We start from the raw sequence: 43943 nt of genomic DNA, 5'->3' as shown, positions 1-43943 counted from the left end.
TGATAAGCAGGGCAGCCGGTGTCGCGTGAAAAGCTTGCGAAAGCTTCTTCCGGAATTTGTTCGACTAAATCATTCACAACAAAAGCCATATCATCTTTGTCTAATTTTATTTCTAAATCTAAAGGCAAAACCACTTGATTCATGTTATAATGTTTAAACATTAGGATCCTCCTTTGGGGTTATGGTGTGGTTACTTTAATTCTATCAAAGGGGATCCTTTTTGTTTATCTAAAATTAAAAAAGAGTATAAAAAAATCGTGGAGAACATCAATTTTGATGTCTTCCACGATTTTTTATTTTACTGGGTTTTGTCCCAGCCTCTTTTTGCCATGTTATAGTCTTTTTGCATTTTCATAAAAAAATATCTATACTAAAATTCAATAGATGTTTAGAAAGGATATCTCTTATGCTTCGAAAAATTGAATTAAGTGTCTTTGCGATTGCACTCTTCATCTTTATCTTACATTATACAAACGATCAATTTTATTTATCGACGACTAACCTGTTCTTAATGGTAGCTGTTGTCACAGGCATCTCGGGTATGTCTGCCTATAAAGAGAACAAGAGAGCCTTTAGTTATATTTACTTCCTTCTCTCATCGTTCTTTTTAGTATCCTTTATTGTTCAGATTCTAAATTAGACCGTCGTTCGTAGAAAGTTCTAAAAGTGTCTAAGCTTCTAGCAAATGATTGGTGTAACCTTCTATACGTATGGTCTAATTCACGTCTTGATTTCCAACGATCGCTCCTTAATTCGGCGATCCATCTCTCAGCAGATACCATATTATGGAGGGTTAGTGCCAACCATTCTTTAGTATGCTCATTATATTCTTCATGAACCAACAACTGGGTGACCTCTTCTCTTGAAGAGCTAACAAAGTTACCCATTTTATTAAGCAATTGCTCATCCATCTTCACGGGTTCAGAACTTGTTAACCAATCCATTTCAAACATCTTGTTAATCGACCGTAAACGAAACGCTGCGTTGTCATCATAAGAGGAGCTTTCAACTAGTTCTTGCAACTCCTCAAAATTTTCTTTAAAACCCGTGACTTCACCACGATCTGGAGTATAGGAATATCCCACGACACTAAAACTAGACTGTGGATATAACCAAGTCATACCTCCAACAATTACGACTATTAAACTGACCGAAATAATGACTATTTTCTTCTTAATACAAATACTCCCTTTTGATATTACTAAACACTCTTAACCTTGACGTACGTCCCTCTTAGTGATTTTTCATAAGCCTTTTGATTCATTGCTTTGACCCCATCTGAAACCTTCGAAACCCGTTTGACACTGCCGTTCACCTGAACTAAAGGATCAATTAACCGTACCTTATTTGTTCGATGTAAGTCATAATCGCTTTCGTTCTCTTCCACTTCAACATGTTTATTCAACTGACCTAAGCCCTTAAGAATGTATTCGTCTTGAGAAGCTTGCAATTGTTCAATCACTTCATGATCCTGCTTCAATAAATCATCTAAAGTTAACACTCCAACCTCCAGGGCTCTCTTAATGATTTTCGCAAATCGGTCATTACTATAAATATTTAAAGGTCCTAAGAAGAAATCAATTACTTCTTTATAATATGTTTCTACAAACCATTCTGCTGCATCAATGGAATCCAAACACATCTTGCCTTCCACGACCTTAAGAGAATCTAAAAAGCTCTTAACCTCATCGAGAGAAATCATTCCATATTGAAACATATCCCTTAGAGTATAATCGACACGATCGGCACAAAGGTCTGGAGCTGGCTGTTCTAATATCGACCACTTTGACTCATCTAACACTATGTCACGATAGTCGTAACCGAACTTATCTAAAATACTAGGTACATCAGACTTTATTAATATCTCTTCAAAAATTTCCTCGTGATAATTCTCGTGTCGATTTTCGAGTGCATAATCAATAACATGAGAAAAAGCAGTATGAGAAATATCATGTAGTAAGCCTGCGATTTGTTCTTCCACACTTCCGCCCATTTTCTTGATCAGCAGCATCACTCCTAATGAATGCTCATATCTCGTTACATTCCATTCCGGATTAACAAGGTAAATCGCACCACCTTGATGAACGCCATTTAATCTTTTAACAGGGTTAGATTGTATTAACTCTTGTAAAACGGGGGCTACCGTAAATTTTTCATATATAACATCTGAAATAAGCATAATTTTCACCCTTTAGATTGGTCATAACTGTATTCAGTCTATTAATGCCTCTTTGACATTGACCAACTGCACCACTAAACAGCCTTCCAATATGTTCTAAATCCATTATTAACTAATCGACCTCGTTTCGGAACTTGCGTCATAATCAATAATAAATTCAATAGATCCACCGAAGAAGCCAGAGCATTAATTAGCACAATAGCTTTAATAGGCGTGGTGAGTAACCCTAACCAACTAAGAACAATTGGTAAAATGATAGATATCAAGACAAATGGAGCTAATGAAACCAAAATATACCTTGATTTAGAAATCTCGTCTTCTGTCAAAACGAAACCACCCATCCAATTAATGCCCAAATAAGTCCGTTTAGACTTAAGAAAATTGGGCACAAAAACAAGATGGATGAGTTCATGTATAATCACTAAACCTACTAACCACAATATCCAGCTTCCTGAAATTATAATCGTTATAGAGCCAGACGATATCCCAAATTCCTCAAAAGATATGTTACTAAATACAATCAAAACACCTAAACAAATAAAGAAATTTATAAACATAAGTGGAATTGATAAAAGGGAGGCTGTACTTATACCTTTTGGTTCCTTAAGTGGTGTCCAGTTAGAATGGATTAATTCCTCATGAAACTTTTCATCTTCTTTAGGTAATTTAAAAATCATTTTCATCCAAATCAATCCTTTTCATTTCCTAATCATCTTACGAACAGGAATCCATTAAAGTTTCATCGAAGTAATACTAAAATAATCTAAGAAGGAGAATGATGATGAAGAATATTGATGATCAAATTCAATTCAACATTTACAAAGATATGCGTAACCCTGATCCGAACCGCCTTCCTGTGTCATATGAAGACTGGGAAAAAGAAGCACGCAAAAAACTAGAAGATGGACCATTTTATTATGTAAAAGGAGGAGCAGGCGGCGAGCGTACCATGGAGGCTAACGTCTCAAACTTCAATCGTTGGCAAATCGTCCCAAGAATGTTGAATAACGTGGACGAGCGTGATTTATCCATTAACTTATTTGATCAAACATTTCCTTCACCGATTCTACATGCTCCCATCGGAACACAGTCCGTTATTCACGACGAAGGTGAGATTGGTTCTGCGAAAGCTTGTGCCGAACTAGGTATCCCTTATATCGCAAGCTCGGCTGCAACCATACCAATGGAAAAAATCGCTGAAGCAATGGGAGATGCCCCTCGCTGGTTTCAGCTTTATTGGAGTCGTGACCCTGAAATAGCGGGGAGTTTCGTCAAACGTGCAGAAGCATCTGGCTACTCCGCTATTGTCGTAACCCTCGATACTCCAATGATGGCTTGGCGCGAAGATGATCTACGAAATGTTTATCTACCATTTTTAATTGGAGAAGGTGTTGGCAACTACTTTACAGACCCAGCCTTTCTTGCCAAACTAGACCAATCACCTCAAAAAGATCCAGAAGCAGCCATCATGCATTGGACAAAAGTGTTCGGAAACACAGGACTCACTTGGGGTGACCTTGCCTTTTTAAGAGAACACACGAATCTACCAATCCTGTTAAAAGGGATCCTTCACCCAGAAGATGCTGAGTTAGCTATCGAGTACGGTGTCGATGGGATTATTGTATCCAACCATGGCGGACGCCAAGTGGATGGAGCGATTTCAGCGATTGACGCACTACCTCAAGTATCTGAAGTCATACAAGACAGAATCCCAGTTCTAATGGATAGCGGAATCCGACGTGGCTCTGACATCATTAAAGCAATGGCATTAGGTGCTAAAGCTGTCTTGGTTGGTCGTCCAGCCATGTACGGACTAGCCGTTGCTGGTAAACGCGGAGTCAAAGAAGTTTTACAGAACCTTTCAGCTGACCTTGATATCACGTTAGGTTTAATTGGTAAGAGGTCAGTTAATCAAATTGATCGATCCGTATTAGTAGAAGCAAAAAATCCTAAACTGACAAAAATAACGCAAGATTCCTTTAAATAAAGCTTTTGGGGCTACGTAAATACTTAGCCCCTTTTTTATGACGCGTTTATTATACTAAAAATATAATTGCTTATCCTTCTCAACCTTACTTATTATGTTATGATAGATTAATAGTTAACCCCTTCGTTTTTAAGGTTAACAATAAAGTTAAACTATTCGACCAAGTTAGGTGGCGATTATGTATAGACTACGAGGACATCATCTTTTTTGTCTATTAGGATATCGAGGCATGGGCTATTCTCAAGAGTACGTAAAAAACATGACAGAATTACATCAAACCCTAAGAAGCAACCCCAGCACAAAAGTACATATCATAAAAGGACCTGACCATTTGTGTGAAAAGTACCCTAACACAGGAGAGTACCATTGCCAAGACGAAAACATTTATGAAAGAGACGCAGCTATATTAAAAAAATTAGGATTAAAAGTTGGTCAGATTATAGCTTGGGGAGAAATTGAAAAACAAATCAAACATCATGTCGTTCCTTCTGACATACAATCAGTATGTGATACGTGTTCATGGCGCACTTACGGAGTTTGTGAAGAGGGTGTACAAGAAATTTTAGATGGCCAGGGCTTAAGGGAAGTTAAATAATAATAGAGCTAGTTTACCGAAATTAATTCCGGTAAAACTAGCTCCTTGTTTATAAGAATATTAAACTATTTATGACGCCAAAAACTCCTTCAACTGGTCTCCTACTTCTTTTACATCTTCATATCCTAGTTGATATAAAGCCGTAAGTTTATCCTTGTTACGCTCGACCCGGCCGACTTTTAATTTATCAGAAGGACTGATGACAAATATATTCCCCTGTCTCTCTTGGTCAAATATGTAGTGTAACGTTTCGTTATAAACTTCATGTCGCTTTTCTAATGCATGTAACAGACCAGGATATTCTGAGTACTTTTTCTTAATATATCGTTTGAATGATTGTGGCTTCTTCACATAACCTCTATTCCGAGTTAACACCACAACATTTTTATGGTTACCATCTTTTACTGATTGTCTAATTGGAATGGGATCTGAAATTCCCCCATCCATCAAGTATCGACCGTCAAATTCGACCATTGGTGCAAACAACGGAAGCGAGCTTGAGGCACGCAGAATGGTGACCACATCTTTTGGGTATTCAGATTTTTTATAAAATAGCGGTTCACCTGTCATACAGTCTGTTACACCGACCACAAACTCTTCTTCCGCTTGATCATATGTCTCAAAATCAAAAGGTGCGAGTTTATTAGGCAACGTATCGAATATAAAATCCATCCCGAATATTTGCCGTTTTTTAATCCAATTGCGTAACGATAAATATTCAGGATGGTTTACAAAATCAATCGTCACCGTTTTGTTTCGGTCAATCTGACGAGACACATAAGAAGAACCATTACAAGCTCCTGCTGAAACCCCGATTGTATAAGGTATATAAATATCTTGCTCCATTAAATAGTGAAGGACTCCAGCGGTATACACACCTCGACTTCCTCCACCTTCTAATACTAATCCTGTTTGTTCCATATATATCCCCTCTTGGTTAATTGCCTTTAGAATCTATTTTTATTATGTAAGCCACTAGTTTTCATTTCAATTATTTTGTTTGCATTATGACTGCTTTACTACATAGGTTGCCGTGTTATATATTCATATTCTCGGCACCAAGAATAAGGGGCATCAGCATAATGATTAACCCGACTACAATCATTAAGCCTCCCCAAAAACGGTTGGAGATTTTATCAGTATACGTAACTCCGATTTTTAGAACAAAATCAAGAAACGTCGGAGCTTTTCTATTTAGGATTAAAAACCCTAAATAAATGAACAACACCCCAATTAACTCAACGACCAGTATATGAATGGGCATAGACGATTCCCCTCTGCTAATTGATAGTCATTTATACGTTTACTGTCTTAAAAAGTTTCGCCCTATACCTCCATACAAAGTACTGCTTCATTTTCCACCATTTCTCCTGTTCTAATAAAACCGACCTTTTCATATAAACTCAACGCAACATTATTGTGAGGTTCCATGGATATTCTTAGTTCCACCTTTCCATATTCACTTTTAAAATAATCAAGAAACTCTTTTAAAGCGGTTTTCCCTAATCCTTGATTTTGGTATTGGTCACCAATCATAAATCTCTCAATCCACCAAGAATCTAATTGATAGTCCTCATCGGCTGGATAAAACACATACATTATAAAACCAACCATTTGATCTCCTTTATAAATACCTAATGGGTGTCGCTCCCCTTCTTCATAGTAACTTTCTAGCAAGGAGTACCAATTTGGTGCTACAAAATTCCGTTGTTCTGATTTAACCCCTAGCTCGACGCAAGATTTATAATTACTCTGATTAATCTCTTTAAACATTATTTCCATTTATTCAACATCCTCCCACTCGACACCCTCATCTTCTAATAAGGTTTCAATTAGTTCATCAGTATCTGTGTCATCTCTAATGTCATAGGGTTTATCAGTTTGAAAGTAGTCTTTCCCTACGTTCAAAGATAAACTTTTTGTTCGGTTATAATTTTCTTTGACCTCTCTAGTATAAGTAATTTGCATACGATAGTTAGGGTCATAGTAAAACTCATCAACTTCTTTTAAATCAATCGACTTAAATTCATCTAGTATTCTTTCAATTGTTGCCTCATCTCGTATGTCAGCTCTAGCCACAGTATTGTAAGGTCTTTCTTTAGTCGAATCAAACTTCGAAAGACTTATTTGCCCAACCGTTGCATCACCAATCTCTTCATCTAATAGATCCTCAGCTGTTTTATATTTTTCCATTTGTATATAAACAATTAATGCAATAACGGCCGCAACGACTAAAACTCTGATAACTTTTTTCTTCATACAATCCCCCTATAACTCGAACTCTTTTATATCATATCAACTTTCGCGTAAGTGAATAAATGCTCCCTTTAAATTGATATCGCAATACCAATAGGTTGGCAGTTTCCTAAATTATAATTTTAACACTTTGATTTGGAATTTTCAGTCATTTAACCCAAATCATAGTCCAAAATACATCTTATGAGCCTTTTTTTCTGAGTTATGAGGCGTTTTCAATATTTTATGGGATCAATTTTTGTCAAACCGGGGTAAAAAATCGTTTTTATGGGACATTTTTTGTAATTTATGAGAACTTTTTTTCATTCCATAAACAAAAACCCGCTTCACTTAGAAACGGGTTCTCATTTTAAAATTTATCGCTTATTAAATTCGTCCGGATCTGGGCCGACACGTTCATCTTTATTCATATCGTGAATTAATTTCATTTCCTCTTCTGTTAATTCAAAATCAAATACATCTGCATTATCTTGAATACGATGTTGTTTTACTGATTTAGGAATGGTCACAACCTCTTGTTGTAGATCCCAACGTAAAATAACTTGTGCTGTTGATTTACCATGACGTTTTGCAATATCTGTTAATGTTGGATCATCTAATAGCTTCCCTTGTTTCAGCGGGGACCAAGCCTCTAGCTGGATATTATGTTGTTTACAGAACTCATGTAAACTACGTTGTTGTAAATGTGGATGATATTCTACTTGATTTACCATTGGGGCTACTTCCGCATCTTTCATCAAATCTTCTAAATGGTGCTCCTTAAAGTTACTTACACCAATCGCGCGGATTTTTCCATCATTATATAATTTCTCCATTGCCTTCCAGGATTCTTTATATTTATTTTGTTCTGGAACTGGCCAGTGAATTAAATATAAATCCAAATATTCCAATCCCAGTTTATTTAAGCTTGTTTCGAAAGCCTGAAGAGTTTCTTCGTAACCTTGATCTCCATTCCAAAGCTTAGAAGTAATAAATAATTCTTCTCGAGGAATACCAGAATCTTTGATTGCTTTCCCTACACCTTCTTCATTACCATAAATGGCTGCTGTATCAATGCTTTTATAGCCGTGTTCAAGTGCCCACTTAACAGAATTATAAACTTCTTCTCCTTCTTCTACTAAGAAAACACCTAGACCCAACCGTGGCATCTTTACACCATTATGTAGTGTAGTGGTTGATTGCAAACTATTTACCATCTCAACTTCCTCCTTTATTCATTGTCTATACTATCTTGCCACAATCTACAAAAATCGAAAAATGATGTGCTCAAGAAAAGCGGCAAACCTAGTCGGTCCTTTGTGATGTACCCATAACTTCGCCGGGAAGCCTTATTCATCCTCTATAATTGGTAAAACAATATGAGACGTGTGACCTGCTCCTTCATAAATCTTTTGATTTGCTTTAACTGTTTGGGTTGTATTTAATAATGTGTGACCAGTATTAGGGTTAGGGTCGTACATTGGGAAATTACTTGAAGTTACTTGAACTCGAATCGAATGTCCTTTTAAAAACACTTGACTCGTTGCCCAAAGGTCGATTTCATATTCATAAATGTCTCCAGGTTTCAGGAGCCCATGAATATGGTCCGCTCGAACAATTCCCTCTGTTACATTGATCGATGTTCCATCTGGCAAAACATCAGTTAACTTCACAACAAAGTCTGTGTTAATCGCATCCGTTGAGGCATACAATTTAAATTTAACAGGACCTGTTACTTCTAAATTTTCATCAAGCGGATCGGACGTATAAATTAAAACATCATCTCGTTGTTCCACCTCATTTTGAGCTAGTGGCCCCGTATTGATACCGTGAATAAATAATGAGGGGCCACCTTTTGTTGGTACTGGGTTCTCAGGATTATAGAGATATGACTGATTCGTTAACTTCTCAGGTTTGTCAAAACTCAACCTTCCACCAGATTGTAAATAAAGCGGACGATACTCCGTACGGGCTAATGGCCATTCATACTCGTCGCGCCATTCATTGGTCCCCATTACAAATAGTTTTATAGGGGCATCACCTTCAAACAAACTGCTCTTTTTACCTTTCAACCAATAATCAAACCATTTCAGATGAAGAGACGTCACATTATCTTCCCCATCGATTAAATCACCCGATCCCTTCAATCCAAAATAGCGATCACCGAAGTAAGGGTTGAAAACACCGTGCCCCCAAGGTCCAATGATTAATTTCTGGTCACCTTTCAGTTCCGTGAAATTATTAATCGTCGCGTTTAAGAAGCAATCAAACCACCCGGCCATGTGAAATCCGGGGACATTGATATCATCTAGTGATGCTCCATTACCTGCTGCCAATTCACCATTCAAGTAAGATTGATAGAGATCTCGTAACTCTGGGTGCCTCATTACAGGTGGCCATTCTTCAAAAGGAAAGTGTTGGTGCCAATCTAATATTTGGTCCAAGTCCATTAGCAACTCTCGAGAAGTGAACTCATAATTCTTTGAATCTTGCTTTCGCTTTAAATAATCTGGAGCAACTGAATCTAGAATCCACGTTTCTAACTTACCAAGTTCATAGGCTCCACCACGTTTGGATAAATCACGGCTAATATTATTGCCCGTAAACGCTGGAAAAATTGCTTTTAATGAAGGAGGCTGCCCCATCGCCGCGAAGATTTGCGTATAGCCATAGTATGACAAGCCAAACATCCCAACCTTGCCATTACTGTAAGGTAAAGAGGCCGCCCACTCAACTGAATCATAACCATCTTCAAACTCTTGTTCAAATGGAGTAAATTCCCCTTCCGAACTATAGCGCCCCCGAACATCTTGAATCACGACAACATAACCTTCTAACGCCATACGAATCGGATCGACATACCGATGTGAAAAATTCGGCAGATTTTTATTATACGGAAGGCGACTTAATAATACAGGATACCGACCTCCCTCACTTGGTCGATACACATTCGCATATAACGTCACTCCATCTCGCAATTTACATGGGACATCCCGTTCAACTATCACTTGTTCACTCATTACTTTATCCCTCCAAGTAATAAAAGGCCTGCACCATAAAAGATGCAGACCCCAATTATTGATTAGTTATTTAACATGTTATCAACCTGATCTTGGTGTTCATCAATCCACTCTTGAGCTACTTCTTCCTCGTCTTGCCCGTCTTCAATCTTCACAATCATTTCTTCTACATCTTCAAGTGGAATACTCCAATTTTGTAAAAATTCATATGCATCTGGAGCTTTATCTTTTAAACCATTATTAGCTAATACATGAACGGATGATGTTTCAAAGTAACCATAATCATCTTCTATAACCTCAATATCATACTTATTGAACATCGTATGTGGTCTCCAGCCATAGAAAATAACTGGATTATCACTGTTCATTTCCTTTTGAGCTTGTGCTAGCATACCACCTTCAGAAGAAGTGATCAGCTCAAGGTCAAGATCCGCTTCTTCGATTAAATCACGCATCATTTCAGTCGCGCTCGCACCTTCTTCAATACCGTAGATCTTATTGTTAAATTCATCTTCTCTACCTTTTAAATCACTAACTTTCTCAATTCCCTCTACATAAGTCGGAATGACAAGACCAGAATCCGCATCCTCATAGCTTGTTGCTACCATTTCAATAGAATCTTCATATTCTTCAAATTGCAATTCGTGTGCTGGCATCCATGAATCCATGAAAACGTCCAGGTCACCACGAGAAAGACCTACGAATGTTGAACTAACATCTGCCTGAGTCTCTTCAACTTCATAACCCATATCTTCTAGGATAATCTTTGCCACTTTTGTTGGAGGAACTGTGCTTGTCCAAGGTGTCACAGCAAATGATATCGTACCTTTATCTTCTCCGCCTTCCTCACTACCTTCAGCTTCATCACTAGATCCACAAGCTGCTAAAACGATTAAACTAACCATCATTAACGTTATTAAAAACTTCTTCATTCAAAATCTCCCTTTCTATCTATTATTTTTAAACTCTACCTTGACCAATACCTTGTGTAATACGGTCAAGGACAATCGCTAGAACCACAATACCTAATCCTGCTGATAAACCTAGACCAATATTAACTCTTGAAATCGCGGTCAATACAGATGCTCCTAGACCCGGCGCTCCAATCATCGATGCTATAACCGCCATCGATAGCGATAACATTATCGTTTGGTTAACTCCTGCCATGATGCTTGGAACCGCTAATGGGAGCTGGACCTTAAACAATAACTGACGCTTTGTGGAACCAAAGGCCCTTGATGCTTCCACGACTTCCTTTGATACACTACGAATCCCTAAGTTTGTCATACGCACAGCTGGTGGAGCCGCGAAAATAAATGTCGCAATAACGGCTGGCACACCACCAAGACCAAATAATAATACGGCAGGGATTAAATACACGAAACTCGGTAGTGTCTGCATGAAGTCTAAAATAGGCTTTACAATATTCAATATTCGATCATTCATGGCACTAAAAATCCCAATTGGAATACCAACGATTAGAGATACTAGAGTTGCGACTATAACGATTGACAGCGTCTGCATTGCCTCAGTCCATAGATCAACTGATCCAATAAATAGAAACCCTATGACTGTGAATATGGCTAAATTACGTCCTGATAATCTCCAAGCTATAGCGGCAATAATTAACGTAAATAACTCTGCTGGAATAAATAGTAATAGATCTGTTACTCCACCAATAAACGCATTTAAACCATTACTGACTGTATCGAAAGCATTACCGAAAGTCGGTAAAAACCATTCATCCACAAATGTATTCGTCCATCTCTCAAGTGGAAAATAGAAATAGTCCATTAATTAGCCACCTCAACTTTCTCTTTCCCAAGCACGAGACCAGATAAAATAGATACTCTTGATACAATTCCAACTAAACGACCCTCATCTACAACTGCAATCGGATATTTAGCATCCGCTGCCACACCAATTAAATCATTCAATGGAGTATCGGGGGCTGTCTGATGAACACCGGTTATCAGAACCTCTTCCATCGAAATCTTTTCCTTATAAGCACGAATTGCATCGTCAATCGTGAGTAACCCTTTAAACTGATCGTCTCGATCGACGACAAAAATACTCGAGGCTCCAACCTCTTCCATTTTTCGAACCGCCATACGTGGTCCATCTTTGTATGTAATGAGAACTTCAGGTTTTCTCATAACGGTTGCTGCATCCAACACCTTAGAACGGTCGACATCTTTAACAAAGTTACTAACATATTGGTTAGCAGGGTTCTCAAGTATATCTTCAGATGTACCGATTTGAACGATTTGTCCATCTTTCATAATGGCAATACGGTCTCCAAGCTTCAAAGCCTCATCTAAATCGTGAGTAATGAAAAGAACTGTTTTACCTAATTTTGTTTGAAGCTTCAGTAACTCATCTTGCATCTCTTTACGAATAAGTGGGTCTAATGCACTGAAAGCCTCATCCATTAATAAAATATCGGTATCGTTCGCAAGCGCTCTAGCAAGTCCAACACGCTGCTGCATACCACCACTTAACTCATGCGGATAGCTATTTTCATACCCTTTAAGACCAACGTCTTCAATCGCTTTTTGAGCACGCTTTTCACGTTCTCCTTTTTCAACACCTTGGATTTCTAAGCCGTAATAGACATTCCCCATCACCGTACGATGCGGGAATAATCCAAAGTTTTGAAAAACCATTCCAAGCTTCTGACGTCTTGTCTCGATGAGCTGGTCTTTATTCATTTTCGTTATATCTTCACCATCAATTAAAACCTCGCCAGCTGTCGGTTCAATTAAACGATTGATTAGACGAATAAGAGTCGATTTACCACTGCCAGAAAGCCCCATAATAACAAAAAACTCGCCATTTTCTACTTTAAATGAAGCTTTGTTTACTCCGACAGTGTTACCCGTCTTCTCTAAAATTTCATCCTTTGAATAATCTTCATCTAACATTTTTAAGCCTTGTTTCGGGTGAGACCCAAAGACTTTAGTTAAACCATTTACTTCTATTTTGCTCATAAACATTCTCCTTTTTTAATCAAGCAGGAGAGTTACTTCCTGCGAATACCTATAACTCTTCCTGCTTGTTTCGGTTGCTCTAAATGTTCATGCTCGTTCCAAATCCGATCAATTTTCTCTTGAATAAAGGGTAAAAATGGAGATGGCTTTCCTAGATGTTGATCCATGCCCATTAACATCTGCTCACTCGTTGCCACTAAATCACCGTTTGAATTTTTCATCTTGAAAAAGACATGTAAACGCTTGGCGTCGTGATCTAGAAGTTGCCATTCCACGGTTATTGGTTCACCTTGATGAACCTCTTGTAAATAACATAAGTGGGTTTCTAACGTAAATATGGTGTATTTCTGTTCATGAATGACATCTTCTGTAATTCCGAAATAATTCATTAAAGCATCCACAGCATGACTGAATACTTCAGCATACGCCGCATCATTCATGTGACCGTTATAATCAACCCACTGCTCTTTGACGCTATCTTTATATTGGAAGGGGGTATTCATATCTCTTCACCTCTTAAGGCCAATAGTCTTCAACTAAATCAATAAGTTTGACTAGAAATTCATTACGCTGACGCTCTAGTTCTTCAACGGATCGATCATTCGCAAAGTTCTCACAACCCGTGATAACTCGCTCTTTTAGCTCATCTGTTAATTCAGGAGCTTCTAGCTTTGTCCATGGAAGCTTTAATGCTGGACCGAACTGCTCAAGCATGTGACGCATTCCTTGATCGCCACCTGCTAAATGGAACGTCATAAAAGGCCCCATTTGCGCCCACCTTAAGCCCGCACCATACGTGATTGCCTTATCAACCTCTTCAGTCGTTGCCACGCCATCATTAACGAGATGTAAAGCTTCACGCCATAAAGCTTCCATCAAACGATCTGCAATAAAGCCTTCAATTTCTTTATCTATGACCATTGGCTTCATTTGGGCAGATTCATAAATTTTATACGCTGTGTCAATCGTGTTTTGAGTTGTTTTTTCTCCACCTACAATTTCAACGAGTGGTAAAAGATAGACTGGGTTGAAAGGGTGAGCGACCACTAACTTCTCCGGATTCTTAAGTTTCTCCTGAAGATCAGTCGGTTTAATTCCTGATGTACTTGAACCAATAATGGCATTCGACTTAGAATGCACATCGATATCATGTAAAACGGCTTGCTTTACATCAACACGTTCTGGGACGTTTTCTTGAATTAAATCTGCACCTTGAACCGCTTCTTCAAGAGTAGAAACAAACGTTAAACGTTCTTTTGAAGCACCTTCCTTTAAACCAAGTGCTTCGACTGACTCCCACGCACGGTCAATAGCTGCACTAGTTCTTTCCTCTGCACCGTCAGCTGGATCAAAGGCCACGACATCAAATCCATTGGCTAAAAAACGAATAATCCAGCCATTTCCGATGACGCCTGTCCCAATGACCGCGACCTTTTTCGATTCATTCCCCATTCGTCTTTCCTCCTATTTTCTTAAGTTGTATGCCTCTCTTGCCTCAGCAGGAGTCATGACTTCAATATTGTTACTGTTTAATTGTTTTACTGCTTGGTCAACGAGCTGTTCATTAGAAGCTAAAACACCCTTCTTTAAATAAAGGTTATCTTCTAATCCAACACGAACGTTTCCACCTAATAAGGCTGCCTGTGTCACCATTGGTAATTGCATACGTCCAATGCCGAATGCTGACCAATGTGCATTTTCAGGAATACGACTCTTCATATAAGAGAGGGTCTCAACATCCGAATCAGCCCCCCAAGGAATCCCTAAGCAAAACTGATACATCGGATCATCGTCAATTAATCCTTCTTTAACTAACTGATTAGCAAAACGAACATGCCCCGTATCGAAACATTCTAATTCAGGTTTCACGCCACTCTCCTGAATCAATTTAGCCTGTTTTCTTAACCAATCTGTTGGGCTCATGTAAATCATGTTGCCAAAGTTCGTACTACCACAATCTAACGTGCACATCTCAGGTAGTAACTCCCCAACCGGTTCATGTCGTTCGGCTGGTGTTTGAATATCTGTACCGTCTCCACCTGCAGCTGGTGTGTCAAGACTCGGGATAAAGTCTCCACCACCACCAGAAGTAATATTTATAATCACATCTGTTTCAGATTCACGAATACGATCCACAATTTCACGATAATGATCAATATGATGGCTTATACCACCTGTTTTAGGGTCACGAGCGTGAACGTGCGCAACTGTTGCTCCAGCTTTCGCAGATGCAATAGCGGATTCTGCAATTTCTTTCGGTGTTACGGGAACATTCGGGTTCTTTTGCGTTGTATCTCCAGCACCTGTAACCGCTGCTGTAAGCATCACTTTCTGACTCATGTTGAAACCTCCTATATATAATTAATTAGCGCGCTATTACTATACCGTACGGACGGTTTTTCAATCCGTTTGTTACTATACCATCTAGACGGTTTTCTATCAACCGTATTTAGAAAATAAATTTTTCAACTCGCATTTAAATACAATAAAAAACCCGCATCTATGCGGGTTTTAATTAAATGACAAAATAAAAACTGCCAAGTGTATTGGCAGTTCAGTTTTACTCTTTTTCTTTCTTTTCAGCTTCAATATATAAATCTTGAATCCATTCGTGTAACCTCTTATAGACAGCTTTTTTCTTGTCATCACCTATATTATAAAGCTCAAGCAGTTCCGCTAACCAGATTCCGTCTGTTGCTAGCCTAATAATTGTAGCGTCGATCGGGTCTAAACCGTCATCTTCTATATGAGTCTGCCACTCTTCATAGGCTTCATATAGCGGCAACATGAGCTTAGGATTAACGGCTTTCGCTGCTAGCAGCCCTGCATGCATATCTTTATTCGGATAACCTTGATTAAACGTTACATTCAAAAAAGCTCTCGTCCACTTTCCTCGATCTAATGGATCATCCTCAACATTTCTGGCAATCTTACTACGATAGTTTTGTGCTAAATGCTCAACCATCCCTTGAACTAGCGCTTCCTTTGAGGGGAAGTGATACAATAATCCACCTTTACTGATTCCAGCTTCCTTCGCAACAGCCTCCAACGTTAAATTAAAAATCCCTTTATCGCTAACAATACTCGATGCTGCTTCTAATATAGCGATTCTTCTTGATTCCTTAGCCAATGTTATCATCCCCAGCCCAAAAGATTAATTCTACTACGGATACTATACTATCCAGACGGTATATAATTCAATACGTAAATTAAAAATCTCATAAAAAATTTATACTATGTATGGGTGCTTTTAACGTATATTGTAACTTCGAAACCTACAATTATTCACTTTACTCCTATTCCAAAAATCCATTAACACAATTGTACCAAGTTTAACCTCAACTTTCCGCAATTTATGGTAAAATCAAATTAATCAGTTAATAAGGAGCCCAATCATGAGCAAAATACTCATTTTATCTATTGCTGCGTTTCTAGCACTAACCTTTAATTTCATAAAAGCCATTAGAATAAAAGAAGCGCCCAAAACCAACAAATTGATGGCTTGGACGTTTTACTTAACTGGAGTTATTGGCTTGATTGCTGTAAATATGATTTTCTACTAGGGAAGCTAACTAAACTTCCCTGGGTTTTCTACTTTTATTGACGAAACCTCTCCACATTTGCTACAAAACGTTAAGATCATAAACGAACTTCCCATAATTTTATTTAACGGTCTTAAGCTCGTAGTTCCACTCCCTAACCTACCTTTATAAAATTCATCATTTCCACAAACTTTACATGTGTCCACCGATCAATCACCTCCGTATACTCATCCTATATACTTAATTTTTCCATTAAGTACAAAAATCCTCCAATTTATAGAAATATACGGTTATGAATATTGCATGGGAAATTGATAACAACCTCTCCCGTCAAGCTATTTTCGAAATTCTACTAACTGATGATTAATCGAATGGGTATTCTCATATATGCGCTGATAAATAGAGAATAATTGTTGATACTTCTCTACATTGTCTAGTATTGGCTTAATCTCATCCTTCACTTCAATCAATTTTGAAGCGCCTTCAGTAAGATTTTCATACCAACCTAAGCCATAACCAGCTAATAAAGCAGCTCCCATTCCTGGGCCTTGCTCACTGGTTAACCTTACAATCTTCGCATTAAATATATCGGCTTGAATCTGTAGCCACTCACGATTCTTAGCCCCACCACCAATAGAAATAACGGTATCAATTGTTTTGCCACGTTCTCTGAACATCTCAATGGTTTCATTCAATGAAAATGTAATACCTTCTAATACAGATCTTGTGAAATCCTTTAATTGATGGGAGCTATCCATCCCAATGAAACTGCCTCGGATATCAGCATCCGCATGAGGAGTCCGTTCCCCCACAAGATATGGAGTAAACAACAAGCCTTGACTTCCTATAGGAACACGGTCAACCCCATCCAACAGTTCCTCAAAACTTAACTCTTTGGCAAACGTCTCTTTAAACCAATTTAGGCTATGACCTGCCGACAACGTCACACCCATGGAATAATAAGCATGTTCCTTTCCATGATTGAAAAAGTGCGCCTTCCCATCATAAGTCGTTGAGGAATCTCCCTCATACGATAAAACAACTCCAGATGTTCCGATACTACACATCGTTTTCCCTTCCTCTAAAATCCCTGATCCGATTGCTCCACAAGCATTATCTGCACCACCAGCGAAGACCTTTGTCTCAGGACTTAAACCCGTCGCATTGGCGAAATCATCATTTAAGTACCCGACAAATTCTTGCGAATGAACGAGGTTTGGACAAAGTTTACTTGAAAGATTTAAAGCCCTTAAAATCTCAGAACTCCACTGATTTTCATTTAAATCTAGGAGACCGGTTCCAGCAGCATCTGAATAGTCCATATGAATGTTACCCGTCATGCGATAACGTAGGTAATCCTTAGGCAATAAGAACGTCGTTGCCTGGTTAAAAAGCTCTGGCTCATGCGATCGGACCCATAATATTTTGGGGAGCGTAAACCCTTCTAACGCTAAGTTTTTAGTAATCCGTATGTAACGTTCTTTTCCAACCATTTCATAGATTTCTTCACATTGCTTGGTTGTTCTTGTATCGTTCCAAAGAATGGAATTTCTCAGTACTTGATCCTCATCATCAAGCAATACGAGCCCGTGCATTTGACCCGAAAAACTAATCCCTTTAATTTGTTCAACTGGTATAGTAGACTGTTGAACTAATTTGGATAAGGCATCTTTTGTTCCTTCAACCCAGTCTTCGGGTTTTTGCTCACTATAGCCAGCTTTTTCTTGTATTAAAGGATATTCACATGAAGCTTCACCGATCAATTCTCCATGTTCATTCACAAGTAATACTTTGACTGCGCTAGTTCCTAAATCAACTCCAATAACATAACTCATTGTTGTACCTCCTCAAATGATTGAAGGCTAACCCATAAAGGTTAGCCACATAGTTTATGCAAATGCTGTTAATAGATATTGATTAATTTTCGCTCGGATGAGTTCTACATGATTCGATTTATTTTCAATTTGATCATGATTTAATGCATATTCATACAACTGTTTAAAGTCTGTGTTACCTTCAACAATTTCTTTACCAATTCCATCCGAATAGCTAGAATAACGATCCTCGATAATATCTTCTAGCACTCGATCTTCTAGTAAGTTATGAGCAACTTTTAGTCCAACTGCAAAGCTATCCATTCCAGCAATATGAGCATGGAAAAGGTCCTCATCATCCATGGATCCACGTCTTAATTTAGCATCAAAGTTGAGCCCTCCTGATCCGAGGCCACCATTTTTCAAAATTTCATACATCGCTAGAGTGGTAGAATATAAATCGGTTGGGAACTCATCTGTATCCCAGCCTAATAATAAATCACCTTGGTTAGCATCCACAGACCCTAGTAATCCGTTCGCACGCGCATAATGTAATTCGTGTTCAAATGTATGACCTGCTAATGTTGCGTGGTTTGCTTCAATATTAAACTTAAAATACTCATCTAAACCGTATGTTTTTAAGAAAGCTAAGCCTGAAGCAACATCAAAGTCATACTGATGTTTTGTAGGTTCTTTCGGCTTCGGTTCTATTAAGAACTGACCATCAAATCCAATTTCTTTAGCATAATCAACCGCCATATGGAAAAAGCGTCCCAAATTATCTAATTCAAATTTCATATCCGTGTTTAGAAGGGTTTCGTAACCTTCACGTCCTCCCCAAAACACGTAGTTCTCTGCACCTAATTCCTTACCTACCTCTAATCCCTTTTTAACCTTAGCAGCAGCAAAAGCAAACACATCTGCATTATTAGAAGTAGCAGCCCCATGTGTAAAACGTGGGTGCGTGAACATATTAACCGTATTCCATAATAGCTTAGTTCGGCTATCTTTCATATAATCCTTAATCATAGCGACAATTTGATCTTGGTTATCAAACGTTTCTTTTAACGTATTTCCTTCTGGTGCCACATCCACATCATGAAAACAGAAATAAGGTACTTGCATTTTCTCAAAGAACTCAAACGCTGCTTCTACTCGAGCTTTTGCCAAATCCATACCTTTTAAGTGATCCCAAGGACGTACCATCGTGCCAGCACCAAATGGATCAACCCCATCACCAGTAAAGGTATGCCAGTAAGCGATAGAGAACCTTAACCATTCCTCCATTGTTTTTCCACCAATGTTTTCTGTTGGGTTATAATATTTAAACGCATACGGATTATTAGACTGAATCCCCTCGTACTTTACAGTTGGTATTTGATCAAAATATGCCATCTGCCATTCTTCCTTTCTCTATTAAAATTAATTTTTCACTAGTCTAAAAGTTCGATATAATAACAAGTAGATGATGACACGAACCAAAGGAGCTTCCAAACTATGAAACAATTTATGCAGTCCCTATATCTACTAACCAATTGGATTATGAATCTCGTTTACATCAACCTCTTATGGTTCGTGTTCACTCTATTAGGTGGTATCATTCTTGGAATTGTGCCAGCAACAGTTACGCTCTATACCATCATTCAAAAATGGATCCAAGGCCACCATGAGTTCAAATTACACGAAGAATTTTGGAAGCTATATAAACAAACATTCTTAGAATCTAATAAACTATACATCCTTATTGGTCCACTAATGGTCATCATAAGTATTAATCTATTATTTATCGTTAAACAAGGGACGTTTCAGATCGTTCACATCCCATTTTGGATGATCATTTTGATCTTGGGTCTAACCTTGCTTTACATCATTCCTACTTACAATTACTTTGAATTGCCTTTATTAGGCGTGATGAAAAATGCATTATTGATCATGCTAGTTAGTCCTGTGCAAAATCTATTTCTTTTATTAAGTCTTGGGTCATTACTTATCATCTATTATTTCATCCCTGGAATTGCTTTCTTCTTTAATGTAAGTGCATTTGCTTGGCTCAACACGTTCTTTGTCATGGATGCCACCAAGCAAGCTTTAGCAAAAAAACAGTAAGAATCACTCATCCAACCACAAAATACTTGTGACGCCTCTAGGGTAATATTTACTAGCCGAAATTTCACCGTTAATAATTTGGTCACTCCAGCTCCAAATGGACAACTCTGGATGAGTTAACCACTGAACATGAGCACGATCAGCAGCTTGACCTTCTTCACCCCAAGGGAAGCCTAATATTTGTCTAGCTATATATTGATTGAGATAGATTTTACTTAACCATGAATTATTACTTGTTGAAGAAATTTTCCAACCACCATCGTCAAACAGACAAACACCTTTAACTAATACTGTGTTTAAATGATGCTTTAAAGCTTTAATATAATGGCCGAATTCCCCATCTTCACTAACCGCTTCTTCATCACCAATAAAATAAGGATAAATTAACCCTTCAATCGCTGGAATAATTCTCGATTGATTGTTCTTCTCAATAACAGCAGGTATAAACCCTTCTTCATTCACATGAGATACAATCGTATCAGAACACTTCAATGCTTGTTCATGAGCAACTTTAGCCAAATGGTCTTCACCATATTGTTCATACAAGTTTTTCAACAACACATAAGCCGCCCAAGATTTACTCGCCAAATAAATATTATTGCGAGACTGACCTAATGAAATATCGAGACTATCGTATGTGGTAATCTCTGCTCCATTTTTAGTACGAGAGGAGTCCAATCCCATGACACCATTCCGCTTCGATGCATCTGGATGGTCACGATTCAATAAACTGTTTAAGCACTCTTCAAATACTGATTTTTTATCTCTAAACCACTCATCATCACTTGTTTTCATGACATAAGATGCAGCTGTTAAAACCCAATTTAATAATTGTTCATGCGTCATATGAGAAAAACAACCATCGATGTTGTATAACTCATAGGATGAATACTCCGGTCGAGAGAACGTATTGGCGACTCCCATATCGTGAGTAAAACTTCTTCCACCAGGATATTGTTCTTCTGATTCAGGAAACTTAACTTGATCGACATAACTATAACGATCTACAAATAAATCTAGGACATTTCTCATCACCCATGGATTCATCTTTAATTCATAGAATAATTGATCTACCGTTAGATCAAATGTATTCATCATTCGATATTCGCCTTCATTCACTACCCATAAAGGCTTTCCATCCTGTTCTAGCAATTGCGTATTTCCGTAATAACTACGTATCGCATGCGCCACCATAAACTTTTGATCATTATTCAAATTAGAGGACTCTATTAATTGGTTAGACTCCTTACAAAGCTCTATAAATTCATTAAAGTGTTCTAACGCATAGCTTGAAACATCCTCAATATCCTTAAATAAATTCGTATAATAATACTTTGTATCTAAACCTACTGTTGCCCATCCATCTCTAAAAAAGGAAATGCAAATTGGAAACGATCTGACTTCACCAGCTGGCACTTCGAATATAAGAGCTCCAACCGATCCAAGGCCAAACGTCCAATTATCTTCATCTTCTTCTAGTAAAATATCCTCCATACTAAAATGCATCGCCGACTTTGCCTGAGAATCATTCGTGGAAACAGCAGTTAGACGACCTTGCCCAACACCGATTAAAGAACTCGTATCATCCAAGCGTCTCATCGACGTATATGGATCACTTCCCTCATATCCGAAAAAAGCTTTACGTGTTCTTTCGCCCGATCGATTATCAATCGTTAATTCCCCAAACACAGCTGGTAATAACACCTTTTTTAACTCTTCATCTGTTGCTTTTTCAGGCTCAGGGATCGATCGAGCTTGATTATAAACTGTAAACGTTAAATCCCCAGCTTTCCAAGTATCCGTTCCTAACTGAAACTCTCGTTGAATGTTCTCCCTACTAAAAGGGATAATTACCTCAGGTTTATCCGGATTAGGGTCCGGATTTTCAATATCAAATCTCAAACTCTCATCTTCTTTACCTTCAAAAAATGGTAATGCTTCATATTTCCCGTCTTGTTCAAGTGATTCTACTCCAATAAAGACACTCTCCCTAGGCGAACGCCCTAACTCTACATCAAGACCGCCTCCAGCCCCAGGGAATCCTAGTGTAAAACTAGAATAAGATCCAATTGGTGAGTGATGCGCATTAAAAAATATATTTTTTGGCATAGACGAAACCTCCTACCCTTTTAGTGCTCCAGCAGATATACCATCAATGATTTTGTTACTAAAGAAAATAAACGCTACTAAAATTGGAATGACACTAATCATCAATGTCGCCCCAATCGCACCCCAGTCCGTCATATACTGACCGACAAAGTTATTAATCCCAACCGTCAATGTCTTATATTTATCTGAACTAATAAACGTGTTCACAAATACAAACTCATTCCAGTTAAAAATCATATTGATGATGACAGTGGTTGATATAACTGGAGTAGTAAGTGGTAAAATTACTGTAAAAAACATACGGTTAATGGAACAGCCATCCATAATAGCCGCTTCCTCAATCTCCCTTGGCAATGTGTAATAAAACCCAAGCAAAATCATGACCGTAATCGGCAAGTTATATGCCGTATAAGTGAGAACAATTGAAATCGGATTATCAACCAAACTCACTTCTAGAAACATTTTAAATAACGGAATTAAAGCTGAATGTACCGGGATCATGAGCCCGACCATGATGAGACCCAGAACAAACTTATTTAAACGCCACTTCATTCTCGTAATCGCAAACGTTGCCATACTAGCAAGTAGGATCGTTAGCGCAATTGAAGCGACCGTAATCCACACACTATTAAAGAAATATACGCCGATGTTACCGTCTGTCCAAACCTTAAGATAATTTTCCCATTTTGGACTTTCTGGCAAAGCAAATGGAGATTTACCAAAAATCTCGGTATTATCTTTAAGCGAAAACTTTAACAACCACACGAGAGGATAGATTTGAAATATAGCCACTAACGCTAAAAACAGATATAAAAGAAAATAATATAACTTTCGCATATAGATTCACCCCTAATACTGAACTTCGTCTTCTTTGGACGCAGTTAATTTTCTTATAATATAAGTGGTAATTAACGTAATAATTAGCAAGAAAAATGCCACTGCACTACCATAGCCAAAGTTATGACTACTAAAAGCCTCTTTGTACATATAGGAAGCCATGACTTCACTATGCCCATTCGGCCCTCCACCTGTCATAACATAAATCAAATCAAAGTATTTAAGTGAACCTACAATCGCAAGCACGATGGTTACCTTAATAATCCCCGAAATTAATGGGAGCTTAACTTTAAGGGCAATCTGTAACGGTGATGCGCCATCAATTCGAGCCGCTTCGATGAGTTCATTTGGAATATTTTTTAAAGCAGCATAGTAAATCAAAATATAGAACCCTGCATATTGCCATAGAATTGGTACGAATATGGCATACAACACGATTTGAGGCTCTGCTAGCCAATCTGGTGTATGGTCAACTCCAAAGAACGCTAATAAACTATTTAACATCCCATTTGTAGGGTGATAAATTTTTAACCACAATTGAGCAATTGCTACAGAAGATAGTAGCATTGGAATCAAGTAGATCTTTCTAAGCAAATCACTTCCTTTAATCTTCGAATCTAGAACGATTGAAATCAGTAAATAGATTCCTAAGCTTAGAGTCGAGAATATAGCTAATAAAATGGAATGATAAACACTGTCCCAAAACTTAAGGTCAAACAATAATTCTTTATAGTTTTCAAGTCCAATAAAATTCATTGCTCCAATACCGTTCCAATCCATCAAACCGTAATACCCAGTTAAGACTAATGGAACAAAGACAAATATTGAAACCATGATTAGAGCTGGCAAAACATATAGAGCAATCATTAATTTATTAGACATTACTTTATCCATAGAAAATCGCCCTTCTCTTTATGTATTAGTGAAAAGGAACACACCATAAGGTATGCCCCTTCTCAATCCAACAAGTTGATTATTCCATTGCTTTTTCATGTTCTTCCGCAAATTCTTCAGGTGTCACTTCAGCTCCGAATAGCCCTTGAATTAAATCTAAATGTTTTTGAGCTGCATCAGGTGACATTTGAACATCCGCAAACAATGTAATATTACTAGCATTGCTTAAATCATCTAAAACATCGATATACATTTGATGTAAGTCTACTTCGTCCGTGTCTACTTTCGTAGCAGGAATAACACCAGCTTCTTGTACTGCTTCTTCTCCCCACTGTTCAACAAAGAATTGAACAAATGCCTTCGCTTCGTCTTTCACTTCGGAATTCTCAGAGACAAATAAGCCAACTCCAGGTCCACCTACAAAACTATCAACATCGCCATTTCCATCGACCGTAGGGAACTTAAAGTAGTCGATAGAATCCCTGAATTCTTGAGGAACATCCTCGCTCGTTGTGTAGTTAGGAAGATCCCAAGAACCAATTAAATACATAGCCGCCTGTTCATTCATAAACATACTTTTGGCTTCCTGATCACCAAGACCATTGAACCCTTTAACAAAAGCACCTTTGTCTACTAGGCTCTGAATTTCATTGGCAGCGTTTACAAAAGCATCATCAGTGAAATTAGCGTCCCCATTAATCGCATCTGTTAATAACGTAGGACCTCCTATTCGGTCTGCTAGATACATATACCATAGAGATCCAGTCCAAGCATCTTTGTTACCCAATGCAATAGGTGCCACATCATTTTCCGTTAAAACATCCACAATATTTAAGAAATCATCATATGTCTCAGGTGCTTCTAACCCATGTTCTTCAAATATAGCTTGGTTATAAAACACAGGTGCAATGTTTAGCTCTAATGGTAAACCATACGCTTCCTCATCAAAGCTATAAGCATCTACTGTACCTGGAACAAACAAATCTCCAAACTCTCCATCTAAAATGTCATTTAAAGAAGCAAACTGATCTCCTTCAATAAATGGCTCCATATAACCAGCTGCCCACGTCATGCCGACATCTGGTAATTCATTAGATGAAGATAATACTTTAATCTTATCCTTGTACTGTTCATTACTTAAAACCTCAAGTTCAACTTTTACACCCGGATTTTCACTTTCAAACTCTTCAACAATATCGTTTACAATATTGTAGTGCGCCGTTGAGTTACCTTCAGGCCAAAGATGCATAAACTCTACAACTTTCTCATCATCACCACTACCTTCTTCATCACTTGAACAAGCAGTTAACACTAGGAAGCTCGACAGAACTAAAAACATTAATGAAACCGCTTTCCTTTTCATCCTAAAAAAATCCCCCTCATAAAAATTCTGAATTTTAACTAAAGTATAACAACAGCCACTTAGTTTGTCTAGTAGATAAACAAAGTTATTTAAATTTTTTAAATTTGATAGTATAATGACATTAATCACAGTTGTTAAAGGAGATTAACATGTACAATTTCGGTAGCAAGACGTTCAACCAGTATGAAGTAAAAAAAGGGAACAAATCTTTGGTTCTTGAAGCCATTAAAAACCATTCCCCCATCTCAAGAGCGTCCATCGCAGAACTAACTCAGCTTAATAAAGGTACGGTCTCCTCTTTGGTTAACGAACTTATAGAAGACCAAATCGTAACAGAAACTGGCCCCGGACAATCATCAGGCGGTAGACGTCCGATCATGCTATTATTCAACTCTAACGCTGGCTATTCCATCGGCATTGATATTGGAGTCAATTATCTTTTAGGCATCTTAACCAACTTAAACGGTGAAATCATAACGGAAAAGAAAGTTGACCTTAATCACCACGAATTTGAAAGCGTAATGGATCAAGTTCAATCCATAGTGGATTATCTAAAAAGCCAAATGAATCCCACCCCATATGGATTAGTTGGAATTGGCGTAGGTGTACCAGGCACCGTACACAAGAACGGAATGGTATTATTAGCCCCTAACTTAGGTTGGCGCGATATACCTTTAAAAGAACATATGGAAAGGTTATTTCAAGTCCCTGTTACGGTTGAAAATGAAGCAAACGCAGGCTCTTACGGTGAGAAAATATATGGAGTTGGAAGAGGATTTGACAACATTGCTTACATTAGTGCTGGGATTGGGATCGGAGTCGGCTTAATCATTAACGGGAAACTATATAAAGGGAATAACGGTTTTTCAGGTGAAATGGGGCACATGACAGTCGAATTGAACGGTAAACTATGTCGTTGCGGAAACCGTGGATGTTGGGAACTCTATGCTTCAGAACAAACCATTATCGAAAAAGCCAAGGAAGCAGACATTCCTAATGAAAAAGCAACACTCGAGAACCTGATTCACCTAGCTGAACAAGGCAACTCAAAAGCCAATGATATTTTCTCTGAAATTGGAGAGCTGCTTGGAATAGGCATCACCAATATTATCAATACATTCAACCCTGAACAGATCATTATCGGTAATCGCCTTGCCATGGCGAATAATTGGATTAAACCATCTTTGGATCAAAAGCTTAAACAAAATTTGCTTTCTTTCTTCCAAGAAGACTTATCAATCCAGTTTTCAACGTTAAATAGTTACTCAGCTTCATTAGGTGTAAGCGCCTTTACCATTGAAAAATTTCTCATGATTAGCTTAACAAACGGGACCAATACGGCATTTAGGTGATTAGATGAACATTAAACAAAAGACCATACTTAACAAATGGACCGAATATACATTGACAAATGACCATCACGTATCGATTAGCCTACTAGATTATGGTGCAACTATTACGAAGTGGCTTGCCCCAGATCAAGACGGTCAGATTGAAAATATCGTCTTGAGCTACGATGATTATGATATGTATGAAGAGAACCCCTTATTTTTAGGTTCTGTTATCGGAAGAGTTGCTGGAAGAATTAAAAATGCTTCTTTTACTGTAAATCAGACAACTTACCACCTTGAACAAAATGATGGCGAACACCACTTGCATGGCGGTTCAAAAGGGCTACACCACCATTTATGGAGTTCAACTCCATTTAAAACCCGAGATGCAATTGGTGTTCAAATGACAACAACAGCTAAAGAATTAGAAGACGGTTATCCAGGCGATGTCGATATTAGCGTTACCTATACATTAACGAACGACAACCAGCTTTCAATTGATTACGAAGCGCAACCTAATCTACCAACACCAATTGCCTTAACCAATCATACTTATTTTAATTTATCCGGAGACGCTAAACAGACCATTCATCAACATCACGTGAAGTTTCCTGCTTCAAAGATACTGGAACTCGACCAGAACCTAATTCCAACCGGTTGTCCATTAAACAATGAAGGAACCACATTTGATTTTCGTCATGGCCGCGATCTAAAAGAAGGGTTGGAGTCATCTCACGAGCAACATTACATAGCAAACAGAGGCTATGATCACTATTTCTTATTTGACAACGAACAACCAAAGGTTCAAGTAAGTGAATCAAAATCAGGCCGTAAACTATTAATTGAAACTAACCAACCTGGAATGATTATGTACTCAGGAAACAACATAGACAGCCAATTTAATATTAACCAAAGAACTGGGCAAAAACATTTAGGCGTATGTTTTGAAACTCAAGCACATCCTGCAAGTCTTTTAGACATGCCACTACCTTCGATTATCATCTCAGGAACCTACCACCAAAGAACAACGTTTAAAATCTTAACGTAATAGTGCAGTCACTTACATTCGTACTATAATTTTATAAACTTTGTTTATCCAATATACTAATTAAGTATTGTTATATTTGGTTATTATGAATTAAAAACAAACCCCTGGTTCTCCCCAGGGGTCATATTTTTGACGCTTAAATTATTCAGTTCTTAGACATCAAAGCTTTTAGGTGCTAGTTCGACACCTTGTCTAATCGCTTCAATTAAACTCTTTTCATCCGCAATTCCTTTACCTGCAATATCAAAAGCTGTACCGTGATCCACACTAGTACGAATGATTGGTAAGCCAACAGTAATGTTAACGCCAGCATCCAATCCTAATACTTTAATTGGACCGTGGCCTTGGTCATGATACATCGCCACCACGATGTCAAAGTCACCACGTACAGCACGGAAGAATAACGTATCGGCTGGAAGTGGACCTTGAACGTCAATCCCTTCATTCGCCGCACGCTCAACTCCAGGAATAACCTTCTCTTCTTCCTCACCATAACCAAATAAGCCGTTCTCTCCTGCGTGAGGATTTATACCACAAACAGCAATTTTCGGTTGCTCATTTCCTGCTTTCTTTAACGTTTCATGAGCCATTTTAATAACACTATATACACGGTCCGGATTGATTTGCTTCACAGCATCGATTAAACCTACATGAGTCGTTACATGAATCACTTTCAATTCAGGCGCTGAGAGCATCATCGCATAATCCTTTGTATCCGTTAATTGCGCTAAAATCTCCGTGTGTCCAGGATACTTATGCCCCCCAAGGTGCAAGGCTTCTTTATTTAATGGAGCCGTGCAAATAGCTTGAATGTCACCTTTTTTAGCTAATTCAATGGCTTGAGCTAAAAATTGATAAGCTGCATCTCCACTAACAGCCGACACCTCTCCTAGAGGCAAATCTTCAGGCAGAAGGTTCAGATCAATACATGGCACATTTCCCAAACGAAACTTACCTTCACGCACATCGCTAATCGGCTGAATCGTTAGATGCTCTCCATCCACTACTCGCTTAGCATTTTCTAATATTTTTGCATCTCCAATGACTAATGGACGACACCACTCATACACATCTGCATTCATTAAACTCTTTAGAATAATTTCTGGTCCTACACCAGCTGCGTCTCCCATTGTAATTCCAACAATCGGTTTATTACTCATCGTGATGTTTCATTCCCTTCAAGAATTTCGTGGCATGAACAAGCGACTGTTCATTTCCGAATCCACCGGCTTTAGTCACTATCCATTGGTCAACACCATTCAATTGGGCTTTCCCTAAAGGTATTCCCGTTTCAATCTCTTTGACTAATTCTAAGACTGATATTCCTAACTCACTGCAAACAGCTTTTGCAGTATCTCCGCCAGTTAGAATCATATGGTTAATCGAAAACTTTTTAACCATCTCTTTTGTAATTATCGCTAGCCCTTGCGAGATCTTGAGCCCTACTTCTTCTTTAGTCAATCTATATTGTTCTCGATATTGGTTAGCTTCTTCAATATTTTTATCACTTGAGTCAACGAATAACAAGACATCTTGCTTCGTCCATAGTTGGTCCAAATCAGAACTTTTTAATACGTTACCATTTAATAAATCAATCGGGCTAACCTCTAACGTTTGGACGTGATCTAATTTCGATAACTCAATTAATTGAGACTTGGTTTTCTGCGATAAACTTCCTGAAACGGTCAATACATGACTTGACGAATCAGAGGCTGAAAACTCAGATACTACTCCTTCATGATCTAGTTCGAAGTCAATAAATTCTATTAAGCCCGCAGAACCAACCCACAAGATATTTAGATTTAATTCAGAAAAAACGTTTGTAATGGTTCTTAAATCTTGGTCTTCTTCTACATCGCAAACAAACCATTTTTGACCTTGGTTTAATTTTTCCTCAACCGATTCAACATCATCACCCGGAACAAACGGCGTGATTCGCTCTTTGCCATAAGGCTTCAATAACTCGATTATTCGGCTATCTTTTACAGGTGTCTTCGGGTCACGGCCAAACTCTGTCTCGGCAACCGGTTGGCCATCAACATAATGCACACCACCCGTTGTAACACGACCCAGACTTGGATAGGCAGGAGCAATCACGACCACATCCGGGGTCACGGCCTCTTCAAGAGCTAATATTTCGGCCCCTACTTGCCCTCTTAACGTTGAATCTACTTTTTTATAAAACTGATTGATATTATTTATCTGTAAAAAAGACGCTACCTTTTTAACTTTATCTTGAGCTTGATCAGGAGATGCCGCACGAGTATCTGTATCTATAATCGTGACTTGAGCTTGATTATTTATATGATCTTTTGGGAGGTCAACTAACACATTCGTTGAATAACCCTTTTTGCTTAATTGGATCCCTGTATCATTAGCTCCTGTAAAATCATCTGCTATAATTCCTAATAGTTTTTCCATTGAAGTCACTCACCTTTAAGCGTTACCTTCTACCATCTCTCCGTTTTCAAATTTAAACCCTTTTTTCTCTAGACGCTTAACTAAAAAGGCAATATACAACGGCAAGAGAATAGCTGTCGTTACGGTTGCTGCTGCTACTTGAACGGTCGCGATATCAGCTAATGGTTCAAACGATGCACTCGCTGCTGCAATCGCTGCAGGTGTCGCAACCGCGTTACCTGCTGTAGAACCTTCAGACGCCCCAACAATTGGGTTCCATTTTAAAGCTTTAAATACGAAGAAACCAGCTGTACCTGTTACAAATACCGTTAGTAATCCTAAAATGACACCAGCTAATCCACCTTCAAGAATCGCCGCATAATCAATTCCCATACCTAATGCAAAAGCGAAGAATGGAATTAACATAGAACTACCTTTATCTAAGAACTCACGCATTTCTTCATCTAAATTACCTAAGACCATACCAATTAAAATAGGTAATAGCACGGCAATAAATGATACGATTGAGAACATGCCATCAACGAAGCCCATCGCACCAAAAACGGATAGAGCCACCATCGTTAAGAATGGACCATCGTTTAAAGCTAGTAATGAATAAGCTGCACGGTCATCTTTATTACCGTATTGACCAACTAATGCCACATAAAGGCCACCGTTACTGTTTGTCATCGCCGCGATGACCGCCACAGGTGCAAGACCTAACCATAAACCATCACTTCCAGCAAACATATAAGCTAGTAAACCAAATACCGCACCAACGGCCCATTTTGTTCCTAATAGCACCCCACCTTTAGCAAGTGAGACACCAAATGATCTAAGATTAATCTGTGCCCCTGTACATAAAAGGAATAACGCAATTAGCGTTAAAGCACCATTCACAAATAACTCTTCAGTAAAGTTTCCGATTCTTAGTAAATCAGGAAAGAACGTATTGATCGTAGCTGCCAATAATAATGGCACCACCATCATTCCACCCGGGATACGTTCTAAAGTTGCTTTAATACGCATAAGTGATTGCCTCCCTAAAAGAAAAATATTAAAACGCTTTCACAAATTATAATAGGTGACATCGTTCTATTTAGCAACACATTATAAACAAAAAATTTTAACATTAAACAAAATCGTTGCATTTTTAAACAATTAACTAAAAATAAAAACGTAAGCTATGATTTATTTAGCTTACGCCATAAAGTCGAACGATTAATCCCTAATCGTTTAGCAGTTTTCGATTGATTAAAATCTTCTTCCTCTAATACCGCTTCAATCACGCGCGACTCGATTTCTTCTAGCGTCCCTTCTAAAACAGGGACTTTCTTATTTTCCGACTTTTTCTTTTCATTTAATAATGCTTTCACTCTAGATGTTTCAATGACATAACCTTTTTCCGAAAGCACTAATGTCTTAATGAACGATTTAAGCTCACGAACATTGTGAGGCCAATTTACTTTTTTCATTTCCTTGATTGCTTCTTCTTTGACTCTAATCGGTTGAGTTCCTAACGTTTGATGGAATTCTGTCATAAATAAAGTCACTAACCCTTTAAAATCTTCATCACGTTGATCTAACGACGGTACATATACTTCGACTAATTGATCGTCATTAATCACTAATTCATTCAACCAATCTGGCCTGGACGAAAGTATGACTCTTATACCTTGATTTATAAGTTGATAAAGATACGTTCTGATTAAATTAAGCTTCTCTGTTGCTGGTTGCTCATCAATGTTTTTAAAATAGATTGTTTTAACATTTGAGCTTAAGATTCGATTCAAATCCGCTGCCTGACAATTTTTAAAGTCAATCACAACTAATAAGCTTGACCCATTCGTTTTGTAATGAATATATTCAGCAAATAAACCTTTACCAGACCCAGGTTCACCATACAACACATACAACTGATGTTGATTAACACTTTGGTCAATCACCTTTAAAGCTTGATTCATCGCTTCACTCTGATGAATCAATTTAGGCTTTTGATTTTCAGCTTGTACACGAATCCCATTTAAACGATTGAAGGCATTTACATTTAAAGAGAAAGTGAAAATGAAATAAGTCTTATTAAAGATCTCATTCTTATAGCCATAAACTTCAATTTCTTGCCCTATATTGACATTCACAAACTCACGAACCGTTCCATGAATTAATACCTGCTCACTAAAATCCTGTAACGTATCATAAGAAATCGGTAAACTTTCAAACGAGGTCCAGACTTCATGAACAATCCCACCGTTTTCATTTACAATGATCAGGTCTTCCTGATGCTCTTTTAAACGTTCAGTTAAAAGCCCAATCCGAGACAAATTATATCGGTGATAAACAAACTGCTGCTTCGCCTTATTAAACGCGCTATAAATCGCTTCACGACCTGACTGAAGAAGAACACCTTCCATCCCATGTCGGTTGGCTTCCTCTACCGTCACGACGTCCCCGAGGATTAATCCATACCCTTCAGCTTTTAATTTAGGTAAAAGCTCCTTAACATCATCCGCTTGTTTGATTGAATAAACATCGATAGGATAATCTAGCACATCCGCGATCGATTGAGCACCCAAGGTAATATTCGTAAAACCAACTAAAGCCTTCTTCTCACTAAAATTTTTTGCCAATGTTAGAATCCGAAGAATATCATAACCCGTTATATTGACGTCAACGACAGGTAATGAGATCGCTTTTCGAATCATTTGAGCCGTTCCCCCACGACTGATAATAATATGATAGCCAGCTAACTCTGCTTGCTTAGCAATCTCAACCCCATCTTGTAAGTTTCCAACTTCTAAATCAATCTCCAAATCTGTTAAATCGGCCTTACACTCTTCCACTAACGGGACCATCGCTTGATAAGGCGCAATAAACATCACTTTAACTTTCATAATCATACCCCTAACACGAACATATGATATCTCAAGGAAAACATAACCTGATGCAAAATGCAATAAATTTAGAAAAACACACCAAAAAGAGCTGCTTGATCTCTAGTAATCAAACAACCCTTCGTTCTTGTCACTTAAATGGATTTTATTAGGATAGAAGTATATAGCGAACGGTAGAATTAATACGAATAACCAACTTATATAACCAGCCGTTAAAAATCTTTGAGTTGGACTTGATATGTACTGTCTCTCACCACAATTCACACATACTCTGCCATTTTTAGACCAACCCGCTAACCAAATCTCTTTTCTAGACCATTGGTGCTGGCAATATGTACAAACTGCCATTCCAATTTAACCCCCTTGTTTATGAATATTTTTCGATGTAAAGTGTAAGTAAGTTTAATTCTAGGAGCGAATATCATGATTTGGTTGAATTTAACTCTTGTCATCGTGATGGTGATAGGTTTCATTTGGTCTGTCTTTGGCTGGAAACGCCGATCAATACTTCATTTATTTTTTGGTGGACTTTTCATTCTCACACCTATCTTTTATTTCTTAGGATGGATGGTGGTTTTACCACTAGTACCAGGAATAGCATTATTCATCTCATACTTCGCAACTGGGAAGTTAAAGCGAGCTTAACTTCCCTTATCTCACTTTGATTGTTGTACTCGTATCAACGCGATATTTAAAATTTATGGTCTCCTCCTCATTAGCGGGTACATCCACATTAAATTCAATCTCATCACTTCTCACCTTATCGTATGCATGGGAAGACTCTACCATTTCCCAATGACGATGGCGTATATGATGAGCTATGTTCATTGGCGCAACCTCACCCTTATTATTTCTAATCTCGTATTGGTACTCGAAATACTCATAGATCCCTTGTTTATAACGATCAATCTGGCGGTTGTCGCAGTTAATGTCAAACGCCTTACCTAAATTCAATTCAACATCGGTATTTATAGACTGATGATTAATCTGATCTTCCCCTACCAACTCAAGACTTCCATCAGCCTCATCCTCACTATAGACTTTCACCTTCCCAGCAGGAAAAGGCATACCTAGATTTTGATCTTCACTATTATAGAACTTCAACATGATATCCGCTTCATTCTCATGATTCTCTAAGCGATAATATCGTTTGAAGGGTACCCCAGTCGCTTCAAACAACGTAATTTGTTTTTCCTGTTGGTTCTTGATCGTGGTCTTTCGTTGTAATGTATAAAGATGAAAATCAGAAAAACTCTTTTCTATAATGGGTGGTGATACATCATATAACACCCCAGGTTCATCAGGTAACCTAATTAAGTCCTCTTCCGTCACACGATTCACATCACCCGCTATAAGCTTTAACCGCACATTTTCAAAATTCGTTCCAGATTCATTATGTAGTAAAAGCCATGCAGTTAAGTCAAACGTATCTCCATTTAAATGAATGACATAATTAGCTTTCCATCTTAATCCACCAGTTGTATAAGTCACATGGACCCCATCAACATCTTTAGGTTCAACTTCCCAGATTAAAGATGGCTTTATAATAAGACCATTTGGTAGCTTTGGTAAAATCAAATTTTCTTCAGGAGGGTTTAAAACAATTTCACCTGTTTCAAGGTGTTCTAACACTAACCCATTTTCTACACTTAACAGGCGATATATGTCTTTCTCTCTTGTCTTAGAATCGAATAACTGTACTTCTTGACCAATATACTTCTTTAACAACTTCTCTTTATTGACCAAATCGTGATCATAGTTAAGCTCCTTAATATTCAATCCATCAACAATAATCGAATCCGTTTCAATCTTTTCCGATACATCCTCAAACCGAACTAAATGCTCTTGATTGTAGCCATCAAATGAACGCTGGTCTTTTACCACTGCGAAGTTTTGGTTGTAAACAGTAATGGCTAAATCCTTAGTATCCTGGCCTTTGGAAATGAACATCCCAGCACCTCCTATTACTTTCCATTTCCATATTGACGTAAGGAATCCTCTTTTTATAAAAAACTTGGAACCTCTTATAAGACTCCAAGATCCTAATTAATTCTTTAGTGCAATTCGACCCTTTTCAAAAAGAGTATTTTAAATAGTATAAAAGAAAACAATAACAGCAACCAATTGGAATACAAAACTCACTTGCATATAAATAAAACCCATTTTGGCATTATCTTTCTTTTTTGCATAGTGTCGACTAACAAGCCAAGCGACACCCGCAAACAATACTAATAGAAGAAATAATATTTTTAGTGGATCCATTTACCCTAACCCCTTTGCAAATTTATAGTATATTCTTATTCGCCTAAGTCACTATATAAAAAAGCTCACTCATCTCTAATATACTTAATCAACTTATACTCTACTGGCTCTTCTAGCAACATATGCATATAAACAACTGGTATTTCTTTTCCGTGCTTATCCAACATACGATCTTGCACAACTGTGGATTGATCTGGTTTTGCTCTACCTAAATAATAAAAATCCTTACCTTCATCGTCATCTTTTTTAATGAATATATGGATATCGAGTCCATTCTCTTCAGCTTGTATGATCTTCTGGACTTCTTTGGATTTTAATGTTCTATTACTACGCGTGTACCATTTGAAAACTTCAGGACTAATTAATTCATCGCCATAATCGATACTAGATTCAACGTCTTCCTTATGGTAGGTCACAAATATTGGACATGTTCCGTGTTTTACTTTATAGCCATAGACTGTGGAGCTTTCATCTTGTTCCCAATTTAAAAGCTTACAAGCATCTTTTCTTGAGTATTTTTCATATAAAGTAAAAGGTTCATCGCAGCGGTACCCTTTTGCCTTCTCTTTTGATGTTTCTAAAATGTCTAATACTAATTTTTTAAAGTACTCATTGTTGTTAATTGAATTCAGTATTCTAGGGTTAAGAGTAACAGTTTGTCCGTTAAATTCTATGATTGAATCGCCACCGTACTTTTTAATATCGTTGCTTTTGAAAAAAGATAAATTATATATACTTTTAACGGATTCTAATGAATCTTGATTTGTCTGACACCCCAGTTCATTAAGTCTATTAATATAAACACTTTCATTTGTCTGTCCGTTTTCTAATACTAGTTCAAGAAGAGCTATTTCATGAAGTCGTTTACCATTAAGCAATTCTTTAGACAACATTGTTAACACTTTAAATTCTTGTATATCTATAGGTGGTAGATCCTTTTCCTTAACCTTTAATAAAAAATCATAGTAGTTATCGTATTTATCAACTATTACCTCTGGATCAATAGAATTGTTCTTCCAAAAGTCAACTAAATAAGGAGTCTTACCTAACTTGTTCTTCAATTGTTGGAACTCGTCTTTTAATATTTTTAGTTGTGATAAGTTTTCATTATTAATAGAGTCATAGATTCTTTTCTTAGCAACCTCTTCAAAGTTAATCGTTGACACACCAGTAATGTAACTTGTATCAACTGTTTTACGCCTTATATTATCCTTGTTTTGCGAACGATCCCCAGAGAGGGCAACCGGAATTAAGTAATTCTTTTTGTAATTACCAATAAAATCTATAATTGTGACAAACTCTTTAGTATCATGCTTTCTCAAACCGCGTCCTAATTGCTGGACAAAGATTATACTCGATTGAGTCTGTCTTAACATGACAACTTGGTTAATACTTGGGATATCTATACCTTCATTAAAAATATCAACCGTTAAAATGTAATCTAACTCTTCATTTTCCAGTTTTTCAACACATTCAAGTCGATATTTTTGTGAATCATCTCCCGTTAGTGCTACCGTTTTTAGACCTCTGTCATTCAACGATTCTGAAAGTCTCTTGGCTTCATCTTTTCTGCTACAAAACATTAAACCTCTAACTTTCTTACCTGAATATCCATAGTAATTTACTTTATCTAGTATGTGATCAACCCGCTCATTAGTTACAAGTTTAGCAAGCTGGGTTGTTTCATCAATTGTTTCACCATTAATTTCAAAATCCGTCACACCAAAATAATGAAATGGACAAAGCATATCCTCTTCCAAAGCTTCTTGTAACCGTATTTCATATGCAATGTTGTAATCAAATAACTCATAAATATTAAAATCATCGGTTCTCTCTGGAGTCGCTGTCATCCCCATCAAAAACTCTGGTTCAAAATAGTCTATGACCTTTTGATAAGACATTGCGCCAGCTTTGTGTACTTCATCAACCAGTATATAGTCAAACGAACCCGGGTCAAGAGAGGTTAAAGTTTCATCTTTAGAAATCGATTGAATCGTGGCAAATAAATATCTAGCATTAAGGTCCTTGCTTGAACCACTTAAGAATCCGTAATCCTCGTCTTTACCACCCAATATTGTTCTAAAGTCCTCTTTGGCCTTCTTTAAAATTTGCTCTCTATGAACAATAAATAGCATTCGCTTTGGCGCATACTTTCTTACATCAAAAGCAGATAAAAACGTTTTCCCAGTTCCTGTTGCTGATACGACTAAGCCTTTATCATGTCCAGCATCTCTTACTGCTTGGATTTCACTTAATGCAGCAACTTGCATTTTATTTGGTTCTATTTCCATGGATTTCTCAATTGAATTAACTTGATAAGCCTCAGGCAACTCTATGACTTTATCAACATACTCTTCTTTGGACATAGGTTGATACTGCTTCTCATAACTTTCAATCCACTTATTTGTTAATGGTTGAGCAGAATTCCATATCTCTTCAAATTGGTTTTTGAAATGATTAATCAAATCACCATTATCATAAGAAGTTAGTTTCACATTCCACTCATGGTTAACCTTCAACGCTTGAGCTGTTAAGTTTGAGCTTCCTATGATCAGTGAGTGATACGAGTTATGCTCGAATATGTACCCTTTCGCATGGAAACCTTCCACATCTGTTAGTCGCACCTCAACATTAGTAACTTTTAATAATTCTTTAAAAACTTTTGGTTGATTAAAGTGTAAAAACGTAGATGTGAGGATTTTTCCATTTATACCTTTTCTTTTAAGGTCCAGCAGCAATGATTTTAGCGTTGCTAAACCACTTTCTGTTATGAATGCAACAGAAAATATAAACGTATTACAGTTCTCTAACTCCTCATGAAACGTAGAAAGAACGCTTTCTTTACTCTTTTGATTATTTATTAATAATTGCGGTTCATATCTATTCGTACTCTTTACATTCCGATCTATAAACCCTTTTCTTAAAGAGCTTTCAATATCTTTAATCAATTCCTCCATTGCAATATCTCCCTCACAAACCTAGTACTTTTCATTTATAAGTTGATCCCGTTCAATTTTCTTTATTGCTGGTATATCTGCAGGTGCCCAGTCCAATTTAGAGAGTTCCTCAGGTTTTAACCATTTAATACTTTCATGTTCTGTTAAAATTGGTTCACCACTAACAAGTTTGCAGTAGTACGTGGTTAAATGGACAATTCCAAAATCATATTCATATACCGTATGTTCAACCTTTTCTCCTATTTCTACTTCACATTTGAATTCTTCATTAATTTCACGAATCAAAGCATCTTGAGGAGACTCATTTTTTTCAATTTTACCACCTGGGAATTCCCACTTTAATGCAAGGGTCGAGTCAATCCCCCTTTGTGCGCATAAAACTTTCCCATCTTTTATAATTACTGCCCCAACCACAAATATGTCTTTTTTCATTTTTATTCCTCCGAACTTAATTAACAGTTAATACCTTTTCTTATTATAACAAAATTTGAATATTAAGATAAAATTTCCATATAGGAATTGATTTTACCGCTCCCTACCCAAATTATGTTAAAATAATGTCAACTTATGTTAGAAGGTGACGTTTATGGCACAAACCGTACCAGAGGCGATTAAGCGGACAGCCACGGCTGGTGAGCGTCTATTATTTCATACATTAAAAAATTACTTACCAGACGACTATCTGGTTTACTATGAACCTGAGATTCACGGCAGACGACCTGACTTTGTCATTATAGGCCCTGATCTTGGGTTAATTGTGCTTGAAGTTAAGGACTGGACGATAGGAACGATTGTCCAGGCGACGAAAGACGAATGGACTATATTTGGTAAAAATCAGCAACAAGCTTTCGAGAAAAACCCATATAAAAAAGCAGAAGAATTCACTTTCCATATTATGAATTTCTTAAAACAAGATACGAATCTTATCCAAACTGAAGGCCGCAATATGCATAAGCTAAAATTTCCTTGTGGGTATGGGGCTGTTTTTACACGACTACATACGACTGATATGACAAAGCATTCTTTATACAACGTGATCAGCCCTCAGTTCTGTTTAGCCCGTAATGAAATTGACCCTGACAACGAAGATTTTTCTGAAGAAGTGTTAATTGAGAAGATTATTAATATGTTTAAAATTCCATTCAGGTTGCGTGAACCTTTGAGTAACGCTGACATTAATGCCATTAGAGGCAACCTACTCCCTGAGGTAAGGATTAGTGCTGACTATCGGGAACCTGTACCACACCAAGACCAAATTCTACTTTCAATGCACAACCTTAAAACGATGGATATTCACCAAGAGAATTACGCGAAGAATATTGGGGATAAAAATAGACTTATCCGTGGTGTCGCTGGTAGTGGTAAAACCCTCATACTTGCAACCCGCGCAGTCTTATTAGCAAGAGAAAACCCTGACTGGAATATCTTAGTTCTATGTTACAACATTTCACTCTCAAGATACCTTCAACAGTTGATCGATATTAAAGTCAAGGAAGTGCAACAAGAAGGTGAGCAAGCTTCTCTGTTTGAACCAGACGAAGAACAGACACCTGAAGGTAAAATTGACGTTTATAACTTTCACTCTTTACTTAAAAACAAGCTTAAGGTTATTGAACAACAACTACCGAATCTAATTGAAACATTAAAGTCTAATAATCAACTAATTGAAAAGTACGACGCTGTCTTAATTGATGAAGGGCAGGACTTTAAACAAGAATGGCTTCAGCTTGTGAGTTATCTCTTGAACCCTAGTACTCAATCCTTATTATTAGTAGAGGACCGAGCCCAGGAGATCTATAAACGAAAACGCACTTATGTTCAAGACACCGGACTTAACTTTCAAGGTCGATCTAAAATCTTGTCGATTAACTATCGTAACACTCAACAAATTGTTCGATTCGCATGGGAATTTTACCAAAGAAACTCTACGTTAAAAGACAAAGTCGTCGAACAAGGGTTTGAAGGTGAGATCATAGCACCAAAGGCCACACCGAGAAAAGGTCCTGAACCATTCATCTATAAAACTAATAACTTTAAAGACGAAATGCAGAAAGTTTCACAAATCATTAAGAAGTTACACGAGAAAGAAAAGGTCCCTTACGACGAAATGGTCATCTTATACCGCGTTAAAAGGCTATCATCTAAGGATTACATTGGGACCATCCAACACACTTTAAAACAACAAGACATTCCACATTACTGGATCAGCGAAAATCCAGAATCTAAACGTAATTACGTCAAAAACGACCAGCAAGTCAAAATTAGCACCATTGAATCCAGTAAAGGACTAGACTTCCAAGCTGTGTTCATCGTCAATGTAGATAACATGCCATTCTTTTTGGAAGAAGATGAGAACAGAGAGGCTTCATTGTTGTACATTGCTATGACTAGAGCCCATAAATACCTGTCGTTGAGTTATTCTGGCGAATCAAAGTTTACGGAGTATTTGGATGAGATAAAAGGTGAGTTGAAAAAGGAGAAAAGGGATAGTGTGTGAGGAGAGATTAAATGCCAATCTATAACAAACTAGTTAGAGATAAAATCCCTGAAATTATTGCAAAACAAGGATTAAATCATGACACACGAATTCTAAATGACCAAGAGTACGAGAAAGAACTTAAGAAAAAGCTAACCGAAGAAGTGAACGAATATTTCGAGAGCGAGGATAACAGTGAATCTCTAGAGAACTAGCAGATGTGTTAGAAATTATTCACTCGCTCTCTCAAATACACGGCGGATCAATTGATAAAGTTGAAGGTATTAGAAAACAAAAGGCGATTGAGCGTGGTAGATTTAAAGATAAAGTATACTTAATCGAAGTTAAAGATTCGTAACCATAAAACAATGACTCCAAAAAAGCTTTTGGAGTCATATTATTTGTTATTCAATAGTTCAATTTGTTTAACCCATGCGTAAAAGTTATCACGATTCCTATCGAACCATTGATTACATAATATTAGTTTTCTCTCGTTTATATTATAAGGTTTAGAGTAGTACCTAGAATTCCCTTTGATTATTCTACGATTATTGACTGCTTCACCATTTTCTATTTCACGGAAAAATTCGTAGTTTATACCGAAAACGTCTTTAGAATACTTTAGATCTTTGAGATTATCAATCTCTTCATCCGTTAATAGACCTTGCATTATTAATTCATCGAGCTTACGCCTAACAAAGTTCCCAACTTTTTCCTCATTACCATCATTAAGTTCATTCTCTAAGCTTACATCATTTTTTTGTCCAAACAAATTGTACAACTGCATACTTCTCATGAATAACTCTGATGTATCAGAAATTGAATTTTGATGATCTAATACTTTATTGAATACTTCTTCCTCAAAGTCATTGTTTATTATTAATGAGAATTCATAAGAGAGATTTAGTGTAGCAAAAAAGTCATTTAATTCTTCTATACAAGGAATCAATAACTGATAAGTTGCTTTATGAACCTTTGGTGAAGCAAAGATGATATTAGCTTTACTTACATTAAAGAAACCATATATAATCATAGCACTTCTTACTAACTTCTTTAATACTCGAGCAACAGTCTTCTCTTTAGATCCATATTGTAAACCATTCTCATGAAAAGCAACATCTATTCCATATATATTTTGAATGCCATCTTTTATTTCAGTCCCTATAGCATCAAGCTCACCTTGTTGAATTAACTGTAAATAAGAGCTATTTTTCTTAAACAAGTCCAAGTTATATTTTTCTGTGAAAATAAGGTCTGTTTCTTTCATTATGTATTCTAATGCTTTCTCATTACTTAACTCCCATGTGTTAATCGATGGCTTCCAATTTAATTGCACTAGCTGACAGTTCTTTTCATGTCTTAACCATGAGAGCATTATTGATTCTCCAATATCTACCTTCATTACTAACCCCCTTAATATTTACGAGAATACTCACCCTTTATTAGGCACCCAAATCTCGTCAAATCCATTTTTTATTGAATAATCATATAGCAAAATAATCTTTTTATCTTTGTAGTTTTGAAGCACTTCTTGTTGTGATTCTTGAACTTTATTTTTAAGTTCTTCGTTACGATCTATGATTAAGTTTAAATAACCTCGCTCAGGTAGCTTATCCCGTTTTGTGTTATTACAACTTCTGCAAGAAAGGACTAAATTCCAAATTTGATCTGATTGTACAAAGGACCACGGTATGAAGTGGTCCACTTCAGTTTGACTATTCTCTTTGGATAAATCTTTGCCACAATAGAAACAACTTGACTCGAAGTAATGTAATAAGATTTCCTCAAACGGTTTAAGTGAACTCCTTTTCGCAACCGTTTCGACTTTACCCAATAAATAATTAATATTAGGTACTTCATTTAGTTCTTCTATCATCTTAGCCATATGATAGTTTGTTAGATTAACCAACAAGAGTTGATATTTCATCATAAATTGATGAACTGATGGTTTTAACTTGAAATATTCCTGCTTATGATCAAACGCATAGAACTGTCCATCCGTGTCACCATACAAAGCTCCAAAAACATTAGTTTTCATAACGGACTTAACCTTAGATACAATTTTCAACTGCAGTTCAGAGTTTAATTTATCAAACCTAAATTCACTAGGGATATTATATCTTTTTTGTATATCTAAGATATCGGAGACAGCTTTTGCATTACGATCTCCCCTATTTTGCTTTACTAGATCATGATGAACGACTAAGTTCCAGTACACCTTTGTGAATCCATAAGCTAATTGATCATAGGTTAATTCATAATGGTCGTTCACTTGGTAAAGGTTTTCAATGATCGATTTTACTAGAGCATATTTGTAGGTAGATGATTTAGCAGACTTAGTGGAAAGTACCATAGTAAATATCCGCCATATTTCTTCATCTGTTAAATAATCTTCTTTTAGTTCTCCTACTTTTAATTTATGGCTCATAACATACACCTTCAACAATTTAATTAATCTATTAATAAATACCTAATTATTTATATGGTATCATTTGTAAGTTGTTATTAATATAAAAAATTCCTTTAATATTACCATCATTTTAGAAAAAACCTCCCCTCAACATATAGTCTTTTCTCCTCAATCAAGTTATACTAAGGTACCGTCAATAAGTTTGTGTAAAAAAGTAGGGTGATCCGGTGGAGGGTTATTTCCCCTCCTCGCTTTCGGTCTGAGATCCATAACGTTCCTCAAACATGGCGTGCAGTTCAGGGCTTGCTTCTTTGAACCCACGGAGTTTGCGCGTAGACCATTTGGTGTTGCATTCATCTGAAACCATATAAATCACCTTCTCCACGGCTTCTTCGGAGGGAAGGCTGTTCATCGTTTTCAGACGTTTCTTGAACTCCTTCATGGTGCGCTCGATGATGTTTGTCGTGTAAATCATCGGACGAATAGAGGAAGGGTAG

The 43943-nt window shown here is 37.3% G+C and carries 43 protein-coding genes and 2 pseudogenes; 10 read left to right on the top strand and 35 right to left on the bottom strand.

The features are described 5' to 3' along the window. Positions 1-161, bottom strand: a pseudogene (locus BMY57_RS15905) (IS5/IS1182 family transposase); the annotation flags it as partial. A 245-nt stretch (positions 162-406) separates the two neighbouring features. Between BMY57_RS15905 and BMY57_RS15900 the strand changes: the two are divergent. Further along, complete coding sequence (locus BMY57_RS15900) at positions 407-640, top strand: hypothetical protein (protein WP_143063821.1); 234 nt, start codon at positions 407-409, stop codon at positions 638-640. Here BMY57_RS15900 and BMY57_RS10115 read toward each other — a convergent pair. The 3 genes from BMY57_RS10115 to BMY57_RS10105 form a co-directional block, all read right to left on the bottom strand. Continuing rightward, positions 618-1121 carry a hypothetical protein gene (locus BMY57_RS10115; RefSeq protein ID WP_091773938.1) on the bottom strand — a complete coding sequence of 168 codons (504 nt, stop codon included), beginning with the start codon at positions 1119-1121 and terminating at the stop codon, positions 618-620. The genes BMY57_RS15900 and BMY57_RS10115 overlap by 23 nt on opposite strands. Before the next feature lie 80 nt (positions 1122-1201). Beyond that, positions 1202-2179 carry an HD domain-containing protein gene (locus BMY57_RS10110; RefSeq protein ID WP_091773936.1) on the bottom strand — a complete coding sequence of 326 codons (978 nt, stop codon included), beginning with the start codon at positions 2177-2179 and terminating at the stop codon, positions 1202-1204. Between the two features lie 74 nt (positions 2180-2253). Continuing rightward, a complete protein-coding gene (locus tag BMY57_RS10105) occupies positions 2254-2862 on the bottom strand; it encodes a DUF3267 domain-containing protein (protein ID WP_091773935.1) in 609 nt (202 codons plus the stop codon). A 98-nt stretch (positions 2863-2960) separates the two neighbouring features. Here BMY57_RS10105 and BMY57_RS10100 point away from each other — a divergent pair, with 98 nt between their 5' ends. After that, positions 2961-4166: a lactate 2-monooxygenase gene (locus BMY57_RS10100; RefSeq protein ID WP_091773933.1), complete on the top strand. Its 1206-nt coding sequence runs from the start codon at positions 2961-2963 to the stop codon at positions 4164-4166. 178 nt (positions 4167-4344) lie between these two features. Continuing rightward, positions 4345-4761: a DUF1284 domain-containing protein gene (locus BMY57_RS10095; protein ID WP_091773931.1), complete on the top strand. Its 417-nt coding sequence runs from the start codon at positions 4345-4347 to the stop codon at positions 4759-4761. 69 nt (positions 4762-4830) lie between these two features. Here the strand turns inward: BMY57_RS10095 and BMY57_RS10090 are convergent, their stop codons facing one another. The 13 genes from BMY57_RS10090 to BMY57_RS10030 all read right to left on the bottom strand — a co-directional run bounded on the left by BMY57_RS10090 (position 4831) and on the right by BMY57_RS10030 (position 16136). After that, positions 4831-5682: a patatin-like phospholipase family protein gene (locus BMY57_RS10090; protein ID WP_091773929.1), complete on the bottom strand. Its 852-nt coding sequence runs from the start codon at positions 5680-5682 to the stop codon at positions 4831-4833. A 115-nt stretch (positions 5683-5797) separates the two neighbouring features. Beyond that, positions 5798-6025, bottom strand: coding sequence for a hypothetical protein (locus BMY57_RS10085; protein WP_091773927.1), 228 nt, complete (start codon positions 6023-6025; stop codon positions 5798-5800). A 62-nt stretch (positions 6026-6087) separates the two neighbouring features. Next, the gene (locus BMY57_RS10080; protein ID WP_091773925.1) at positions 6088-6543 is read right to left on the bottom strand and encodes a GNAT family N-acetyltransferase; all 456 of its coding nucleotides are present in this window, start codon (positions 6541-6543) and stop codon (positions 6088-6090) included. Then, positions 6544-7020, bottom strand: a complete 477-nt coding sequence (locus tag BMY57_RS10075) for a hypothetical protein (protein ID WP_091773924.1) — start codon at positions 7018-7020, stop codon at positions 6544-6546. 353 nt (positions 7021-7373) lie between these two features. Further along, positions 7374-8213, bottom strand: a complete 840-nt coding sequence (locus BMY57_RS10070) for an aldo/keto reductase (protein ID WP_091773922.1) — start codon at positions 8211-8213, stop codon at positions 7374-7376. 132 nt (positions 8214-8345) lie between these two features. Beyond that, on the bottom strand, positions 8346-10016 hold the full coding sequence (locus BMY57_RS10065; protein ID WP_091773920.1) for a CocE/NonD family hydrolase: 1671 nt from the start codon (positions 10014-10016) through the stop codon (positions 8346-8348). Positions 10017-10078: 62 nt separating this feature from the next. Further along, positions 10079-10948 carry a glycine betaine ABC transporter substrate-binding protein gene (locus tag BMY57_RS10060; RefSeq protein ID WP_091773918.1) on the bottom strand — a complete coding sequence of 290 codons (870 nt, stop codon included), beginning with the start codon at positions 10946-10948 and terminating at the stop codon, positions 10079-10081. Positions 10949-10976: 28 nt separating this feature from the next. Further along, a complete protein-coding gene (locus BMY57_RS10055; protein WP_091773916.1) occupies positions 10977-11810 on the bottom strand; it encodes an ABC transporter permease in 834 nt (277 codons plus the stop codon). Continuing rightward, positions 11810-13006, bottom strand: coding sequence for a quaternary amine ABC transporter ATP-binding protein (locus tag BMY57_RS10050; protein WP_091773914.1), 1197 nt, complete (start codon positions 13004-13006; stop codon positions 11810-11812). The genes BMY57_RS10055 and BMY57_RS10050 overlap by 1 nt, the downstream gene beginning before the upstream one ends. 32 nt (positions 13007-13038) lie before the next feature. Further along, complete coding sequence (locus tag BMY57_RS10045) at positions 13039-13509, bottom strand: thioesterase family protein (RefSeq protein ID WP_091773912.1); 471 nt, start codon at positions 13507-13509, stop codon at positions 13039-13041. Positions 13510-13522: 13 nt separating this feature from the next. Further along, positions 13523-14458, bottom strand: coding sequence for an L-carnitine dehydrogenase (locus BMY57_RS10040; protein ID WP_091773910.1), 936 nt, complete (start codon positions 14456-14458; stop codon positions 13523-13525). A gap of 12 nt (positions 14459-14470) precedes the next feature. After that, complete coding sequence (locus BMY57_RS10035; protein ID WP_091773908.1) at positions 14471-15346, bottom strand: beta-keto acid cleavage family enzyme; 876 nt, start codon at positions 15344-15346, stop codon at positions 14471-14473. A 220-nt stretch (positions 15347-15566) separates the two neighbouring features. After that, positions 15567-16136 (bottom strand): TetR/AcrR family transcriptional regulator, encoded by a 570-nt coding sequence (locus BMY57_RS10030; RefSeq protein WP_091773906.1) that lies wholly within the window; start codon positions 16134-16136, stop codon positions 15567-15569. A 265-nt stretch (positions 16137-16401) separates the two neighbouring features. On the opposite strand from BMY57_RS10030, the gene BMY57_RS16115 reads away from it, so the two are divergent. Beyond that, the gene (locus BMY57_RS16115) at positions 16402-16569 is read left to right on the top strand and encodes a hypothetical protein (RefSeq protein ID WP_175615052.1); all 168 of its coding nucleotides are present in this window, start codon (positions 16402-16404) and stop codon (positions 16567-16569) included. A 314-nt stretch (positions 16570-16883) separates the two neighbouring features. On the opposite strand, the gene xylB is transcribed toward BMY57_RS16115, so the two are convergent. Both xylB and xylA read right to left on the bottom strand, forming a co-directional pair. After that, complete coding sequence (gene xylB, locus BMY57_RS10020) at positions 16884-18383, bottom strand: xylulokinase (protein WP_091773903.1); 1500 nt, start codon at positions 18381-18383, stop codon at positions 16884-16886. A 54-nt stretch (positions 18384-18437) separates the two neighbouring features. Continuing rightward, positions 18438-19757, bottom strand: coding sequence for a xylose isomerase (xylA, locus tag BMY57_RS10015; protein WP_091773901.1), 1320 nt, complete (start codon positions 19755-19757; stop codon positions 18438-18440). A gap of 102 nt (positions 19758-19859) precedes the next feature. Between xylA and BMY57_RS10010 the strand changes: the two genes are divergently transcribed. Then, entirely contained in the window at positions 19860-20468 is a 609-nt protein-coding gene (locus BMY57_RS10010; RefSeq protein ID WP_091773899.1) for a YesL family protein, read from the top strand. A gap of 3 nt (positions 20469-20471) precedes the next feature. On the opposite strand, the gene BMY57_RS10005 is transcribed toward BMY57_RS10010, so the two are convergent. From BMY57_RS10005 to BMY57_RS09990, 4 genes are all read right to left on the bottom strand, one after another. After that, the gene (locus tag BMY57_RS10005) at positions 20472-22577 is read right to left on the bottom strand and encodes a glycoside hydrolase family 52 protein (protein ID WP_091773897.1); all 2106 of its coding nucleotides are present in this window, start codon (positions 22575-22577) and stop codon (positions 20472-20474) included. Between the two features lie 12 nt (positions 22578-22589). Next, on the bottom strand, positions 22590-23414 hold the full coding sequence (locus BMY57_RS10000) for a carbohydrate ABC transporter permease (RefSeq protein ID WP_091773895.1): 825 nt from the start codon (positions 23412-23414) through the stop codon (positions 22590-22592). 12 nt (positions 23415-23426) lie between these two features. After that, positions 23427-24308 (bottom strand): carbohydrate ABC transporter permease, encoded by an 882-nt coding sequence (locus tag BMY57_RS09995; RefSeq protein ID WP_091773893.1) that lies wholly within the window; start codon positions 24306-24308, stop codon positions 23427-23429. A gap of 79 nt (positions 24309-24387) precedes the next feature. Then, positions 24388-25671, bottom strand: a complete 1284-nt coding sequence (locus BMY57_RS09990) for an extracellular solute-binding protein (RefSeq protein ID WP_091773891.1) — start codon at positions 25669-25671, stop codon at positions 24388-24390. Between the two features lie 149 nt (positions 25672-25820). On the opposite strand from BMY57_RS09990, the gene BMY57_RS09985 reads away from it, so the two are divergent. Both BMY57_RS09985 and BMY57_RS09980 read left to right on the top strand, forming a co-directional pair. Then, positions 25821-27023 carry an ROK family transcriptional regulator gene (locus BMY57_RS09985; RefSeq protein ID WP_091773890.1) on the top strand — a complete coding sequence of 401 codons (1203 nt, stop codon included), beginning with the start codon at positions 25821-25823 and terminating at the stop codon, positions 27021-27023. A gap of 4 nt (positions 27024-27027) precedes the next feature. After that, positions 27028-28050: an aldose epimerase family protein gene (locus BMY57_RS09980; RefSeq protein ID WP_091773888.1), complete on the top strand. Its 1023-nt coding sequence runs from the start codon at positions 27028-27030 to the stop codon at positions 28048-28050. Between the two features lie 152 nt (positions 28051-28202). Here the strand turns inward: BMY57_RS09980 and pdxA are convergent, their stop codons facing one another. The 5 genes from pdxA to BMY57_RS09955 all read right to left on the bottom strand — a co-directional run bounded on the left by pdxA (position 28203) and on the right by BMY57_RS09955 (position 33689). Continuing rightward, on the bottom strand, positions 28203-29210 hold the full coding sequence (gene pdxA / locus BMY57_RS09975) for a 4-hydroxythreonine-4-phosphate dehydrogenase PdxA (protein ID WP_091773886.1): 1008 nt from the start codon (positions 29208-29210) through the stop codon (positions 28203-28205). Further along, positions 29203-30471 carry a four-carbon acid sugar kinase family protein gene (locus tag BMY57_RS09970; protein WP_091773884.1) on the bottom strand — a complete coding sequence of 423 codons (1269 nt, stop codon included), beginning with the start codon at positions 30469-30471 and terminating at the stop codon, positions 29203-29205. Before BMY57_RS09970 ends, pdxA begins: the two co-directional genes overlap by 8 nt. A 15-nt stretch (positions 30472-30486) precedes the next feature. Then, a complete protein-coding gene (locus BMY57_RS09965; protein ID WP_091773882.1) occupies positions 30487-31479 on the bottom strand; it encodes a 2-keto-3-deoxygluconate permease in 993 nt (330 codons plus the stop codon). A gap of 155 nt (positions 31480-31634) precedes the next feature. Beyond that, the gene (locus tag BMY57_RS09960; protein ID WP_177176366.1) at positions 31635-33341 is read right to left on the bottom strand and encodes a sigma-54-dependent transcriptional regulator; all 1707 of its coding nucleotides are present in this window, start codon (positions 33339-33341) and stop codon (positions 31635-31637) included. Positions 33342-33443: 102 nt separating this feature from the next. Then, positions 33444-33689: a hypothetical protein gene (locus BMY57_RS09955; protein ID WP_091773878.1), complete on the bottom strand. Its 246-nt coding sequence runs from the start codon at positions 33687-33689 to the stop codon at positions 33444-33446. A 75-nt stretch (positions 33690-33764) separates the two neighbouring features. On the opposite strand from BMY57_RS09955, the gene BMY57_RS09950 reads away from it, so the two are divergent. Beyond that, a complete protein-coding gene (locus BMY57_RS09950; protein WP_091773876.1) occupies positions 33765-33986 on the top strand; it encodes a hypothetical protein in 222 nt (73 codons plus the stop codon). Between the two features lie 6 nt (positions 33987-33992). Here BMY57_RS09950 and BMY57_RS09945 read toward each other — a convergent pair whose 3' ends face one another. The 4 genes from BMY57_RS09945 to BMY57_RS09935 form a co-directional block, all read right to left on the bottom strand. Further along, positions 33993-35291, bottom strand: coding sequence for a DUF4139 domain-containing protein (locus BMY57_RS09945; protein WP_091773874.1), 1299 nt, complete (start codon positions 35289-35291; stop codon positions 33993-33995). Positions 35292-35429: 138 nt separating this feature from the next. Next, entirely contained in the window at positions 35430-35603 is a 174-nt protein-coding gene (locus BMY57_RS16110; RefSeq protein ID WP_177176365.1) for a hypothetical protein, read from the bottom strand. Between the two features lie 65 nt (positions 35604-35668). Continuing rightward, positions 35669-38560 carry a DEAD/DEAH box helicase gene (locus BMY57_RS09940; RefSeq protein ID WP_091773872.1) on the bottom strand — a complete coding sequence of 964 codons (2892 nt, stop codon included), beginning with the start codon at positions 38558-38560 and terminating at the stop codon, positions 35669-35671. A 21-nt stretch (positions 38561-38581) separates the two neighbouring features. Continuing rightward, on the bottom strand, positions 38582-38992 hold the full coding sequence (locus tag BMY57_RS09935) for a (deoxy)nucleoside triphosphate pyrophosphohydrolase (RefSeq protein WP_091773870.1): 411 nt from the start codon (positions 38990-38992) through the stop codon (positions 38582-38584). Between the two features lie 154 nt (positions 38993-39146). Between BMY57_RS09935 and BMY57_RS09930 the strand changes: the two genes are divergently transcribed. Both BMY57_RS09930 and BMY57_RS09925 read left to right on the top strand, forming a co-directional pair. Next, positions 39147-41057 (top strand): 3'-5' exonuclease, encoded by a 1911-nt coding sequence (locus BMY57_RS09930; RefSeq protein ID WP_091773869.1) that lies wholly within the window; start codon positions 39147-39149, stop codon positions 41055-41057. Positions 41058-41068: 11 nt separating this feature from the next. Then, positions 41069-41394, top strand: a pseudogene (locus tag BMY57_RS09925) (nucleoside triphosphate pyrophosphohydrolase). 39 nt (positions 41395-41433) lie between these two features. Here BMY57_RS09925 and BMY57_RS16105 read toward each other — a convergent pair. The 3 genes from BMY57_RS16105 to BMY57_RS09910 form a co-directional block, all read right to left on the bottom strand. Continuing rightward, positions 41434-42438: a hypothetical protein gene (locus BMY57_RS16105; protein ID WP_091773867.1), complete on the bottom strand. Its 1005-nt coding sequence runs from the start codon at positions 42436-42438 to the stop codon at positions 41434-41436. A gap of 30 nt (positions 42439-42468) precedes the next feature. Next, positions 42469-43464 (bottom strand): HNH endonuclease signature motif containing protein, encoded by a 996-nt coding sequence (locus BMY57_RS09915; RefSeq protein ID WP_091773865.1) that lies wholly within the window; start codon positions 43462-43464, stop codon positions 42469-42471. A 217-nt stretch (positions 43465-43681) separates the two neighbouring features. Further along, positions 43682-43943: transposase (locus BMY57_RS09910; protein WP_143063820.1), on the bottom strand; the 262-nt coding region annotated here is incomplete at its 5' end.

It is taken from the genome of Piscibacillus halophilus (assembly GCF_900110685.1).
GTDB lineage: Bacteria > Bacillota > Bacilli > Bacillales > Alkalibacillaceae > Piscibacillus > Piscibacillus halophilus.
Note: the sequence above shows the minus strand (reverse complement) of the source record. Positions and strands in the feature narration are given on the sequence as shown.

Coding starts and splice junctions, on each gene's coding strand:
- BMY57_RS15900 (WP_143063821.1), top strand. CDS start 407: ATGCTTCGAAAAATTGAATTAAGTGTCTTTGCGATTGCACTCTTCATC.
- BMY57_RS10115 (WP_091773938.1), bottom strand. CDS start 1,121: ATGACTTGGTTATATCCACAGTCTAGTTTTAGTGTCGTGGGATATTCC.
- BMY57_RS10110 (WP_091773936.1), bottom strand. CDS start 2,179: ATGCTTATTTCAGATGTTATATATGAAAAATTTACGGTAGCCCCCGTT.
- BMY57_RS10105 (WP_091773935.1), bottom strand. CDS start 2,862: ATGAAAATGATTTTTAAATTACCTAAAGAAGATGAAAAGTTTCATGAG.
- BMY57_RS10100 (WP_091773933.1), top strand. CDS start 2,961: ATGAAGAATATTGATGATCAAATTCAATTCAACATTTACAAAGATATG.
- BMY57_RS10095 (WP_091773931.1), top strand. CDS start 4,345: ATGTATAGACTACGAGGACATCATCTTTTTTGTCTATTAGGATATCGA.
- BMY57_RS10090 (WP_091773929.1), bottom strand. CDS start 5,682: ATGGAACAAACAGGATTAGTATTAGAAGGTGGAGGAAGTCGAGGTGTG.
- BMY57_RS10085 (WP_091773927.1), bottom strand. CDS start 6,025: ATGCCCATTCATATACTGGTCGTTGAGTTAATTGGGGTGTTGTTCATT.
- BMY57_RS10080 (WP_091773925.1), bottom strand. CDS start 6,543: ATGGAAATAATGTTTAAAGAGATTAATCAGAGTAATTATAAATCTTGC.
- BMY57_RS10075 (WP_091773924.1), bottom strand. CDS start 7,020: ATGAAGAAAAAAGTTATCAGAGTTTTAGTCGTTGCGGCCGTTATTGCA.
- BMY57_RS10070 (WP_091773922.1), bottom strand. CDS start 8,213: ATGGTAAATAGTTTGCAATCAACCACTACACTACATAATGGTGTAAAG.
- BMY57_RS10065 (WP_091773920.1), bottom strand. CDS start 10,016: ATGAGTGAACAAGTGATAGTTGAACGGGATGTCCCATGTAAATTGCGA.
- BMY57_RS10060 (WP_091773918.1), bottom strand. CDS start 10,948: ATGAAGAAGTTTTTAATAACGTTAATGATGGTTAGTTTAATCGTTTTA.
- BMY57_RS10055 (WP_091773916.1), bottom strand. CDS start 11,810: ATGGACTATTTCTATTTTCCACTTGAGAGATGGACGAATACATTTGTG.
- BMY57_RS10050 (WP_091773914.1), bottom strand. CDS start 13,006: ATGAGCAAAATAGAAGTAAATGGTTTAACTAAAGTCTTTGGGTCTCAC.
- BMY57_RS10045 (WP_091773912.1), bottom strand. CDS start 13,509: ATGAATACCCCCTTCCAATATAAAGATAGCGTCAAAGAGCAGTGGGTT.
- BMY57_RS10040 (WP_091773910.1), bottom strand. CDS start 14,458: ATGGGGAATGAATCGAAAAAGGTCGCGGTCATTGGGACAGGCGTCATC.
- BMY57_RS10035 (WP_091773908.1), bottom strand. CDS start 15,346: ATGAGTCAGAAAGTGATGCTTACAGCAGCGGTTACAGGTGCTGGAGAT.
- BMY57_RS16115 (WP_175615052.1), top strand. CDS start 16,402: ATGAGCAAAATACTCATTTTATCTATTGCTGCGTTTCTAGCACTAACC.
- xylB (WP_091773903.1), bottom strand. CDS start 18,383: ATGAGTTATGTTATTGGAGTTGATTTAGGAACTAGCGCAGTCAAAGTA.
- xylA (WP_091773901.1), bottom strand. CDS start 19,757: ATGGCATATTTTGATCAAATACCAACTGTAAAGTACGAGGGGATTCAG.
- BMY57_RS10010 (WP_091773899.1), top strand. CDS start 19,860: ATGAAACAATTTATGCAGTCCCTATATCTACTAACCAATTGGATTATG.
- BMY57_RS10005 (WP_091773897.1), bottom strand. CDS start 22,577: ATGCCAAAAAATATATTTTTTAATGCGCATCACTCACCAATTGGATCT.
- BMY57_RS10000 (WP_091773895.1), bottom strand. CDS start 23,414: ATGCGAAAGTTATATTATTTTCTTTTATATCTGTTTTTAGCGTTAGTG.
- BMY57_RS09995 (WP_091773893.1), bottom strand. CDS start 24,308: ATGGATAAAGTAATGTCTAATAAATTAATGATTGCTCTATATGTTTTG.
- BMY57_RS09990 (WP_091773891.1), bottom strand. CDS start 25,671: ATGAAAAGGAAAGCGGTTTCATTAATGTTTTTAGTTCTGTCGAGCTTC.
- BMY57_RS09985 (WP_091773890.1), top strand. CDS start 25,821: ATGTACAATTTCGGTAGCAAGACGTTCAACCAGTATGAAGTAAAAAAA.
- BMY57_RS09980 (WP_091773888.1), top strand. CDS start 27,028: ATGAACATTAAACAAAAGACCATACTTAACAAATGGACCGAATATACA.
- pdxA (WP_091773886.1), bottom strand. CDS start 29,210: ATGAGTAATAAACCGATTGTTGGAATTACAATGGGAGACGCAGCTGGT.
- BMY57_RS09970 (WP_091773884.1), bottom strand. CDS start 30,471: ATGGAAAAACTATTAGGAATTATAGCAGATGATTTTACAGGAGCTAAT.
- BMY57_RS09965 (WP_091773882.1), bottom strand. CDS start 31,479: ATGCGTATTAAAGCAACTTTAGAACGTATCCCGGGTGGAATGATGGTG.
- BMY57_RS09960 (WP_177176366.1), bottom strand. CDS start 33,341: ATGAAAGTTAAAGTGATGTTTATTGCGCCTTATCAAGCGATGGTCCCG.
- BMY57_RS09955 (WP_091773878.1), bottom strand. CDS start 33,689: ATGGCAGTTTGTACATATTGCCAGCACCAATGGTCTAGAAAAGAGATT.
- BMY57_RS09950 (WP_091773876.1), top strand. CDS start 33,765: ATGATTTGGTTGAATTTAACTCTTGTCATCGTGATGGTGATAGGTTTC.
- BMY57_RS09945 (WP_091773874.1), bottom strand. CDS start 35,291: ATGTTCATTTCCAAAGGCCAGGATACTAAGGATTTAGCCATTACTGTT.
- BMY57_RS16110 (WP_177176365.1), bottom strand. CDS start 35,603: ATGGATCCACTAAAAATATTATTTCTTCTATTAGTATTGTTTGCGGGT.
- BMY57_RS09940 (WP_091773872.1), bottom strand. CDS start 38,560: ATGGAGGAATTGATTAAAGATATTGAAAGCTCTTTAAGAAAAGGGTTT.
- BMY57_RS09935 (WP_091773870.1), bottom strand. CDS start 38,992: ATGAAAAAAGACATATTTGTGGTTGGGGCAGTAATTATAAAAGATGGG.
- BMY57_RS09930 (WP_091773869.1), top strand. CDS start 39,147: ATGGCACAAACCGTACCAGAGGCGATTAAGCGGACAGCCACGGCTGGT.
- BMY57_RS16105 (WP_091773867.1), bottom strand. CDS start 42,438: ATGAAGGTAGATATTGGAGAATCAATAATGCTCTCATGGTTAAGACAT.
- BMY57_RS09915 (WP_091773865.1), bottom strand. CDS start 43,464: ATGAGCCATAAATTAAAAGTAGGAGAACTAAAAGAAGATTATTTAACA.